This is a genomic window from Shinella sp. 838, assembly GCF_029623935.1.
Lineage (GTDB): Bacteria > Pseudomonadota > Alphaproteobacteria > Rhizobiales > Rhizobiaceae > Shinella.
In genome coordinates this window covers 1-57,403 of record NZ_JARSBQ010000014.1, presented here as the reverse complement: position 1 = coordinate 57,403, position 57,403 = coordinate 1, and the positions used below count along the sequence as shown (strand labels likewise).

Below are 57,403 nucleotides of genomic sequence, written 5' to 3'. Positions count from 1 at the left end.
GAGGACGGATGGCATGGACTGGAGCATTGTCGAGAGCAGCATTCTGGTGAAACGTCCTTCGCTTGCCAGCAAAGGCAGACGGGTGTAGCCTGACTACAAAATGTTTTTTATCGATAAAAGATCGAGTTGTTCGCTTCCCGCGACACGATCCCAACAGGAACGGGAAGCATTTGAGAGGAGAAACCTGATGAGCATTGTAAGATCGCTTCTGTCTCGCCGCGCCTTCACGGCGCTCGCGGGTGCCGCAGTCCTCGCCACCATGAGCCCCGCCGCGTCCTTCGCGCAGGATGTCACCATCCCGATCATCGTCAAGGACACGACGTCCTTCTACTGGCAGATCGTGCTCGCCGGCGCGCGTGCGGCCGGCAAGGACCTCGGCGTCAACGTGCCGGAACTCGGCGCGCAGTCGGAATCCGATATCAACGGGCAGATCAGCATCCTCGAAAATGCCGTGGCCGGCAGCCCGGCCGCCGTCGTCATCTCGCCGACGGAGTTCAAGGCGCTCGGCAAGCCGGTCGACGAGGCGGCCAAGGCGGTGCCGATCATCGGCATCGATTCGGGCGCCGATTCCAAGGCCTTCACCTCGTTCCTGACGACGGACAACGTCCAGGGTGGCCGCATCGCTGCAGACGGGCTTGCCGCGGCGATCAAGGCTGCCACCGGCAAGGAAGAAGGCGAGATCGCCATCATCACCAGCCTGCCGGGCGTCGGCTCGCTCGACCAGCGCCGCGAAGGCTTCCTCGACCAGATCAAGACAAAATATCCGGGTCTGACCGTGGTGGCGGACAAATATGCGGACGGCCAGGCCACGACCGGCCTCAACATGATGACCGACCTCATCACCGCGAACCCGAACCTCGTCGGCGTCTTCGCCTCCAACCTCATCATGGCGCAGGGCGTCGGTCAGGCGATCGCGGAAAACAAGCTCGGCGAGAAGATCAAGGTCATCGGCTTCGACAGCGATGAAAAGACTGTCGGTTTCCTCAAGGAAGGGGTGCTTGCCGGCCTCGTCGTGCAGGATCCCTACCGCATGGGCTATGACGGCGTGAAGACGGCGCTTGCCGTTTCCAAGGGCGAAAAGGTCGAAGCCTTCGTCGATACCGGCGCAAACCTCGTGACCAAGGAGAACATGGCCGATCCGAAGATCGACGCCCTGCTCAACCCGAAGATCTGATCGCTTGCCGCAAAGCATTTGACGATCTGCCCGCCCGGGCCGCAGGATCCGGGCGGGACGCTTTCCACGCAGTCAGGAGGAGACAGCGATGAGCAGCCTGGAAGAGCTCAGCCATCGGCATGAAGACGAGGCGAAGCTCGCCGAATCCGAAGCGGTGCCGCGCGGCGCACCCATCCTCGAATTGCGTGGACTGCAGAAGAAATACGGCCTCGTGGAAGCGCTGAAACCGGCGACGATCGCGTTTCTGGCCGGCGAGATCCACGCCATCGTCGGCGAAAACGGCGCCGGCAAGTCCACCCTCATCAAGCTCCTGACCGGCGTCATCCGCCGCACGGCGGGTGACGTCTTCTGGTGTGGCAAGCCCGTGCAGCTGGCGACCCCGAACGAGGCGATCTCCCGTGGCATCAATGCCGTGCACCAGGAGGTCGTGCTCTGCCCGCATCTTTCGGTGGCGGCCAACATGTTTCTCGGCGACGAGATGAACCGCTACGGCCTGATGCGCAAGGCGGCCATGGAGCGTGCGGCTCAGGCGGTGCTCGACGATCTCGGCTTCCAGCTTCCCGCCGGCGCGCTCCTCGGCAGCCTCACCATCGGCCAGCAGCAGCTGGTCGCCACCGCCAAGGCGGCCATGCGCGGCATCCGCTTCCTCATCTTCGACGAACCGACCGCCTATCTGACGCGCCAGGAATCCGCCCAGCTCTTCCGTCTCATTCGCCGGCTACGCGACCAGGGCGTGACGATCGTCTATATCAGCCACCGCATGGAGGAGGTCTTCGAGCTGGCCGACCGCGTCTCGGTGCTGCGCGACGGCACCCATGTCGGCACGCGCCTGATCGGCGAGACCAATGAGAACGAGCTGATCGCGCTGATGATCAACCGTTCGATCGAACAGATCTACCACAAGGAAAAGGTGCCGGCCGGCAAGGTCATCGTCGAGACGCGTGGCCTGTCCGGTCCGGGTTTCAGCGATGTGTCGCTTTCCGTGCGCGCCGGCGAGATCGTCGGCCTCTACGGCCTCATCGGTGCCGGCCGCAGCGAGTTTGCCCTCGGCCTCTATGGTCGCCAGCCGGTCTCGGCCGGCGAGATCTTCTGGGATGGCGCGAAGGTCGATATCCGCAACGAGCGCCAGGCGATGGACCTTGGCATCGCGCTTGCCCCGGAAAGCCGGCGCGACCAGGGCCTCTGCCTCAACCTGCCGATCGGCCTCAACATCAACCTGCCGGTCTTCAGGACGCTGAGCTCGGGCCTGACGATCCGCCGCGGCGACGAGGCCGCGAATGCCGACCGCCAGATCCGCGATTTGCGTATCAAGACGCCGTCGCGCCACGTGCTCGCTTCCGCCATGTCCGGCGGCAACCAGCAGAAGATCGTCATCGGCAAGTGGTTGAGCCACGGTGCGCGGCTGTTCATCTTCGACGAGCCGACCGTCGGCGTCGATGTCGGCACCAAGGCGGAAATCTACCGCCTGTTCGGCGAACTCCTGAAGCAGGGCGCCGGCATTATCCTCATCTCGTCCTACTTGCCGGAAGTCTATGAACTTTCCGACCGGCTGCATGTCTTCAGGGGCGGCCGGCTGGTCGCCAGCCACGACCACCGGGCGGCCACCCATGAGGACGTCCTGACCCAGGCCATCGGCATCTGAATCGCCGCGCGAAAAAAGGGAGAAGAACATGAGCGTGGAAACGACGACGGAAAGCGCACCGGCCCCCAGGAAGGGCACGAACATCCTGCTCGGCCTCACCCTTCTCGGGCTGCTGCTGTTCCTCTGGCTGCTGCTCGGTCTTTCGACCAATGCCTTCTGGACACCGAACAACATCAGCAACCTGCTGCGCCAGGGGGCGATGACGGCAATCCTGGCGGTCGGCCAGACCTTCGTCATCATCACCGCCGGTATCGACCTCTCGGTCGGGGCCATCGTCGGCTTCACCAGCGTCATCGTCGCCTGGCTGCTGCAGGCCGGCGTGCCGCTCTGGCTGTCGATCATCCTGACGTTGCTGATCGGCGTCGCCATTGGCGCCTTCCACGGCTTCGGCATCGTGCGCATGGGCCTGCCGCCCTTCATCATCACGCTGGCGACGCTGACCTCGCTGCGCGGCATCGGCCTGCTCATCACCAACGGCTCGACGATCTCGATCAGCCACGAGGGTTTCACGAATTTCTCCCGCGCCGATTTCCTCGGCGTGCCGAGCCTGTTCTGGATGGTCATCCTGGTGGCCATCCCCGCCTTCGTCTTCCTGCATCTCTCGCGCTGGGGCCGCTATCTCTTCGCGGTCGGCTCGAACAGCGAGGCGGCGCGCCTTTCCGGCGTCAATGTCAACCGCACCATCTACCTCGCCTATATCCTGTCGGCGACCTGCGCCGCCTTTGTCGGCCTGCTGCTTGCCTCGCGCATCGGCATCGGCAATGCCACGCAGGCGGAAGGCTGGGAGCTGCAGGCGATCGCCTCGTCGGTGATCGGCGGAACCAGCCTCTTCGGCGCGGTCGGCTCGGTGCACGGGCCGCTGCTCGGCGCCTTCATCCTCGCAACCATCAACAACGGCGCGAACCTCCTCAACATCAACTCCTTCTGGCAGCGCATCATCACGGGGCTCCTCATCATCGTCATCGTCTATTTCGACCAGCTGCGACGTCGCGGAAGCCGTTGAGATGAAAGCCGTCGTCTGTGTGGAACCCGGTCGCCTCGAAGCGGTCGAGCGTGAGAGCCCCGCCGACCTGCCGGAGGGCTGGGTGCGCGTCGCCGTCAGCCATGTCGGCATTTGCGGTACCGATTATCATATCTTCGAGGGCAAACACCCGTTCCTCGACTATCCCCGGGTGATGGGCCACGAGGTCTCGGCCACCGTCCTCGATCCGGGCACGAGCCAGCTTGTTGCCGGTGCATCCGTCGTCGTGAATCCCTACCTTTCCTGCGGCACCTGCGTGGCTTGCCGGCAGGGCAAACCGAACTGCTGCACGGCGATCCGCGTGCTCGGCGTGCATACCGACGGCGCCTTCTGCGAGGAGATCCTGCTGCCGGCGGACAACCTCTATCCGGCCGACGGCCTCTCGCTGGAGGCGGCGGCCACCGTTGAGTTCCTGGCGATCGGTGCCCATGCGGTGCGCCGGTCCCTGGCGCCCGCCGGTTCGCGCGCCCTTGTCATCGGCGCCGGCCCGATCGGGCTCGGTACGGCGCTCTTCTCGCGTATTGCCGGTCATGACGTCACCTTGATGGATACTTCGACCGAGCGGCTTGCCATGGCGGCGGAGCGTTTTGGCCTGGTGAAGGGCATCCTTGCCGGCTCCGATGCGGCGGCCGCGGTGCTCGCGGCCACAGGCGGTGAAGGCTTCGATGCGGTCTTCGATGCGACGGGTTATGCGAAATCCATGGAGGCTGCCTTCCACCATGTCGCCCATGGCGGTGCGCTCGTGCTGGTTTCCGTGGTGAAGGAAGAGATCCGTTTTTCCGACCCGGAGTTTCACAAGCGCGAAATGATGCTGATCAGCAGCCGCAATGCCACACGTGTCGATTTCGAGCATGTGATGGAGAACATCCGCGCCGGCCGCGTGCCGGTCGAGGCGCTGGTGACCCATCGCACCACGCTTGCGCATGTCCCGGTCGACCTTTCTCGCTGGGCGACCGAAAAATCGGGCCTGATCAAGGCCATCGTGCGCGTGGCGGGCTGAAAAAGGCCGGCGGAACGTCGAAAACGCGATGAAAAGCCTGAAATCCGTTCATGCCCGCGAAAGGTTCACAGGTTTAGGATGTCCGTGCGGCGTGTTGCCACGCAGCGAAAACATGTTAGTCTTTTCGCATCTGCGGAAACCGGGGTGACACGGTGCAGAGGGCGCTCAGCCCCGCACCCAGAATGGGGTATCGCGTCCGATGTATTATCAGCTCTACGAACTCAACCATGCGGTGATGGCGCCCTGGCGCGCTGTGGCGGACCAGATGCGCATCGCCTTCCGCAACCCGCTCAATCCGGTTTCCCATACCTATTTCGGCCGCACCATGGCTGCCGGCTTCGAGGTTCTCGAGCGCACCACCCGGCGCTACGGCAAGCCTGAATTCGATCTTCCCACCACGCTCATCGACGGCCAGAGCGTTTCCGTGCACGAAAAGATCGTCTGGCAGCGCCCGTTCTGCAATCTCATCCATTTCGAGCGCTGTTTGCCGGCCGGTCATCGCAAGGACCCGAAGGTCCTGATCGTCGCGCCGATGTCGGGCCACTATGCGACGCTGCTGCGCGGTACGGTCGAGGCGCTGCTGCCGCATGCGGAGGTCCACATCACCGACTGGGTGGATGCGCGCATGGTGCCGCTGTCGGACGGCGGTTTCGATCTCGACGACTATATCGACTACGTCATCCAGATGCTGCATGCGCTGGGGCCGGATACCCATGTCGTTGCCGTCTGCCAGCCGGCAGTGCCGGTGCTGGCGGCCGTTGCGGTCATGGAAGCCGACAACGACCCGCTGTCGCCCTCCACCATGACGCTGATGGGCGGGCCGATCGACACGCGCATCAACCCGACCGCCGTCAACAAGCTGGCGGAAGAAAAGCCGATCGAATGGTTCCGCGACAATGTCATCATGCCCGTTCCGTGGCCGCAGCCCGGCTTCATGCGCATGGTCTATCCGGGCTTCCTGCAATTGTCGGGCTTCATGTCGATGAACCTCGACCGCCATGTCATCGCCCACAAGGAATTCTTCGCCCACCTCGTGAAGAACGACGGCGACGCGGCGGAAAAGCATCGTGACTTCTACGACGAATATCTTGCCGTCATGGATCTCACCGCCGAATTCTACCTCCAGACGGTCGAGACTGTGTTCATGAAACACGCGCTGCCGAAGGGTGAGATGATGCACCGCGGGCGTCCTGTCGACACGACGGCAATCCGCAAGGTGGCGCTGCTCACCGTCGAGGGCGAGAACGACGATATCTCGGGCGTCGGCCAGACGAAGGCGGCGCAGACGATCTGCACCAACATTCCCGATGACATGCGCATGCACTACATGCAGCCGGATGTCGGCCACTACGGCGTCTTCAACGGTTCGCGTTTCCGCCGGGAGATTGCTCCGCGCATCCTCTCCTTCATTGCCGAACATGCCCGCAGCGCAAAGGTGAAGCCGGCCGTGCCGCGCGTCATCAAGGGCGGCAAGGCCAGCGGCGGCGCCTGATTTTTCAGTCCTCTTTCAGGCGCTTGCCCGAATTCACAGGGCATCGTCTTGAATGCGATGGGCGGTCTAACCACATCGGATTCACCGGAAACCGAGGTGGTTTCCGTCGATCGTGAGGAAGATTGCACATGAACCAGTCAGCGCTCATTCGTCCGGACTGGACGCCTGCGACCATCGCCCTGATGGTGCTCGGCTTCGTGGTGTTCTGGCCGCTCGGCCTTGCCATGCTCGCCTACATCATCTTCGGCGACCGTCTGAAATCCTTCAAGAAAGACGCCAACGACACCGTCGATGGCATGTTCGCCTCCTGCCGGGGCAAGTTCGGCCGTCGCGGTGGTTCCGCTTTCCGTAGCGCTACCGGCAATGTCGCCTTCGACGACTGGCGCGATGCCGAGCTCTCCCGCCTCGACGAGGAACGCCGCAAGCTCGACGAGATGCGTGAAGAATTCGACTCCTATGTCCGCGAGCTTCGCCGGGCAAAGGATCAGGAAGAATTCGACCGCTTCATGCGCGAGCGCCGCGCCAACGGCCAGGGCGACGTTCCGGGCTTTCCGGCGACCTGACCTCGTCTGAGCGGATGAGATGAAGACCGGCGCCTCGAGCGCCGGTTTTTCGTCGGGGCATTCCAGTTTCAGCCGAATCGGCTATGAAAGGCAGTATGTTCTCCTCGCTTCGCAAGCCCAGAAAGGCCCTGAAGACGCCGCCTCCACCGGAGCGGCGGGAAATGGACGTCAACGGCAAGCGCCTGCCGCTCACCATAAGGCGGGATTTTCGCGCGACACGGCTGACCCTGCGCATCGAGCCGGGCGGGCGGGCACTGCGCATGACGGTGCCGAGCGGCATTGCCGAGCGCGAGATCCGCGATTTCCTCGATCGGCACCAGGGCTGGCTGATGACGAAGCTCGCCAAGTTCCGTACGACGAACGAACTCATGGACGGCGGCTACGTGATGATCCGCGGCGTCTCCCACCGCATCGAGGCGACCGGCCGCCTGCGCGGCCTGACGGAGGCCCTGGTTGTCGATGATGAAGCGGTGCTGCGCGTCGGCGGCATGGAGGAGAGCATTCCCCGTCGTATCTGCGATTTCCTGAAGAAGGAGGCCCGGCTGGAGCTGGAACGGCTCGTCGCCGTGCATGCCGGCCGCATCGGCAAACGCGTGAAGTCGCTGACGCTGCGCGATACCCGCAGCCGCTGGGGCTCCTGCTCGGCGGATGGCGCACTCAGCTTCTCCTGGCGCATCGCCATGGCGCCGTCTGGCGTGATCGATTATCTCGCCGCCCACGAGGTGGCGCATCTTAGGGAAATGAACCACAGCCCGGCCTTCTGGGCGTTGTGCGAGCAGCTCTGCCCGAAGACCGAGGATGCCAAGCGCTGGCTGAAGCGCAATGGCAGCCTGCTGCATGCGGTTGATTTCGGCTGAAGCGGTTTTGACCGGAAGGACTGGTCAGCGGCCGCGATCGGCCAGCGCCTCGCGGATTTTCCTGTCCGTATTGTACTGCCCCAGCGCATAGACCGCCCAGATGGCCGCCGGCAGCCAGCCGATCAGCGTGATCTGCAGGATGAGGCAGATGATGCCGGCAATCGGCCGCCCGATGGTGAAAAACACGAGGAAGGGCAGCAGGATGGCAATGATGAGCCGCATGGGGATCTCCAAACTAGGGTCCCCCTCCATATGGGCCCGTTCGAAGCCTGCGCAAGGGCGGCGTTTCCCGAGGGTCGGATGCCGTCTTTCGGCTCGACTCTTCGGGTGATTCATGCGACTCCCTGCGCCCATGAAACGTGAAACGTCACTCGACATCAAAATCTGCGGGCTGAAGACCGAAGAGGCCGTCGACAGGGCCGTTGCGCTCGGCGCCACCCATATCGGCTTCATCTTCTTTCCCAAGAGCCCGCGCAACATCGAGCCGTCCGACGCCGGTCGTCTTGCGGATCGGGTGCGCGGCCGGGTGAAGATCGTTGCCGTCACTGTCAATGCTGACAATGACGCCCTCGACGAGATCGTCGACCAGCTCTCGCCGGATATCCTTCAGCTGCACGGCAGCGAAAGCCCGGAGCGCGTCCTGAACGTCAAGGCCGTCTACGGCCTGCCTGTCATAAAGGCCTTTTCGGTGCGCGAGGCGGACGATCTGAAGAAGATCGATCCCTATATCGGCATTGCCGACCGGTTCCTCTTCGATGCGAAGCCGCCGGCGGGCTCGGAGCTTCCTGGCGGCAATGGCGTCTCCTTCGACTGGACGCTCATGCATTTGCTTGACGGAAGCGTCGATTACATGCTTTCCGGTGGGTTGAACAAGGATAACCTCGCCGAGGCCATAAGGCTGACCGGCGCGCCGGGCATCGACGCCAGTTCCGGGGTCGAGAGCGCCCCGGGCGTCAAGGATCTCGGCCTGATGGATGCATTTTTTGAAGCGGCACGGGAAGCGGAACGCGAAACCGTTGCAGGGAGAGGCAAGTGAACCAGTCACCCAACCTGAATTCGTACCGTGAAGGTCCGGACGAGGACGGCCGTTTCGGCATTTTCGGCGGTCGTTTCGTCGCCGAAACCCTGATGCCTCTGATCCTCGATCTTCAGGAAGAGTGGAACAAGGCCAAGACCGATCCGGCCTTCCAGGCGGAGCTGAAGGAGCTTGGTGCGCACTATATTGGCCGTCCGAGCCCGCTTTATTATGCCGAGCGCCTGACGCAGCATCTCGGCGGCGCAAAGATCTATTTCAAGCGCGAGGAGCTGAACCACACCGGCTCGCACAAGATCAACAACTGTATCGGCCAGATCCTTCTCGCCAAGCGCATGGGCAAGACGCGCATCATCGCGGAAACCGGTGCCGGCCAGCACGGCGTGGCCTCGGCGACGGTCGCCGCGCGTTTCGGCTTCCCCTGCGTCGTCTACATGGGCGCGACGGATGTCGAGCGCCAGGCGCCGAACGTCTTCCGCATGAAGCTGCTCGGTGCCGACGTGCGCCCGGTCACCGCCGGACACGGCACGCTGAAGGACGCCATGAACGAGGCGCTGCGTGATTGGGTCACCAATGTCGAGGACACCTATTACCTGATCGGCACCGCCGCCGGCCCGCATCCCTATCCGGAACTGGTACGCGACTTCCAGGCCGTGATCGGCACGGAAGCCCGCGAGCAGCTGTTGCAAGCCGAAGGCCGCCTGCCGGACATGGTCATCGCTGCCGTCGGCGGCGGTTCCAATGCGATCGGCATCTTCCACCCCTTCCTGGATGACAAGAACGTCCAGATCGTCGGCGTCGAAGCGGGTGGCAAGGGGCTTGACGGCGACGAACACTGTGCCTCGCTGACCGCCGGCTCGCCGGGCGTTCTGCACGGCAACCGCACCTATCTGCTGCAGGATGCCGACGGCCAGATCAAGGAAGGCCATTCGATTTCCGCCGGCCTCGACTACCCGGGCATCGGCCCGGAGCACGCCTGGCTCCACCAGATCGGCCGTGCCGAATATGTGCCGATCATGGACGACGAGGCGTTGGAAGCCTTCCAGCTCTTGACCAAGCTCGAAGGCATCATCCCGGCGCTGGAGCCGAGCCACGCCATTGCCGAAGTGATCAAGCGTGCGCCGAAAATGGGCAAGGACCAGATCATCCTGATGAACCTCTCCGGCCGTGGCGACAAGGACATCTTCACCGTCGGCAAGATCCTCGGTATGGAGCTCTAAGATGACCGCACGCATGGACAAACGCTTCGCGGATCTCGCCGCCGAAGGTCGCCCGGCCCTTGTGACCTATTTCATGGGCGGCGATCCGGATTATGCCAGCTCGCTCGAGATCATGAGAGCGCTGCCGAAGGCAGGCTCCGACGTCATCGAACTCGGCATGCCCTTCTCCGATCCGATGGCCGACGGCCCGGCCATCCAGCTGGCCGGCCAGCGCGCGCTGAAGGGCGGGCAGACGCTCGCCAAGACGCTGCAGATGGCGCGCGACTTCCGCAAGGGTGACGATGCGACGCCGATCGTGCTGATGGGCTACTACAACCCGATCTACATCTACGGCGTCGATCATTTCCTCGACGAGGCGCTGGAAGCCGGCATCGACGGCCTCATCGTCGTCGACCTGCCGCCGGAAATGGATGACGAACTGTGCCTGCCGGCGCTCGCCAAGGGTATCAACTTCATTCGCCTGGCAACGCCGACGACGGACGAGAAGCGCCTGCCGGCGGTCCTGAAGAACACCTCCGGCTTCGTCTACTACGTATCGATGAACGGCATCACCGGCTCGGCCCTGCCGGATCCCTCGCTGATCGGTGGCGCAGTCGGCCGCATCAAGGCGCATACGAAGCTGCCGGTCTGCGTCGGCTTCGGCGTCAAGACGGCGGACCATGCCCGCGCCATCGGCGCCTCGGCGGATGGCGTCGTCGTCGGCACCGCGATCGTCAACCAGATCGCCTCCAGCCTGACGGCGGACGGCAAGGCCAGCGCCGCCACTGTCGCCGGCGTCGAAACGCTGGTGATGAGCCTCGCCTCGGGTGTGCGCGGCGCGCGCCTTGCGGCGGCGGAGTGAAATTCCCACATGGGATCGGATAAAGGCAATTGCGGGAAAAGCATGACGCGGTTTTCCCGCAATTGCGCAGATTAACGGGAGTCTAGACCGTGAACTGGATCACGAATTACGTTCGGCCGAAGATCAACTCGATGCTCGGCCGCCCCAACCGGGATGTTCCCGACAACCTCTGGATCAAGTGCCCGGAAACCGGCGAGATGGTGTTCCACCGCGATCTCGAGGAGAACAAGTGGGTCATTCCCGCCTCGGGCTACCACATGAAGATGCCGGCCAAGGCCCGCCTCAAGGATCTCTTCGACGATGGCGTCTACGAAGCCCTGCAGCAGCCGAAGGTCGCGCAGGATCCGCTGAAGTTCCGCGATTCGAAGAAGTACACGGATCGCCTGAAGGATAGCCGGATCAAGACAGACCTCGAAGACACGATTGTCGCCGGCGTCGGTAAGATGCGCGGCGTCAAGCTGGTCGCCGTCGTGCACGAGTTCAATTTCATGGGCGGCTCGCTCGGCATTGCCGCAGGCGAGGCGATCATCAAGGCCTTCGAACGGGCAATTGCCGAAAAGTGCCCGCTCGTCATGTTTCCCGCCTCGGGCGGCGCGCGCATGCAGGAAGGCATCCTTTCGCTGATGCAGCTGCCGCGCACCACGGTCGCCGTGGAAATGCTCAAGGAAGCGGGCCAGCCCTATATCGTCGTGCTCACCAACCCGACGACCGGCGGCGTGACGGCGTCCTACGCCATGCTGGGCGATATCCACCTTGCCGAGCCGGGCGCCGAAATCTGCTTTGCCGGCAAGCGCGTCATCGAGCAGACGATCCGCGAGAAGCTGCCTGAAGGCTTCCAGACCTCGGAATACCTTCTGGAACACGGCATGGTCGATCTCGTCGTCAATCGCCATGACATTCCCGATACGCTCGCCCGCCTTCTGAAGATCCTGATGAAGAAGCCGGCGACCGCATCGCTCACCAATGGCGCGGTCGCCATCGCGGCCCAGTAAGCCGGATCGGCGGAGAGCGGCATGACGACGGTATCGGCCAGCGAAGCGGCAGCGGAGATCGAGAAGCTTCTCGGTCTCCATCCCAAGGGGTTCGATCTTTCGCTGGACCGCATCACGCGGTTGCTTGCCGCGCTCGGCGATCCGCACCTGAAACTGCCGCCGGTCATCCATGTGGCCGGCACCAATGGCAAGGGCTCCGTCACCGCCTTCTGCCGCGCGATCCTGGAGGCCGAAGGCCTCGGCGTTCACGTCCACACCTCTCCCCATCTCGTCAACTGGCATGAGCGCTACCGTCTCGCCGTCAAGGGGGAACGCGGGGCTCTGGTCGGCGATGCCGTGCTCGCCGATGCGGTGCGCCGCGTGGCGGAGGCCAATGGCGGCGAAAAGATCACCGTTTTCGAAATCCTGACCGCCGTCACCTTCCTGCTCTTCTCCGAGCATCCGGCCGACGTGGCGATCATCGAGGTCGGCCTCGGTGGGCGCTTCGATGCGACCAATGTCATTCCGCGCCCCGCCGTTTCGGTGATCATGCCGATCTCGCTCGACCATCAGGCCTATCTCGGCGACCGGGTCGAGCTGATCGCAGCGGAGAAGGCGGGCATCATGAAGCGCGGCGCGCCCGTCGTCATCGGCTATCAGTCGGAAGAGGCGGCCCGCGATGTGCTGGTCGAGACCGCCGAGCGGCTTGGTTGCCCGCATGCGGTCTATGGCCAGGATTTCATGGCGCATGAGGAGTTCGGCCGCCTGGTCTATCAGGACGAATTCGGCCTTGCCGACCTGCCGTTGCCGCGCCTGCCTGGCCGCCACCAATATGCCAACGCCGCCGCGGCGATCCGCGCCGTCAAGGCTGCCGGCTTTGCCGTTTCCGAGCAGGCGCTGGAGCAGGGCCTTGCCCGCGTCGAATGGCCGGGCCGCCTGCAACGGCTGACGGATGGTGCGCTTCTGCGGCTTGCCCCGCGGGGCAGCGAGATCTGGGTCGATGGCGGGCACAATCCCGGTGCCGGCCAGGTTATCGCCGAAACCATGGCGAATTTCGAGGAGCGCGAGCCGCGCCCGCTCTTCCTCGTCACCGGCATGATCAACACCAAGGATCCGGTCGGCTATTTCGAGCCGTTCGGCGGTCTTGCCGAACGGGTCTTCACCGTGCCGATCCGCGGCTCCGATGCCGGCCTTGATCCTCTTGCGCTTGCCGATGACGCGGCCCGCGCCGGCCTTGAGGCCCAGCCGCTGTCGACCGTTGCCGATGCGCTCGCCGAAATCGCCCGCATCACCGAAGAGGACGAGGTGCCGCCGCGCATCCTGATCGGCGGTTCGCTCTACCTCGTCGGCGATGTTCTCGCCGACAACGGAACGCCCCCCACCTGAGCACAAAAAAGCCCGGCCGAAGCCGGGCTTTCTCGTATCCAGTCATGCTGGCCAATCAGGCTGCGCTGGAAATCCAGCTCGAAAGGGCCGTCTTCGGCGCGGCGCCGACCTTGATGTCCGCGACTTCGCCGCCCTTGAACATGGCGAGCGTCGGAATGGAACGCACACCATACTGGGCGGCCAGTTCCGGGTTCTCGTCGATGTTCAGCTTGGCGACCTTCACCTTGCCGGCGAGTTCCGTCGAAATTTCCTCGAGCGCGGGGGCAATCATCTTGCACGGGCCGCACCATTCAGCCCAGAAATCGACGATGACAGGCTCTGCGGAATTGAGAACTTCAGCCTGGAAGTTGGACTGGTCGACTTTTACGGTAGCCATGAGGCTCTCCTTGGATGGTGATCGTTGTACTCAATGTGATGCTGGCGCGGGCTGGTTTCAAGGCCTGACACCGCTCTGCCGGTGGCCGGAAGGCGACCGGTCGTCCCATCCGGTATCTCACTTCGAGGCGAGTTCGGCAAGGCTTGCCTCCATCAGGCCGGCGTCCAGCCAATAGGTTTTCGCCGCCTCCGTATAGATCAGCCCGCAGCGGATTTCCCGCGCCGGATAGAGTGGCATAAGGATCGCGCGGTAGATCGCAAGCTGCGCCCGGTGCTCGAAGGGAATGTCGGCACGCGAGGCCGGTGGCGCACGGTTCGTCTTGAAATCGACGATCTCGACAGCCGCATCGGTGATCGCCATGCGGTCGATGCGGCCGGAGACCGCATAGTCCCGGCTGCCGAGCGTCAGCGTGCCCATGATCGATACCTCTGCGCGGGCGGCCGGTGAAAAGATCGCGGCGAGGTCTTCGTCACCGATCACCGCGAGCGCCGCTTCGACCAGCGAGGTCCGCGCGCTTTCCGGCCAGTGGGCGGCCGCCCGTTCGAGATAGCGCCGCGCTGCTGCGGGCCGTTCCGCGTCAGCGAAGGCGGGCAGGACCTGGAGGAAACGGTGCAGGATGCGTCCCCGCTCCATCGCAAGGCCGGCGCCGGGGGCGCCGCCCTTCCGGCCGAAGAGCGCCGAGGGCACCAGGAGGTCCGCCGCATCCGTCTCGATCACTGCTGCCGCACCCGAGGGGCTGAGCGGTCGCGGCAATGATTTCTGCGGTGGCAGGGGACGACCCAATGCTTCAGGAAGCGTAACCTTCACCTTGTCCTCGACGGGAGCCGTGGTGGCCGCCTCCAGGGTCGCCGCCCCGGCCTCGCGCCAGGAAAATCCCGGCCAGCTCTCGCCTGCCGTCGAAAAGGTCTTTTCAACGCACCGCGCGCCATCGGCAGAAAGCGCCGCCGTGATCATCTGATGCCAGGTGTCCTTGTTCTCCAGCCGGCCGCGATAGCCGCAGACGACGAGACGATCCGCCGCGCGGGTCATCGCCACGTAGAGCAGGCGGCGGTATTCCTCTTCCGCGCCGTCCTTGATGCGCTCCGCATCGGCCACCGTCAGCGCGTTGCCAAGATCCTTGAGCGGCAGCCAGGCCGGCAGGCCGCCGGCAAGGCCGGGTGCCGAGAGAAAACGCAGGTGCGGCATGTGGCTGGGGCTGAAGGGTTTTGCGCCGCCGTCGACGAGGAAGACCACCGGCGCCTCCAGGCCCTTGGCGGCATGCACCGTCATGATGCGGATCTCGCCGCGCGCCTTGTCCTGCTCGCGCTTGACGGTCGGGGCTTCGAGCTCCAGCGTGGAGACGAACGCCTGCAGGCCCGGCAGGCCGTTCTCCTCCTGCTCCAGCGCGAATGTCAGGAACTCGTCGATGATTTCGCCGGCTTCCGTCCCGAGCCGGGCGAGAAAGGCCCGCCGCCCGCCGCCGGCACCGAGAATACGCGCATAGAAATCGTGTACGGCCTGGCCCTGCGCATCGCGCAGCACGTCCCTGAGGCGCCGCACGATGCCGGCCAGCACAGCGTCTTCTTCCGCAGCCTCCGTCAGGCGCGCCCAGAGGCCCTGCCGTTCGCCGCGCCGCGCCGCCAGCGCAAACAGCGCCTCTTCGTCGAGATTGAACAGCGGGCTCTTCAGGAGCGCTGCCAGCGAAAGGTCGTCCTCCGGCAGAACGGCGAAGCGGCCGAGCGCCATCAGGTCCTGCACCGCGATGTGCTTCGTCAGCACCAGCCGGTCGGCGCCGGCGACAGGGAGATTGTGGCGCTGCTTCAGGGTGCGCGTCAGCGCATTGACGAAGGCATCGCGCTTGCGCACCAGCACGATGACGTCGCCGGCCGCCATGGGCCGCGTCTTACCCTTTTCCGTCACCGTTTCCCGGCCGATCCAGGCCGCGAGCGTATCGGCGATGCGCCGGGCCAGCACGTTGATCGGCGCCTCCTCGGCCACCGCGTCGAAGGGCGCTGTCCAGTCCTCCTCGTCAAGACCCGACGCGGCGGCGATCACCTCCCAGATATCGACCGCGCCCGGCTCGCGCCCGCGGTTGGAGGCATGCACGATCTCGCTGCCGTCAGGCGTCAGGCCGCGCGCATTGGCGGGGTCGAGAAAGACCTGGTCGACCGCCGAGAGCACCTCGCGTGTCGAGCGGAAGGAGAGCAGCAGCCGGATCGGACTGAAGGCGGCTTCCGTCGCCTGCGTCCGGCGAAGAACTTCGCGGCCTTCCTCGGCAAACCGTTCCGGCCGGGCGCCCTGGAAAGAGTAGATCGACTGCTTCTCGTCGCCGACCGCAAAGATCGTGCGGTCGCGGCCGCGCGCCGTGTCGCCGGCAAAGAAATCGTCCGTCAGGGATTTGACGATCTGCCATTGTCGCGGGCTGGTGTCCTGCGCCTCGTCGACGAGGATATGGTCGATGCCCTGGTCGAGCTTGTAGTGCACCCAGGCGCTCACCCGCTCGCGCGTGAGCAGCCGTGCGGTGCGGTCGATCAGGTCGTCGAAGTCGAGCAGGCTGCGCGCCCGTTTCAGGTCTTCGTAGTCGCCGATCAGCCGCTCGGCGATGACGAGCGCCGCGCGCGTCGCCTCGTACATGCGGAACCGTCGCAACCGGTCGTCGCAGGCGACCACATGGGCCTGGGCGGCCAGAAGCGCGGTTTCGAAATGGGGGGCGCTGTCGCGAACCTTCTTCGACAGGAACGATCGGTCGAGGCTGCGCGGTGAGCCGGTGCCGGTGAAGAAGAGATCATGCAGTGCCGCGCGCTGCGCCTCGGCATCGGTGAGCCGGGCTACGCCGCGCAGGCCCGCGGCGGAGGTCTTCACCGTCTCGCTGCCGAGGCTCTCCGCCGCTGCGAGATAGGATTCGAGAACCGCGCCTTGCAAACCGTCGAGCGGCCAGAATGCGGCGAGGATGTCGTCTGCCGTCTCGTGCGGGTCGAGCCCGGTTTCCCGGCGGAGCATCGCATCCACGCCGCCCGCCTTCGCGGCGCCGTCCAGGAACTCACGGATCTGTCCGCGGCTCGCCACGATATCGGCGATCAGCCGCTCCAGCCCGGTGTCGTCGGCAATGTCGAGCACGGTGGCGAAGGCGGCCGCCAGTGTGCTGTCGTCCTCGTTCGTCGTCGCGGTCAGCAGTGTCCGGCGGGCATCGGCCAGCAGCACGGCCGCGGCCCGGTCGTCGAGCACGGAGAAGTGGCCGGCGACATTGGCTTCCAGCGGAAACTGGTGCAGCAGTGCCTCGCAGAAGGCGTGGATCGTCTGGATCTTCAGCCCGCCCGGCGTTTCGAGCGCACGCGCGAAGAGGCGGCGCGCCTCGGCAAGCTTGAACAGGTCAGGTTCTCTGCCCTCGATCGCCGCCACGCGCTCCGACAGGGCTTCGTCGGAGAGTGTTGCCCATTCGGCCAGCCGCTCGAAGACGCGGTTCGACATTTCGGAAGCCGCAGCCTTGGTATAGGTGAGGCAGAGGATGGCGGAGGGCCGGCAACCGGCGAGAAGCAGGCGGATCACGCGCTGCGTCAGCACATGGGTCTTGCCCGAGCCGGCGTTGGCCGAAACCCAGGCCGAGCGGGCGGGATCGGAGGCCGTCGCCTGTTTCTGCGTGGTCCAGCTCAGCCAGGCGGCGGGCTCGGCGGAGGCGGGCCGATCGTCCTCAAGCATCCTCGCTCTCCCCGTTGCTTTCCGCCGAGGACCATTCGGCGACGCGCGCCAGATGGTCGTATTCCCCGCCATAGTCCCGTTCCTGTTCGGGAATGAGCCGGGAGGCAAAACCATAGCGGCCTTCGATGAGGCCCGTCAGAAGCTTTTCCAGCTCCGTCAACGCTTCCTCGGCAAGCTCGGCCGCGGATTTCGGTGTGGCGTTCGCTGATTTGGCGTGCTCGTTGTTCACCTGCTCGGCCTTGAACCGTTCGCCGGGTTTGAGGCGCACATAGAGAAGGTTCGCCGGCTCGCGAAGCCCCGGTCCGCGGAAGGCGCCGCGCCGGATCGCAGCCGCTTCCAGCGCCAGCTGCGGATCGAGCAGCGCCCGCGCCACCTTCAGCGACGGCGTGCTGCCGGTCTTGTAGTCGAGGAGATCCGCGCCGCCATCCGGCAGAATGTCGATACGGTCGGCAATGCCGGTCAGGCGGATGCCGCCGACCGAAAGATCGAGCGAGGCCGGCACCTCCGTCAGGCTCTCGCGCACGCCGCCTGCCCGCTCGAGGTGCCAGTGGACGAAGGCGCGGGCGACGGCGGCAAAACGCGGCCGCCAGACGGCATCGATATGCGGGGGCAGGGCGACAGCGTCGAATTCTTCCGCAAGGATGCGGCCGATGAGGGCGAAGGGCTCGCCGCTCGCTTCCTCGCGCACGAAACGATCGACGATACGATGGTAAAGCGAGCCGCGCTCGGCCGGCCCCGGATCGAGATTGAAGGGAGCGACCGGGTCGAGGCGCAGGATATGGCGGGCATAGATCGCATAGGGGTCGCGCCGGAGGCGCCCCACTTCGCTGAACGAGTATTTCTTCGGCTGCAGCTCGGCCGGCGGATGCGGCGCCGGGCGCCGGGCGGTCGGTACGGACGGGCTGCGATCAATCTCGTTCGCCCAGTCGATGAGACTTTTTCCGCGCGCCCTGAGGTCTGCGGCAAGGGTGGGGCCGCCGACGGCGATGAGCCGTTGCAGCCAGCGCGAGGCGACGGTTGGTGCGGTGCCGTTGCGCAGCGCCCGCGTCAGTACCAGTTTCGGCGCGGCTGCGGCCATCTGCAGGTCGTGGCCGAGCTGTCCGATGCGCCGTTCCGGCGGCTCCAGGCCGATCTCCACCTTCATGACGCGCGACAGGAAGGCGTCGTTCGCCGCCTGTCCCGGCCAGGTGCCCTCGTTGAGCCCACCGATCACCACCGTATCGACGCTTTGCAGGCGCGATTCGAGCGCGCCGAAGATGAAGACGCGCGGATGGCGCATGGAGCGCGGCTTGACGCTCTCGCTGGCCGCCAGCGCCTCGATGATGTCGCACCATTGCGGCCCATCGGCCTCGATCTGCCCGTCCGTCTCGATCACGCTCTTGAGGAGGTTCGCCAGGCTGTCGCCAGCCTCGCCGGACCAGAGGGCGGCAAGGTTGCCCTGTTCGTCCACCGCCGCCGCTTCGAGCACCCGGCCGGTCCGTTCCGACCAGTCGGAGACCGGAAGCTTCGAGGAGAAGCGTCGCCCCGTGCGGCTTTCCTGCACGAGCGCGCCGGCAAGCGGCTCGACCGCTTCGGCGATACGGCGTGCGAGATCGCGGGCAAGGGGGATGGCAGCCTCGGAAAGCGCCGTGCGCCACTCCGGCGGGTGGCGATCCAGTGCCTGACGGGCAAGCGCGGCCTCTAGCAGCGGTTCGAGCGTGGAGATGTCGATCTCGGCCGTGCCGCCACGCAGCGCTGTCAGTTCCAGCGCCGCTACGGCGACGGCCAGGTCCGCTGCGGGCAGGCCGAAGCGGGCGAGGGGGTGTTTCAGCAGCGCGACGAGTGGCACCGGGTCGCCCGGCCGCAGCGCCGCCTCGTTGAGGAGACGCAGGAGCGTGCCCTGCGGTGTGGAAAGCAACGGTGTGCCGGCCGAATCGTCCGCCTCGATACCGAAGCGGGCAAGCTCCGCCGCCACGCGCCGGCCGAGCTTGCGGTCGGGCGTGATCAGTGCCGCCTGGGTGTCCTCGCCATCCTCCAGCGCCAGCCGCAGCGCAATCGCGATAGCCACCGCCTCCTCTCGCTCGTTGGCCGCCTCGACGAGCGACACGGCCTCGAAGGCCCCGGCCAGGCGGCCCGCATCGAGCATGCCGCGAACCTCGCCCCAGCCGGATGTTGCCTGGGTCGGCAGGAAGGCGCTGGAGAGGACCTGCGAGCGGTATTCCAGCGCTTCGGGTGGTGTGCCGAGCAAGTCGACATCCGCACGTGTGCAGCCCATGCGGGCGAGCAGGCGGTGGAGGCCGTATTGCGGGTGGCTGCGGGCGGCGGCATCGGGTTTCAGGGCGCCGTCGCTGCCCGCATGGTGGCCGACGAGCAGCCATTCGGCATCCGACATGAAGCGATCGAGCCCCGGCAGGATCACCACGCCGTTCGGCAGGTCCGCCACGGCCGCGATCAGGCCGGCGGTTGCGGGAATGGAGCCGGTGGAACCGGCGATGATGACGGGGCCGGCGGGCGGCGTGGTGCGGTAGCGCTCGGTCTCGGCATGCAGCGTCGCATTGCGCCGCAGCGACGGGGAGGAGCGGTTGAGCTCCGTCAGCCGTGCCGGCCAGAACTCGCTGGCGATTTTCAGGAATTCGGCGGTGAGCTGCCACCAGAGCGCATGGTTGGAGACGTCGAGATTGTCGAGCGCCAGCCAGTCGAGCTCTTCCGTCTCCATCGCGTCGATGATTTCGGCGAGGTTGCGGGCGAGCCACACGGCATCGGCGGGGCTCGCGGGCGCAACGAGCGGACTTTCCGCATGAACGGAGGTGACCGCCGCAGGCAGCTGGTTGCGCCAGGCGAGCACGAGGCGGGCGAGTTCGAGAAGACGCGTCGGGCCGGACAGCGGCTCGGCCATGTCGAGCAGTGCCGGCGCGGCCTCGTCGAAGAAGCCGCTGTCGTCGTCGGTCTCGCCGAGCGCGCGGATGACCGGCAGGATGGCCGAGCGTCCGCCGAAGAGATCGACGAATTCCGAGCGTAGCACGCGGGCGGAGCGGCGGGTCGGCACGTAGATCGTGACGTCGGCCAGCGCCAGCGGATCGGTGGGGTCATAGGTGAAGCCGGGCACGAGCCGGCCGTCGACAAGGCTTTGGGCGGTCGTCCTCAAGAAAGGCAGGCTCGCCGGGATGGAGTAGATGCGTCCGCGTGCCCGCGTCACGCCGCCGCCTCGCGCGCCGCGCCGATGACGGCTTCCGCCGCGCCGATCGCATCCGGCGTGCCGACGGTGATCCAGTGGCCGTCCATCACGAGGCCGAAGAGGCGGCCCGTCTCGATTGCCCGGTCGAAATAGATGTTGAGGTTGAAGGCGTCCTCGGGCGCGTCGTCGAAGAGGGCCGGCATCATGGCGATGGCGCCGGCATAGACGAAGGGCGTTCCGTCGCCCTCCCGGTAGCGCGTCAGCCGCCCCTCGGCGTCCATCGAGAAATCCTTCTTGCCGTTGTGGCCGGTCGTGTCCTCCAGCTTCACGCAGAGCAGCAGCATGTCCATGCGCTCGGGGTCGAAGGCCTCGGCCAGCCGTTCGAGATTGCTCGGCTCGCCGGGCTTCTCGCCGATCCAGAAGAGGTCGGCATTCATGACAAAGACGGGGTCGCGGTTCAGCAGCTTCAGGCCCTTGGCGAGGCCGCCGCCGGAATTCATCAGTTGATCGGTCTCGTCGGAGAGGATGATTTCGGGAGCCGTGCGACCGGCGAGATGGGCGATCATCTGGTCGGCGAAATGGTGCACGTTGACGACGGCGCGCTTGACGCCCGCTGCGGCCAGTGCATCGAGCCCGTAGTCGATCATCGCCTTGCCGGCGACTGGCACCAGCGGCTTGGGCATCGTGTCGGTGATGGGGCGCAAGCGGGTGCCGAGGCCGGCGGCCAGCACCATGGCGTCTTCGATCTTCATCGGGGTTTCCAGGGCCATTTCAGCAAGAGTGCCATGCTAGTCTGCGCCAAAGGGACGCAAAAGAGATCCTCATGATTCGGTCGCGAGGATTCCAGCCTTTTCGCACCAGTCGCGCAAGGGGGCGAGATCGGGATGGGCGAGCGCCCGTTCCAGATTGCGGAAGGTGCGCGGCATATGGTTCATGTAGACGGGCTTGCCGTCGCGCCGCATCAGCCGCACCCAGAGGCCGACGAGCTTGCAGTTGCGCTGCGCCGCCATGACGTGCCAGTCGCGCAGGAACCGGTCCCGGTCGAAGCCGGGATCCGCAGCCCGCAGCGAAAGGTAGTGGTCGAGAACGCTTTCCGCCACGTCCTCCGACATGTCGACACGCGCATCCTGTACCAGCGAGGCGACGTCGTAGGCCGAGGGGCCGATCATCGCGTCCTGGAAGTCGATGATGCCGACCCGGTCGGTGCCGGTTGCCTCCGGCCGCCAGATGATGTTCGGGGAGTGGAAGTCGCGCAGCAGAAGATTGTGCTCGGCGGCGGCAAGGCTGTCGATCAGCCCGTCCCACAGGGCGATATAGCTGCGGCGCTCGTCCTGGCTTGCCGGCGTGCCGCGCTTGAAGGGCAGGTACCAGTCGGTGAGCAGGCTCACCTCGATCTGCATGGCGTCGCGGTCGAAATCCGGCACGCGGTGCACGATGTCTCCGGCAACGGGAAGATCCCGCCGCGCAGGCTCGCCATGCAGACGCGCAAGGCAGGCGGCACTCTCGCGGTAGCGCTCGGCGATCGGCATGCCGTTTTCGTCGAGAACGCCTTCGCTGCCGAGATCCTCGATCAGCAGAATGCCCTCATCGATATCCATTTCGTGGATCGCCGGCGCGCGCAGGCCGCGCGCGACGAGATACCGGCCAATCGCGATGAAGGGTTTCACATCCTCGGCGATATGGGCGATCTGCTGGTAATATTTTCCATGCGCAAGGATGGGTCCGGGCGTGTGGCGCGGCGAATCCATCAGCACGAAACGTGCGCCATCGACATGGACATGCTCATAGGCGCGCACCGAGGCATCGCCCGTCAGGTGGCGGCGCGTGGCATTTCGGTAGCCGGCTTCATCGAGGAAGGCGCGGATCGCCAGGGAGCGGCGGATGCGTGCCAAGGCCGGTGCCGGGGCGTCGACGGTGATGCGCCGTCCCTCACCCTCATGCAGGAAAGTAAGCGTGATGCCGTCTGCCGGCAGCGTGCCAGACCCCTTTTCCGGCCATTCGACGAGGCAGATGCCGTCAGACAGCGCCTCGTCGAAGCCGAGTTCGTCGATCTCGGCAGCATCGGCGATGCGGTAAAGGTCGAAATGGGCGACGGGGATGCGCAGCTCGTAGCTCTGGACCAGCGTGAAGGTCGGGCTCGGCACTTCAAGATAGGCGTCGTTGGCGATCGCCCGGATCAGTGCGCGGGAAAAGGTCGACTTGCCGGCGCCAAGATCGCCCGACAGCGCGACATAGTCGCCGCGCTTCAGGCCGAGCGCCATGTCCTCGCCGAAGCGGATGGTCGCTGCTTCGTCGGGAAGGAAGAGGTCGAGCGCCATCCGGGCCTATTCCGCCGCAGCGAAGGACGTCATCGTCGCAGACGGAATGCGGCAGGTGACATCGGTGCCGCGGCCTTCATGGCTGTCGATCGTGACGGTGCCGTGGTGCAGGCTGACGAAGCTTTCGACGATCGAGAGGCCCAGGCCTGCACCGCCGCGCCGGCCATGGCTTTCGAAGCGATCGAACACCGTCTTCAGCACGTCCTGCGGAATGCCGGGCCCGCGGTCGGAAACGGTGAAGACGAGGTCGGCGCTCTCGCGCCAGCATTTGAGGCTGATCGAGCTGCCTTCCGGTGCGAAATTGGCGGCATTGCTCAAAAGCTTGATGAGGATCTGCTTGAGGCGCTGCTGGTCGGCGACGATGGTGCCGAGATTGTCGGGCGCGGTGATTTCCAGTGTCACCTGCGCTTCGTACAGCCGGTCGGCAAACTGCATGGAGACGTCGTCGAGCAGGTCCGTCAGGTTGATCTCGCTATAGTCGAGCTCCATGATACCGGCATCGACGGTGGCAAGGTCGAGGATATCGTTGACGATGGTGAGCAGCACCGCCGAGGATGTCGCGATGTGATCGACATATTCGGCCTGCCGGTCGTTGAGCTCGCCCATGGTCGGCGTCTTCAGGAGATCGGCAAAACCGATGATGTTGGTCAGCGGCGAGCGCAGCTCGTAGGAAACGTGCTGGACGAAATCGTTCTTCAGCGCATCGGCCTTGCGCAGGGCCTCGTTCTTTTCCGTGAGGGCCCGGCTGACGCGCACACTGTCGGTGATGTTGACGAAGGTCAGCATCGTTTGGGCGTTGGAAAGCGGGATGACGGCGAAGTCGAGCACCAGGCCGGTGCGCAGCTCCAGCACGCCCTGGCAGGAGGGCCGCTCGTCATCGAAGCTGGTGATGATATGGGCAAAACGCTTCCAGCCGTCCGGCTTGTCATAGGACGGCGCGCAGGCCTGTTCGATGGCGCGGATATGGGTGCCGGATTTCGCCTCGGCCTCGCTGATACCCCAGAGCGCACGGAAGGCTGGGTTGGAGAGGCGGATGCGTCCGTCCGGGCTGAACACGGCGACGCCTTCGGCCAGATGGTCGATCGTCTCGTCCTGCACCTGTACAAGCGTATTGTAGCGCGTCTCGAGATCGACCTTTTCGGTCAGGTTCTCGAACACCCAGGTCGCGCCACCCTGCGGCCGCGCAGTGGCGAAGACACGCAGCGTCTGGCCGTTCGGCAGGTGCCAGAGGTCGGTCTGGGTGTCGATGGCGCGGTAGACGGAAAGCGCGGTGTCCTTCCACTGTTTCCAGTTGAGCTGTTCCGGCAGCTTTCCGTTGGCGCGCAGGCGGTCGAGCAGTTCGCCATTGCCGGGTTTGCCCTCGAGGAAGGCCGTGTCGATCTCCCACATACGCTGGAAGGCCTGGTTGTAGAATTGCAGGCGCTGCTCGCCGTCGAAGATGGCGACGGGGGTCGCGAGATGATCGAGCGTCTCGGCGTGGCTCTTCAGCGTGCGCACCAGCTCCTCGCGCACCGCCTCGATGTCGGAGACATTGACGGCGATGCCGGCCGAACCTGTCGGGCTGCGTGCATCGACGACGTCGAAGAAGCTGCGGTTGCCGTGTACGACAGTCGAGACCTTGTCGCGGAACGGCGCATCATAGGTGCTGGCGGCGCGGATCTTTTCGCGCGCGATGGTCGGCAGCAGCTCGCGCCCCTCGGCCACGGCGCCGGCGGCATCCTTGGCCTCGACGGCTTCGGCATAGGCCTCGTTCACCCACGCGAGCGAGCCGTCGGCCGCGCGCTGCCAGACGGGCAGGTCGATCTGGTCGAGCAGGCCCTGCAGCGTGGTGAGCGCCTGGACCAGCCGGTCGCGCTCCAGCCTCAGTTCGGCAGCTTCCGCGCGCAGGTTGTTCAGCGCGACGAAGCGCACGAAGGCCTGGCCGCCGGAAACGCGTCCCTGCGCTTCCAGCACTTCCTCGCGGCTCGTTTCGAGGATCAGGTCGAAACTCTGCGCCTGCGAGCGCAGCTTTTCGACGGCGCGCTCGATTTCGGCGGCGGAGGTCGGCTTCAGCCAGCGGCCGAAGGCGAGGAAGTCGCGGTCGGCCAGCGGCGCTCCGGTCTCTGCCGGAAGCTGGCCCAGGAATTCTGGTTTATCCGAAAGGCCGTCCCAGACGACGATGCGCCGGTCCTTGTCGCCGATCAGTGCCTGGAGACGGGAAACATTGTGGCGCGCATCGGAAAGATGCGCCTTCAGTTCGCGGCTTTCCGCTTCCATGCGGCCACGCTGGCGGATCATCCAGATCGCCGAAACCATCGCTGCCGACATCACGCCGAGCAGCATGGAAACGGTGACGATCTCCGTGGTGGCGAGATAGGGGCCGGCGGCATGCGCCGGGCCGGCAAGCGCCGTCAGCGCCGAGCCGGCCGACAGTGCCGATACGAGACGGCGCTTGCTGCCCGTAAACCATTCATTAACCATAAATTTATTCTGCGCATAGGAATGCGCCCTGTCCCGCCCCGGCATGGCAAAAGCCTGCCCGGAACGGCCTCGTTTTGTGTCCGCCATCATCCCCGGTCTGTCTCCGTCCGTTTGCCGCCTGATCGACAAGACATCCCAATCCGGCGCGAAGGGTCCGCATCTGCACGCCGAATCAATGCTTTAAAAGATACTTGTTTCCAGAATCGTCGGGAAGGGATGCGCCCAAAAAAGAAGCTGCGCGCCTTGTCAAGCGCGCAGCCCCTAGATGTTGTGGATAACCTGGGTAAGGATCAGTACCTGTAGTGCTCGGCCTTGAACGGACCCTGGGTCGTCACGCCGATATAGCCGGCCTGTTCTTCGGAGAGCTCCGTCAGGCGCGCACCGAGCTTGGCGAGGTGCAGGCGCGCGACCTTCTCGTCGAGCTGCTTGGGCAGAACGTAGACTTCGTTCTGGTAGGCGTCGCCCTTGGTGAAGAGCTCGATCTGGGCGAGAACCTGGTTGGAGAACGAGGCGGACATCACGAAGGACGGGTGGCCGGTGGCGTTGCCGAGGTTGAGCAGGCGTCCCTCGGACAGCAGGATCATGCGGTTGCCCTTCGGGAACTCGATCATGTCGACCTGCGGCTTGATGTTCGTCCACTTGAAATTGCGGAGCGACGCGACCTGGATCTCGTTGTCGAAGTGGCCGATATTGCCGACGATCGCCATGTCCTTCATCTCGCGCATATGGTCGACGCGGATGACGTCCTTGTTGCCGGTGGTCGTGATGAAGATGTCGGCGGTGGAGACGACGTCTTCGAGCTGCACGACTTCAAAACCGTCCATGGCGGCCTGGAGGGCGCAGATCGGGTCGATTTCCGTCACCTTGACGCGGGCGCCGGCGCCCTTCAGCGATGCAGCCGAACCCTTGCCGACGTCGCCATAGCCGCAGACGACGGCAACCTTGCCGGCCATCATCACGTCGGTGCCGCGGCGGATGCCGTCGACCAGCGATTCCTTGCAGCCGTACTTGTTGTCGAACTTCGACTTGGTGACGCTATCGTTGACGTTGATCGCCGGGAAGGGCAGCAGGCCCTTCTGCTGGAGCTGGTAGAGACGGTTGACGCCGGTGGTGGTCTCTTCCGTCACGCCCTGGATGGCATCGCGCTGCTTGGTGAACCAGCCCGGGGAAGCGGCGAGGCGCTTCTTGATCTGTGCGAAGAGGATCTCTTCTTCTTCCGAGCCCGGGTTGACCAGAATGTTCTCGCCGGCTTCGGCGCGGGCGCCAAGCAGGATGTACATGGTGGCGTCGCCGCCATCGTCGAGGATCATGTTGGAAAGACCGCCATCGGCCCACTGGAAGATCTTGTCGGTGTATTCCCAGTATTCGGTGAGGGTTTCGCCCTTCACGGCATAGACCGGGATGCCGGCGGCGGCGATCGCGGCAGCGGCGTGGTCCTGCGTGGAGAAGATGTTGCATGAGGCCCAGCGGACATCGGCGCCGAGCGCGACCAGCGTCTCGATGAGTACGGCGGTCTGGATGGTCATGTGCAGCGAGCCGGTGATGCGCGCGCCCTTGAGCGGCTTGGCAGCGCCGAACTCTTCGCGGCACGCCATCAGGCCTGGCATTTCGGTCTCGGCGATCTGAATTTCCTTGCGGCCGAAATCGGCAAGCGCGATGTCGGCGACGTGGTAGTCCTTCGTGGTGGTCATGGGGTCTCCAGCCTTTTGGCACGTGCAGCAACGAAATTGCCTGCGCCCGTGCGTGGAACGAACAGATACTATTCGTGATGGCGCTTCCTATCAGGAAATGCCGGCTGGAGCAACAGGATATAAAGAAGTCTTTATATCCTTATGTCGGCGCTTGGTTTACATTTCTTCGCCGAAACGATCGGCCACCAGCGCGTCGAGGGCGTCGAGCACCTCGCGTGCCTGGACGCCGACCGCCGTCACCAGCACGGAACAGCCGGGGCTGGCGGCCAGCATCATCAGGCCCATGATCGATGTGCCGCCCACCGTCATTCCGTCCTTGGAGACGGTGACTTCGGCGTCGTAGCCATCGACTGTCTGGACGAATTTCGCCGAGGCGCGGGCATGGAGACCGCGCTTGTTGATGATGAGAAGCTCTTTCGAGACGGTCATGGACGGCGGAAAACCCTATTTGCCACTGAGCACGCGGCTTGCCACGTTGATATATTTGCGGCCGGCCTCGGAGGCGTCGATCAGCGCCTTCTCCATATTGTTCTCACCGCGAATGCCGGCGAGCTTGATCAGCATGGGAAGGTTGACGCCGGCAATCACCTCGATTCCGTTGCCGTTCATCACGGAAATGGCGAGGTTGGACGGCGTGCCGCCGAACATGTCAGTGAGGATGATGACCCCATTGCCCTGGTCGGCAAGCATCACCGCCTCCAGGATATCCTGGCGACGCTGGTCCATGTCGTCCTCGGGGCCGATGCAGACGGTCTCGATTGCCTTTTGCGGACCAACGACATGCTCAAGGGCGTGCCGGAATTCTTCCGCCAGCTTGCCATGGGTGACAAGCACCAGTCCGATCATCAGCAGTCGCTCCAGTTTCCCAACTCAAACGGACGGCGGAATACCGCAACGCAACAATTCCGTCCACCGTTGGGGTGGCCATCATGTCAATGAAAAGACCAAGTGCAAGCCCAAAATGCCCGATTTCGTGTTTTCTCGGGGCTTTTGCGGTCAACTCTCGAGGATTTCCGGGTGAATTGCGATCAAGGTCGAAAAAGCACTCACGCTAGGGAAGAGCGGCAGCCGCGTGAGGGGCAGGAGGAGCGACGGTAGAACCGTGACGGTTTCCCCTTCCGGCGGCAGGCGCTCGGTAAATGGCGGCTCCATCGGGCGTATCGCCCTGATGAGAACGGCCGCCTCGATCGTCTGCACCGCGACGATGCCGGCCCCGCGGACCTCCGCCAGACCCGCAATGCTTTCTGGCGCACGGGCGATGAGCCGGCCGTTCGTTTCGGAAACGAAAACCTGGTCGTCGCTGACAAGGGCGGCGAAGAGGCCGCGGGCGCGGGCCTCGCCGATGCAGTGGAGCGCGACCGCACTCTTGCCCGTGCCGGAGGGGCCGATGAACAGAAAGCCGCGTGTGCCGATCACGATCGCCGTCCCGTGCACGTTGGCGGGGGGGGTCATTTTTGCGTCCCGGTCGGCAACGACAGTGTGAAGCGCGCGCCCGCCAGTTCGCCGGTCGCCTTGTCGACGATGTTGTCGGCCTTCAGCGTGCCGCCATGGGCTTCGGCGATCTGCCGCGAGATGGAGAGGCCGAGGCCGGAATTCTGGCCGAAATCCTCGGTGGCCGGGCGGTCCGTGTAGAAGCGCTCGAAGATGCGGTCGATGTTTTCCGCCTGGATGCCGGGGCCGTTGTCCTCAATCTGGATGATGCAGCGGTCGTTCCGCCCGCGCGACAGGCGCACGACGATGCGCCCGCCGGGGTCCGGCACGAAGGAGCGGGCGTTTTCGATGAGGTTCGTGACGATCTGGCCGATGCGCAGCTCGTAGCCGGATATCTCGAACTTCGCCTTCGGATTGTCCTTGCGGTCCACCACGAAATCGAGGGTCACCGGCTTCTTGCGCGTGTTGACCTGCCGCGAGATGTCGATGAGGTCGCCGAGCAGTTTCTCGAGATCGACAGTGCGGGCATCGCTGCGGGCAAGCTCGGCATCGAGGCGGGAGGCATCGGAAATATCGCTGATCAGGCGGTCGAGACGGCGAACGTCATGCTGGATGATGTCGAGCAGCCGCTTTTTCGATTCATCCGTCCGCGCCAGCGGCAGCGTCTCGACGGCGCTGCGCAGCGAGGTCAGCGGGTTCTTCAGCTCGTGGCTGACATCGGCGGCAAAGCTCTCGATCGCGTCGATGCGGTCATAGAGCGCGTTCGTCATCTGGCGAAGCGCAATCGAAAGGTTTCCGATCTCGTCCTGGCGTGCCGAGAAATCGGGGATCTCCTCGCGCTCCTTGGCGCCGCGCCGCACGCGGATCGCCGCCGCCGAAAGCCGGCGCAGCGGGTTGGCGATGGTGCTGGAAAGCAGCAGCGACAGCGCGATGTTGACGAGGCCGGCAACGCCCGCGACACGCATGATGGCGAGACGCTCGGCATGCACGATCTTGTCGATGTCGCCTGCCTGGGTCGAGAGCAGCAGCACGCCGAGCACCGCGCGAAACCGCTGCACGGGCACGGCGACCGAGACGATCAGCTCGCCCTTGTCGTTGACGCGCACGACCGCGCCGCGCACGCCGGTCAGCGCATTCATCACTTCCGGATAGATCGAGCCGTCACCGCCGGGCGCTTCCTTGTATTGCGGCAGGTTGCTCGGCTGCAGGATGCGGTTGAACCAGACGTTCATGCGCTCGATGAGGCTGGTGCTTTCCGGTTCCACCGGCGGCAGATCGAAGCGCAGCACCTGGCCCTGCGTATAGAGATGCCGCGAATCGAGCAGCAGGTTGGCGTCCGTGTCGTAGATGCGCGCACGGGTGCGTGTCGGCGAGATCAGCCGCCGGAGGACCGGCGCTACGCGCTCCGGATTGATCGGGAATTCGAGGTCCTCGTCGTTCGGCAGCGGTGTGATGCTTTGGCCGGCCTGCAGCTCCAGCAGCTTTTCCGGGTCGATGGTGATCGAGTTGGTATCGACGGAAGCGGAAGCGGAGATCGCCCCGGCGATGATTTCGCCCTGGGTCAGGAGGCTCTCGACGCGCGCGTCGATCAGGCCCTCGCGGAACTGGTTGAGATAGAGGATGCCGGCGACGAGCACGACGAGCGCGACGAGGTTGAAGAACAGGATACGGCGTGTCAGGCTCGAAAAGACGGCATTGCCGAAGATGCGGCGGGCCAGCGTGAAGGGATGGGTCCAGCGGCGGCGCAGGGAGCGCGGCGCTGGGCGGCCCTCGACGTCTTCCCCATCCTTTTCCGGCGCTGTCTGCAACAAGCGGGTCTATCCTTCATGCGGCGCAACGCCGCTGACCGCGGCATGCCATCGCCGCCGCGGTCCATGCAAGCGAAATCGCGTCTCAGGCCATCTCGCGGAAACGATAACCGACGCCATAGAGCGTTTCGATCATGTCGAAGTCGGTATCGACCATCTTGAACTTCTTGCGAAGGCGCTTGATGTGGCTGTCGATGGTGCGGTCGTCGACATAGACCTGCTCGTCATAGGCCGCATCCATCAGCGAATCGCGGCTTTTGACGACGCCCGGGCGCTGCGCCAGCGAGTGGAGGATGAGGAATTCGGTGACGGTGAGCGTGACAGGCTCGCCCTTCCAGGTGCAGGTGTGGCGCTCCTGGTCCATGACGAGCTGGCCGCGCTCCAGCGAGCGGGCCGCAATCTCGCCGGCCTTTGCCGCGCTGCCGGCAGCACCCGCGGAGGCTGCGGCCTCGCGGCTCGAGGCCCGGCGCAGGATCGCCTTGACGCGCTCCACCAGGAGGCGCTGCGAGAACGGCTTGGTGATGAAATCGTCCGCGCCCATCTTCAGCCCGAACAGCTCGTCGATCTCCTCGTCCTTCGAGGTGAGGAAGATGACGGGGATATCGGATTTCTGGCGCAGCCGGCGCAAGAGCTCCATGCCGTCCATGCGCGGCATCTTGATGTCGAAAATCGCCAGATGCGGCGGTCGGGCAAGAAGGCCGTCGAGGGCCGAGGCGCCGTCCGTATAGGTCTCGACCTTGTAGCCTTCTGCCTCCAGAGCGATCGACACGGATGTCAGAATATTCCGGTCGTCGTCAACGAGTGCGATCGTCTGCATCCTGCTAGTCTCCATATTCATCGGCGCCTTTCCCGACCTCGGATCGTTTCCTGTCCTGGATCTGATGCGCCTTCCTGGGGGTAAAGGTGGAACAAATTGTGGCGAAGATAAAGGGAGACGTTTCGGGCGTGCCGGCCAAGTCATTTTTAAATCGATTATTCAAACGATTAAAAAAGTAACATAATTCTTTAAATCGATTAATTAATTGATATCATTGCCTAATTTCTATTTTCCTCTTGTCTTTGTGACAGCTGCGCATTAGGTTCCGGCAAAATTCACACCAGTCTTGTCGCCTTGGAGGAAAACTGGACCATGCAGGAACTTGGCGTTCGCAACCCCGCTCAGGGGCTCACCGCGATGGGTATCCACACCAACGGCACGGTCCGGTACAACTTTGCTGCTGAGGCTCTCTATGAAGAGGCCCTCGGTCGTGGCGAAGCGGTCAAGACCGCCCATGGCGCCCTTCGCGCCCTCACCGGCCAGCACACCGGCCGTTCGCCCAAGGACAAGTTCGTCGTGCGCGACGAAAACACCGAAGGCGCCATCTGGTGGGACAACAACAAGGCCGTCTCGCGCGAGCATTTCGACGTGCTGCACGCCGACATGCTGGCCCATGCCGCCGATCGCGACCTTTTCGTGCAGGATCTCGTCGGCGGTGCCGATACCGACTACGCCCTGCCGACCCGCGTCGTCACGGAACTCGCCTGGCACTCGCTGTTCATCCGCAACCTGCTCATCCGCCCGGAAGAGAAGGACCTTGCGGCCTTTGCCCCGAAGCTGACGATCATCGACCTGCCGACCTTCAAGGCCGATGTCGAGCGCCACGGCGCCCGCACGGAAACCATGATCGCCTGTGACCTGACCCGCGGCATCGTGCTCATTGCCGGCACCTTCTACGCCGGTGAGATGAAGAAGTCGGTCTTCACCGTTCTGAACTGGCTGCTGCCGTCGGAAAAGGTCATGCCGATGCACTGCTCGGCCAATGTCGGCCCGGATGGTGACGCTGCCGTGTTCTTCGGCCTGTCGGGTACCGGCAAGACGACGCTGTCGGCCGACCCGACCCGCACGCTGATCGGCGATGACGAGCATGGCTGGGGCGAAAACGGCATCTTCAACTTCGAAGGCGGCTGCTACGCCAAGGCGATCCGCCTTTCGGCCGAAGCCGAGCCGGAAATCTACGCGACGACGCAGCGTTTCGGTTCCGTCCTCGAGAACGTCGTGCTCGACGCGAACGGCGTGCCTGATTTCAACGACGGCTCGCTGACGGAGAACACCCGCTGCGCCTATCCGCTGGATTTCATCCCGAACGCCAGCAAGACCGGTCGCGCACCGCACCCGAAGACGATCATCATGCTGACGGCCGATGCCTTCGGCGTCATGCCGCCGATCGCCAAGCTGACGCCGGACCAGGCCATGTACCACTTCCTTTCCGGCTACACCGCCAAGGTTGCCGGCACCGAGCGTGGCGTGACCGAGCCGGAAGCCACCTTCTCGACCTGCTTTGGTGCCCCCTTCATGCCGCGCCACCCGACGGTCTACGGCAATCTCCTGAAGGAGCTCATCGCCGAGCACGGCGTCGATTGCTGGCTGGTCAACACCGGCTGGACGGGCGGCGCTTACGGCGAAGGCCGTCGCATGCCGATCAAGGCGACGCGCACCCTGCTCGCCAGCGCGCTCGACGGCTCTCTGAAGGACGCGCTGTTCCGCCGTGACGACAATTTCGGCTTCCAGGTGCCCGTTTCGGTGCCGGGTGTGGACACGAAGATTCTCGACCCGCGTTCGACCTGGGCCAATGGCGCTGCCTATGACAAGCAGGCCCAGAAGCTCGTCGACATGTTCATCGCGAACTTCGAAAAGTTCGAGGACCATGTCGATGGCGGCGTGCGCGATGCCGCGCCGGGCCTGAAAGTTGCCGCCGAATAAGGCTTTTTGGCAATGATTCACGTGAAACCCGGCCCCTGCGGCCGGGTTTTTCGTCGGTATTTTCCTTTCCGGCGGCAGCTTCCCGTTTCGCCCGGTGCCGGTTAAAACGGCCGGGAAAGGAATTTCCATGGCAAGCGCGCCCCTCTACATCAAGAGTTCGATCACGATTGCCGGCTGGGAACTGACCGAGCAGTTCGTGCTGGCCGGCGGCCCGGGCGGGCAGAACGTCAACAAGGTCTCGACGGCTGTGCAGCTCTTCTTCGACCTGCGCAACTCGCCCTCGCTGAACGACCGGGTGAAGGCCAACGCGGAACGGCTCGCCGGCCGCAAGGTCTCCAAGGACGGCGTGCTGCTGATCGAGGCGAACCGCTTTCGCAGCCAGGAGCGCAATCGCGAGGATGCGCGCGAGCGGCTGAAGGAGCTGATCCTCAAGGCGGCCGAACCGCCGCCGCCGATCCGCAAGAAGACGAAGCCGACGAAAGGTTCGGTCGAACGCCGGCTCAAGGAAAAATCGGGCCGATCGGACGTCAAGCGCATGCGGGCCAAGCCCGGCGGCGAATGATTGCCACAACCTGGCCGTTTAACGGTGAGAGTGAAACGAGAGCTTTCCTTTGCGGAAAGGCTCTGCTTAAGTTCGGAAAACCAGGCAAAAAAGACCAGGGAGGTAGCCATGGGTCTCTTCAGCTTTATCAAGAACGCCGGCAAGAAGCTCGGCATCGGCGACGACGAAGCGCCGGAGGCCGAGGCGGTCAAGAAGGAGCTCGATTCCTTCGATCTCGGCACGCAGAATGTCGAAGTCTCCGTGGAGGGTGACAAATGTGTGCTGAAGGGTGTCGTGGCCGACCAGACGGCCTTCGAAAAGGCCGTCATCGCCGTGGGCAATACGCTGGGGATTTCCAAGGTGGAGGCCGCCGATCTCAAGGTCGCACCGGCCGATTCCGGCCTGAAACTCGAAAAAATCGACCTGACGGAACTCCTGAAAGTCTCCGCGCCCGCCAATGACCCGACCCTTCACACGGTCAAGAAGGGCGACAATCTCTGGAAGATCGCCGAGGCCTATTACGGCAAGGGCAAGGGCACCAAGCACACTTTGATCTTCGACGCCAACCGCCCGATGCTCTCCCACCCGGACAAGATCTATCCCGGCCAGGTGCTGCGCATTCCGGACCTGGCGGAAGCGTGAACCGCGCAGACTGCGGGATGTGTCATGGCTGAGCGCGGCCTCGCCCCGGGGCTGCGCTACTTCCCCGACCATTTTGATCGCTCGGCCCAGGAGGCCCTGGTCGCCGCTATCAGGCAGATCGTGGCCGAGGCGCCGCTCTTCGTGCCGCGCATGCCGAAGACCGGCAAGCCGATGTCCGTGCGCATGACCAATTGCGGCTCGCTCGGCTGGGTGACGGACAAGGACGGCGGCTATCGTTATCAGCCGACCCATCCCGAGACCGGCCGCCCCTGGCCGGCCATTCCCGAGGCTCTTCTCGCCCTGTGGAACGCGGTATCCAGCTTCGGAAAGCCGCCGGAGGCCTGCCTCGTCAATTTCTATGATCCGGATGCCAAGATGGGCCTGCACCAGGATCGGGACGAGACTGAATTTGCAGCGCCTGTCGTGTCCGTTTCGCTTGGCGACCAGTGCCTGTTCCGCGTCGGCGGTGTTTCCCGCAGCGATCCGACACGGTCGTTCCGCCTCTCAAGCGGCGACGTTTTCGTGTTCGGCGGGGAAAGCCGGTTGATCTTTCACGGGGTTGACCGGATCTATCCCGGCACGTCGACGCTTTTGAAGAACGCCGGGCGCATCAATCTGACGCTCCGCCGGGTCAATCCATAGCCGGCTCAGAGCTTGCGCAGCGCCACCGTCTCGATGAGGTGGTTCTCGCCCTTCTGCAGGATGAGATCGGCGCGCGGGCGGGTCGGCAGGATGTTCTGGTGCAGGTTCTTCAGGTTGATGTTGCGCCAGAGATTTTCCGCGATCGTCAGCGCCTCGTCCTCGCTGATCGTCGCGTACCGGTGGAAGTAGGAATCGGGGTTGCGGAAGGCGGTTTCCCGAAGGCGCATGAAACGATCCACATACCAGGTGTGGATCAGCGTCTCCTCCGCGTCGATATAGATCGAGAAATCGAAGAAATCCGAGACCATCGGCACGATCTTGCCGTCGGCCGGCAGATTGCGTGACTGGAGCACGTTGATACCCTCGAAGATCAGGATATCCGGCCGGTCGATGGTGCGGAAGGCGTTGGGCAACACGTCATAGGTGAGGTGCGAATAGGTCGGTGCCTTGACGTCCTTCTTGCCGGCCTTGATGGCCGAGAGAAAACGCAGCAGTGCGCCGATGTCGTAACTCTCCGGGAAACCCTTGCGCTCCATCAGGTTTTCGCGCTGGAGCACCGCGTTCGGATAGAGAAAACCGTCGGTCGTCACGAGATCGACCTTGGGGCTGGAAGGCCAGCGGGACAGCAGCTCCATCAGGATGCGGGCGGTGGTCGACTTGCCGACGGCGACAGAACCCGCAATGCCGATGACATAGGGGGTCTTGGCCTCGTCCGAGAGGCTGAGGAAGCGTTTGCGCTGCTCGAACAGGATCTGCGAGGATTCGACATGGGCCGAAAGCAGGCGCGACAGCGATAGGTAGATGCGCCTGACTTCGTCGAGGTCGATCGGGTCATTCAGCGAGCGCAGGCGCTGCACCTCGTCGGCGGTCAGCGTCAGCGGCGTGTCGGCCCGGAAGCGCGCCCACTCGTCTGCCGAAAAAAAGCGGTAGGGAGAATAGTCGCGGTTGCCGAAATCGTCCGGAATATCCGCCTGGTCCTTGTCGCGCACTGCCTGGATCATCAACTCTTCCGGCTGGCCTTCTCCACGAGGCCGGACTGGTTCGTCCGCCGCTCCAGCTCCTCCATGACATCTTGTAACGCGACGCCGCCGATTTTCAATACGACGATCAGATGATAGAGCAAATCGGCCGTTTCGCTCGTTAAAGCGGCCTTTTCGCCCTCAATCGCCGCGATAACCGTCTCGATCGCCTCTTCTCCGAGCTTCTTTGCCGCCTTTTGCTGCCCGGCGGCCACGAGCTTGGCCGTCCAGCTTTCCGACGGATCGGCCTTGGCGCGGGCGTCGACGATGCGTTCGAGATCGGCAAGGGAAAAGTCGCTCATCGCTCTCTCCTCAGTCGAGCCGCATGGCAATGCCATGCTCGGCCATGTAGCGTTTCGCTTCGCCCACCGTATAGGTGCCGAAGTGGAAGATGGAGGCCGCCAGCACCGCCGTCGCATGGCCGTCGCGCACGCCCTCGACGAGATGGTCAAGCGTGCCGACGCCGCCCGAGGCGATGACCGGCACAGAGACGCGGTCGGCGATGGTGCGGGTCAGGGCGATGTCATAGCCGCCCTTCTGGCCGTCGCGGTCCATGGAGGTAAGCAGCAGCTCGCCCGCGCCGCGTTCCACCATCTTTTCGGCGAAGGCGACGGCGTCGATGCCGGTCGGCTTGCGGCCGCCATGGGTGAAGATTTCCCAGCGGTCTTCCTCGCCGTCCTGCGAAACCTTCTTCGAATCGATCGAGACGACGATGCACTGATTGCCGAATTTGTCGGCCGCTTCCGCCACGAAATCCGGATTGGCGACGGCGGCCGAGTTGATCGAGACCTTGTCGGCGCCGGCAAGCAGCAGCTTGCGGATATCCGCCACCGCGCGCACGCCGCCGCCGACGGTGAGCGGCATGAAACAATGGTCGGCCGTGCGCGCCACGACGTCGAAGATCGTGTCGCGGTTGTCCGAGGAAGCGGTAATGTCGAGGAAGCAGAGTTCGTCGGCACCGGCCGCATCATAGGCCTTGGCCGATTCCACGGGGTCGCCGGCATCGACGAGGTTGACGAAGCTGACGCCCTTGACGACGCGGCCGTCCTTCACGTCGAGGCAGGGAATGACGCGGGCCTTGAGGGTCAAAGGACGGCCTCCTTCTTCTTGTTTTGCGCGTCCTCGCCGCTATGCGGCTGCGGGCGTCGCGGGCCGTCCTTCACGTCGAGGCAGGGAATGACGCGGGCCTTGAGGGTCATGCGGCTTCTCCTCGTATCATGGCCAGCGCCTCGGCGGGATCGATCCGCCCGTCATAGAGCGCCCGGCCGGAAATCGCGCCCTCCAGCTTGCGGGCATCCGGCGCGACGAGGCGGCGGATGTCGTCCATCGAGGCAAGGCCGCCGGAGGCGATGACGGGAATGGAGACGGCGTCGGCGAGTTCCAGCGTCGAAGCCCAGTTGATGCCGGCCAGAATGCCGTCGCGGTCAATGTCCGTATAGATGATCGCGGCAACGCCGGCGCCTTCGAATTTTTTGGCAAGCTCGATCACGCCGAGTTCGGAGGCTTCCGCCCAGCCCTCGACGGCGACCTTGCCGCCCTTGGCGTCGATGCCGACCGCCACCTTGCCGGGGAACTTCTTGCAGGCCTCGATGACGAGCGCGGGATCCCGCACGGCGATCGTGCCGAGGATGACGCGGGAGAGACCGCGCGAAAGCCAACTTTCGATATGGTCGAGTGTGCGTATGCCGCCGCCGAGCTGCACCGGGTTCTTCGTCGCCTTGAGAATGGCATCGACAGCGGCGCCGTTGACGCTTTCCCCGGCAAAGGCGCCGTTGAGGTCGACGACGTGCAGCCATTCAAAACCCTGGTCTTCAAAAGCTTTCGCCTGGGCGGCCGGGTCGGGATTGTAGACGGTGGCCTGGTCCATGTCGCCGAGCTTGAGGCGAACGCACTGGCCGTCTTTCAGGTCGATGGCGGGAAAGAGGATCATGTTACGGCTTCCAGCGCAGGAAATTGGTGATGAGGGCAAGGCCGAGCGTCTGGCTCTTTTCCGGATGGAACTGCGCGCCGGCCTTGTTGCCGTCGGCGACGAAGGCGGTCATCGGGCCGCCATAGCCGACGGTCGCGACCACGTCGTCGGGGTTTTCGGCCGCGAGGTGGTAGGAGTGCACGAAATAGGCGTGCAGCGTCTCCGGAATGCCCTCGAAGAGCGGATGCGCGTAGCGGCGGTTGAGCGTGTTCCAGCCGATCTGCGGAATTTTCAGCTCCGGATCGTCGGGCGTCATCCTGACGACATCGCCCCTGATCCAGCCGAGGCCTTCGGTGGTGGTCTTTTCGAGGCCGCGCGAGGACATGAGCTGCATGCCGACGCAGATGCCGAGGAAGGGACGGGCTTTCGCCTCGACGGTCTCGCGCAGCGCCTCGACCATGCCGGGCACGGCATCAAGGCCGCGACGGCAATCGGCATAGGCGCCGACGCCGGGCAGCACGATGCGATCCGCGCTGGCGACGCGCTCGGCCTTGTCCGTCAGGTCGATCTCGGCGGTAATGCCGGCTTCGCGCGCGGCGCGTTCGAAGGCTTTGGTGGCCGAGCGCAGGTTGCCCGAACCGTAGTCGATGATTGCAACGCGCATCTCAGCGTCCTTCCTTGAAACCGACGAGGCCGAGCATGGGAGCGTGCCGGCGCGGGGAGGTTTCGGCTGCCGGCAGGGAAACGGTATGACGCGTCTCCGGTTCGCCGGTCCTGATGTCCATGTAGTAAATCTCTTCCGCCGTTGCACGGTCGTCTGCCGCTATGGCCGCGTCCACCGTCCAGCCGGCCCGGCGCAGGCCGGCGACGATCATCGTGGGGCCTTCAAGCGCGACGAGAAGATTGGTCGCAAGGCAGATGCCGAGGCCGGCAAGGCCGAAGACCGGATGCTCGGAAATGGCGGAGCCCAGCGCGGCGAGCGCGAAAACAAGGGCTGCGGCCAGCCACGCGCGATGCCACAGCAGCCAGAGGAACGGTACGAAGAACGCGATCCACGAAAAACGATCACGGATGATCCGGGCGTTCTCATCCTGGGATTTTGCACCCGGCGGTATCAGAAAGAGGAACGTGGCCATATCGACAGGCCTCCATCTTGTGCCTTGCTCAGGCCAGCGAACCCTTCGTCGAGGGAACGCGGCCCGCCTGGCGGGGATCGATCTCGGTCGCGGTGCGCAGCACACGCGCGACGGCCTTGAAGCACGTCTCCGAGATATGATGGTTGTTCGCGCCGTAGATGTTCTGGATATGCAGGGTGATGCCGGCATGCTGGGCGAGCGCATTGAAGAACTCGCGCACCAGCTCGGTGTCGAAGGTGCCGATCTTCGGGGCGGAGAAGGTGACGTTCCACACGAGGAACGGGCGGCCGGAAACATCGACGGCAGCGCGGGTCATCGTCTCGTCCATGGCGAGATCGAGCGAGGCGTAGCGCGTGATGCCGCGGCGGTCGCCGAGCGCCTTGGCGATGGCCTGGCCTATGGCGATGCCGGTGTCTTCGACCGTGTGGTGGTCGTCGACATGCAGGTCCCCTTCGGTCTTGATGTCCATGTCGATGAGCGAATGGCGCGCGAGCTGGTCGAGCATATGATCGAAGAAACCGACGCCCGTCGAAATGGTCGACGTGCCGGTGCCGTCGATATTGACGGTGACGGCGACGGAGGTCTCGTTCGTCTTGCGCGAAACGCTGGCGGTGCGGCTCATTGCGGTCTCCGGTAGAGTGTCGCCGCTCCTTAACAGGGCTCTTGGGAAAAGGCCAGTGTTTCGCAGGTTTTCGGTGCAGGGGGAAACGGCCCGCAGGTCGCCCATCGGGGTTTGAAACCAGTCCGGTCCGGAGAACCGCGCGAAAGCGTTGCCTCTGGGAGTGTAGGATGGTGGCTTCGCTTTCGCGCGGCCCAGGCGTTCTTCGGAGGCGGTCTGTCCTCCTTCAGGCATGGTGAAGGCTTCGCTGCGCAGTTTGCCGGCGCGTGTGCCTTTTCCGAAAACCGCGTTCCGCGCTTTTCGAGGACATGCGCCGCCGTCCTGCTTGCATGGCGGACCCAAGCCGACCCCGCGACCCGGGGAAGGGGGAAGCCTGTGACGTCGCGCACCCGCCGGCCCGATCCCCAAGGAAGGGAAGGGCCATGAGGCACCGTGGCGCTCCACGCCTCTTTCGCCCCCGCCGTACGTTTCGGCGGATATCGAAAGCGCCTCCTCCCGCCCGCATCGACACGTTACGCGATCCGTCCGGCGGCGAAAGGACGTTCAGGATAGGACGGGTTTTGGAGACGGGGAAAATCGGGGTGTAAAAAAGGGCAGAAGTGGGGATCGACGCCGGCGTGATCAGGCAGGTCGCCACATTGGGAAGCCGTTGCCACACCCTCCGTCATCCTCGGGCTTGACCCGAGGATCCATGTCACATCCTCCGGTGTGCCGTGAGGAGTGGATCTTCGGGTCAAGCCCGAGGATGACGGAGGAGGGGGGTGGGAGGGGCGTGCGGGTTGGGGAGAGCGATGCAAGCATGCCGGCATCGCCCGCCGCCACCTCACTTCTTCTTCGTTGCGCTCTCGCTGTTCTTCACCTGCGAGCCCAGAGTGGGTGCGGCTTTGGCTGCCACCTTGTCCTTCTTGGGTTTGCGCGTTTCCTTGTTGCTGCGAACCTGTCCTTTGGCCATTGCCGTAACCCCTTTTGTTGACGGGAGACCATAACCTGCTCATCGCACGGGGAAAGCAAGGTTTATTTTGCAGTGAGACGCAGACCCGCGGCGGTGCCGTAAGGGGTCGCGCAGCGGCCTGGCGGCGGAGGGGTGCCAAGGAGGCCGCCGGCGTTTGCAATTGCCGAAACGCCGCTTACATAGGACGTAACGAAGCCGTCTCGCTGGCGGTACCCGCCCGGTCTCCGGGCCCCAGAGGTCTATTCATGAGTGAACACAATCCCTACGCTTCCATGCATGCCACGACGATCATCACCGTCCGCAAGGACGGCAAGGTGGTGATGGCGGGCGATGGCCAGGTGAGCCTTGGCCAGACCGTGATGAAAAGCAATGCGCGCAAGGTGCGCCGCCTTGCCAAGGGCGATGTCATTGCCGGTTTTGCCGGCGCCACGGCGGACGCCTTCACGCTGCTCGAACGGCTCGAAGCCAAGCTCGAGCAATATCCCGACCAGTTGATGCGCGCGGCCGTCGAGCTTGCCAAGGACTGGCGCACCGACCGCTATCTGCGCCGTCTCGAGGCGATGATGCTGGTCGCCGACAAGTCCGTCACGCTGGCGCTGACCGGCAATGGCGACGTGCTGGAGCCGGAACACGGCACCATGGCGATCGGCTCGGGCGGCAACTATGCCTATGCCGCGGCCCGCGCGCTGATGGATACGGACAAGTCGGCGGAAGAGATCGCGCGGCGCGCCATGCAGATCGCCGGCGACATCTGCGTCTACACCAACCACAATTTCGTGGTCGAGACGCTGGATGCCGACCGATAGGGCCTACGCCTTCCGGCCGGTGACGGACGCCGACCTGCCGATGCTGGAACGGTGGCTGAACGTGCCGCATGTCCGGCGCTGGTGGGGCGAACCGGCGGACGAAGTCGCCGGCATCAAGGCGGATTTCGACGAGCCGTCGATGGAGTCCTTCATCGTGCTCCATGATGGAAAGGAATTTGCCTATCTGCAATGTTACCGGATCGCGGCGGACGATCTGTCCTTCGGCGACCGGCCCGAACGCACCGTCGGCATCGACCAGTTCATCGGCCCTGCCGATATGGTCGGTATCGGCCACGGGCCGGCGATGATCGAAGCCTTTGTGCAAAGGGTTTTCGCCGAGGGGATGGAACGGGTCGTGCTCGATCCGCATCCCGACAATGCGCATGCCATCCGGGCCTATGAAAAGGCCGGATTCCATGCTTTCGATCAACGCATGACTGAGGACGGACCGGCGCTGATGATGGCCCGGGACCGTTGCTAGAAACGGAAAGCTGATGTCTAACTTTTCCCCCCGCGAGATCGTTTCCGAACTCGACCGCTACATTATCGGCCAGCATGACGCCAAGCGCGCTGTCGCCATCGCGCTCCGCAACCGCTGGCGCCGCCACCAGCTGGAGCCGGACCTGCGCGACGAGGTGATGCCGAAGAACATCCTGATGATCGGGCCGACGGGCGTCGGCAAGACCGAGATTTCGCGGCGCCTTGCCAAGCTTGCCGGTGCGCCCTTCGTCAAGGTCGAGGCGACCAAGTTCACCGAGGTCGGGTATGTCGGCCGCGATGTCGAGCAGATCGTGCGCGACCTCGTCGAGGTCGGCATCGGCCTGGTGCGCGAGAAGAAGCGTACCGAGGTGACGGCCAAGGCCCATATGAATGCCGAGGAACGGGTGCTCGATGCGCTGGTCGGCGCGACGGCCTCGCCTGCAACGCGCGATTCGTTCCGTAAAAAGCTGCGCGGCAACGAACTCGACGACAAGGAAATCGAGATCGACGTTGCCGATACGGGCGGCGGCATGCCCGGCGGCTTCGAGATCCCCGGCATGCCCGGCGCCAATATCGGCGTGCTGAACCTTTCCGAAATGTTCGGCAAGGCGATGGGCGGGCGCACCAAGAAGGTCAAGACGACGGTCAAGGACAGCTACAAGATCCTGATCGACGACGAATCCGACAAGCTGCTCGACAACGAGCAGATCCAGCGCGAGGCGATCCGCTCGGCCGAAAACGACGGCATCGTCTTCATCGACGAGATCGACAAGATCGCGGCGCGCGATGGCGGCATGGGCGCGGGCGTCTCCCGCGAGGGCGTGCAGCGCGACCTGCTGCCGCTCGTCGAGGGCACGACGGTTGCGACGAAGTACGGGCCGGTCAAGACGGATCACATCCTCTTCATCGCCTCCGGTGCTTTCCACGTCTCCAAGCCGTCAGACCTCCTGCCCGAGCTGCAGGGCCGCCTGCCGATCCGCGTCGAACTGCGCGCGCTGACGAAGGAGGACTTCCGTCGCATCCTCACGGAGACGGAGGCGAGCCTCATCCGCCAGTACAAGGCGCTGATGGCGACGGAAAGCGTCGAGCTCGATTTTACCGAGGACGGTATCGACGCGCTGGCCGATGTCGCGGTGCAGCTCAATGCGAGCGTCGAGAATATCGGCGCGCGGCGTCTCCAGACGGTGATGGAGCGGGTACTCGACGAGATCTCCTTCGAGGCGCCGGACAAGGGCGGCAACAAGCTCCTCATCGACGCCGCCTACGTGCACAAGCATGTCGGCGCGCTTGCCGCCAATACCGACCTGTCGCGCTACATTCTGTGACGTTTGCGCACCGGTGGCCGCCCTTGCGGCCGCCGGTGCCGGATTTTTGCAGGCAAGGCCTCTCGACAGGAGGCGCCGTGCGGCCTAGGCATGGCACGCATTTTGGCATCATTCCGACATGTTTGCGTTGCATCGGTCTGCCATGCCGACATTACGAGAAGACGGAACCGGACCCGTGCGACAGCTCATTTCCGTGCTTGCCCTTGCAGCCGCCCTCCTTGTCCAGAGCCAGACAACGGCCCTGGCGATCGATGTGGTGCCATCCGGCAACCGCAATGCCGAGCAGCCGCAGATCCCGGGCGCCTCGACGCGCCGCACCAAGGCGGGCAAGACCTCCTTCGATGCGAAATACGAGAAGGTGCGCGATCTCATCGCCAATGACGGGCAGCTGACCGGCAAGATCAAGTCCAATGCCGGCAAATACGGCATTGCGCCGATCCATATGGTCGGCGCGATCGTCGGCGAGCATACCTACAATGTCGACGCCTACGACCGGCTGCAGAGCTATTATGTGAAGGCGGCGTCCTATACCGGTTCGTTCCGCTTCGCCTATGACGGCGAAAACGTCGCCGACTTCGTCGACCGGCCGGAATTTGCCAAATGCGCCGACAAGAAGGGCTCCTATGCGCTCTGGACCTGCCGCGAGACGGTGTGGAACCGCACGTTCAAGGGCCGCACGGTCGGCGGCACGTCCTTCCCGAACAACCGCTTCAGCGCGGTGTTCTTCCAGCCCTTCTATGCCGGCCAGACCTTCGGGCTTGGCCAGATCAATCCGCTGACGGCGCTGACGCTGACGGACGACGTCGCACGCATTTCCGGCTATGACCGGCTCGACGAGAACGATGCGGCCGGCGTCTACCAGGCGATCATGGATCCCGATATCTCGCTTGCCTACATGGCCGCCTCGATCCGCCGCTCGATCGACGCCTACAAGACGATCGCCGGTGTCGATATCTCGAAGAATCCGGGGCTGACGGCGACGCTCTACAATATCGGCAATCCCGATGCGCGCGCCGCCGCCTTTGCCGCACGCCGCGCCTCCGGCGAAGTGACCTGGCCGGAGGAGAACTATTACGGCTGGCTGATCAACGACAAGCTGGCGGAACTCCAGGGCCTGCTCTAGTTTTTCAGAAGTCCGGACGCAGAACGCTCAAGCACTTTTGATGGAATTGCTCTAACTTCGGCCTACCTCTCGGCTCACCTTCCACGAAGAGCCGATTGAAAGGAGCCCGATGATGGACATGCGCCCCGAGCCGTTCGAACCGCCGGCGCCGATCCCGCGCACCGTGCCGCCGTCGAAGCTCGAGATCATCCGCACCGTGTTCCGCAATCCGCTGGAGCTCTGGGGCGAGCCCTCCTATACGCTGCCCTGGATCATGACGAGCTTCTTTGGCGAGAAGACGCTGATCGTCAACGATCCCGGCCTGATCAAGTACCTGCTCGTCGACAATGCCCAGAACTACAAGATGGCCGTGGTGCGCCAGCTCGTGCTGCGCCCGATCCTGCGCGACGGGCTGCTGACGGCCGAGGGCGGGGTGTGGCGCCGCTCGCGCAAGGCCGTCGCGCCGATCTTCACGCCGCGCCATGCCAAGGGCTTTGCCAGCCAGATGCTGGCGCAGTCCGAGCTCTATGCGCAGAAATACGAAGGATCGGACGGCACGGTCTTCGACATCGGCAACGACATGACGGAGCTCGCCTTCGCCATCCTCTCCGAGACGCTGTTTTCCGGGGAGATCGTCACCCAGTCGGAAAGTTTTGCCGACGATGTCGAGGACCTCCTGCATTCGATGGGCCGCGTCGATCCCATGGATCTCCTGCGCGCGCCGTCCTGGGTGCCGCGCGTGACGCGGATCGGCGGGCTGAAGGTGCTGAAGAAGTTCCGTGGGATCGTGCGCGACACGATGGACCTGCGTCTTGGGCGCATGAAGGACGATGAAGCCGCGCCGAACGACTTCCTGACCCTGCTTTTGCGCGCGGCGGGGCCGGAGGGGCTGACCATGGAGGAGGTGGAGGACAATATCCTCACCTTCATCGGCGCCGGCCACGAGACGACGGCGCGGGCGCTCGCCTGGACGCTCTACTGTGTCGCCAATTCGCCGCATGTGCGGGACGCGATGGAAGAGGAGATCGACCGGGTGCTGTCGAGCGGCGCCGACCCCGTCGACTGGCTCGACCGCATGCCCTGGACGCGCGCCGCCTTCGAGGAGGCGATGCGGCTCTATCCGCCGGCGCCCTCGATCAACCGCGAGGCGATCGCCGACGATGTCTGGGTGAGCCCTAAGGGCGAAAGGGTGGAGATCCCCAAGGACGTCACCATCCTCGTCATGCCCTGGACGCTGCACCGCCACGCACTGCTCTGGCAGAAGCCGCGCGCCTATATGCCGGAACGGTTCCTCCCGGAAAACCGCGAAGCGATCCACCGTTTCCAGTACCTGCCTTTCGGCGCCGGGCCGCGCATCTGCATCGGCGCGACCTTCGCCATGCAGGAGGCGATCATCGCGCTCGGCGTTCTGATGCGCCGTTTCCGTTTCGACATGACGGAAAACACGCGGCCCTGGCCCGTGCAGCGCCTGACGACGCAGCCGGCTAACGGACTGGCGTTGCGGGTGACGGCTCGTCGAGGCGCTTCTTCGATTTCTTGATCGTCTTGATCGCCGCGCAGGTCGCTTCCGGGTTCTTGCAGGGCTGGTAGACGACGATCTCGCTGCCGCTGCCGTCGTCCCAGACCGCCTGCACGGCGATGGTTTCCGCCTCGCCCGGCTTCAGATCGATATAGATCCAGTTCTGCGTTTCGTCCGACGGCAGGTTGAAGGGCAGTTCAGGGTCGCATTTGGCCAGCGGAAAGCGCTGGTCGAGCGTGTCGTTGTTGATCGAATAGCGGATCTCCGACAGGCGGCAATGCATCGTCTGCAGCGTGGTGAAATAGATCAGCTGCTGGTCGGCGAAATTGCGGAACTGCACCCAGCCCGTCTGCTTGTTGGCATCCAGCATCGCCTTGTAGACAGAGACGTCGGGGATCTGCGCCTGGTACTGTTGCTCGTCGTTCTCCTCCTGGGCGGCGACGGGCTGGCTGCCGGCCAGAAGCGCGGCGCCGAGAAGAAGGGTAGCCAGAAGCGGCTTTCGCGGGGTGGGGTCGATCACTGGGTACGCTCCTCGTTCTTTCACCTTATGTCGCCGGGGGAATGGTGGCATTCGGCCCGGACATGTCATAACACCTCAGGCAATAACACCATTCACGGCCTGCTTTGAAAAGAGACGGCAGGCGGTACGGAAGAATTCTCGTGGCAGACCATTTGTTACTCGGCATCGATACCGGCGGCACCTACACGGACGCCGTGCTCTACAGCGAAACCGCCGGCGTCGTCGCCCGCGCCAAGGCACTCACCACCCGCCACGATCTCTCGGTCGGTATTTCCGGTGCCGTCGAAGCGGTGCTGGAAGCGGCAAAGGCTCCCGTCTCGGCCATCGGTCTCGTCTCGCTCTCCACCACGCTGGCGACCAACGCCCTGGTGGAAGGGCAGGGCGGCCGCGCCGGCCTTGTCATGATCGGATTCGGTCCCGAGGACCTGAAGCGCGACGGCCTTGCCGATGCGCTCGGCAACGACCCGGTGCTGTTCCTGCCCGGCGGGCACAATGTGCATGGCGACGAGACGACGCTCGACATGAGCGCACTCGACGATGCCCTGCCGGTCCTTGCCGAGACCGTCTCCTCCTTTGCCGTCGCCGGCTATTTCGCCGTGCGCAATCCGGCGCACGAGGAACGGGTTCGTGCGCGCATCCGCGAGGTCTCGCACCTGCCCGTTACCTGCAGCCACGAACTTTCCTCCAAGCTCGGCGGGCCGCGCCGGGCGCTGACGACGCTGCTCAATGCCCGCCTCGTCTCGATGATCGACAGGCTGATCGGCGCCTGCGAGGACTATCTCGACCGTCGCGGCATCCATGTGCCGATGATGGTGGTGCGCGGTGACGGGGCGCTGATCGCGGCGGCCGAGGCGCGGCTGCGGCCGATCGAGACGATCCTGTCCGGCCCGGCAGCCAGCCTCGTCGGCGCGCGGCACCTGACCGGGCTCGACAATGCCATCGTCTCCGATATCGGCGGCACGACGACGGATGTGGCGGTGCTTGACGGCGGGCGGCCGAAGCTCGATGCGGAAGGCGCCGTCGTCGGCGGCTATCGCACCATGGTCGAGGCGGTCGCCATGCGCACCTTCGGCCTCGGCGGCGATTCGGAAGTCCGCATCAACGATCGCGGCCTGAAGGCGAAGATCGAGCTTGGGCCGCGTCGCTTCATGCCGCTGAGCCTTGCCTCGGCGCTGCATCCGGATGCAATCGTCCCGGTGCTGGAGCGCCAGATGCGTGCGCCCCATGCCGGGCGGCACGATGGACGCTTCGCTGTGCGCACCGGCGTGCCGGAACGGTTGGCGAGTGGCCTCCAGCCGCAGGAACAGGCGCTTTACGAGAAGATCGGCATGGTGCCGCTTCCGCTGGAAGGGCTGCTCGCCACCATGTTGCAGAAGGTGACGCTCGACCGGCTGGTTGCGCGTGGCCTCGTGCATATCTGCGGCATCACACCCTCCGACGCCATGCATGTGCTCGGCGGCCAGGGGCAGTGGGATGCCACGGCCGCCCGTCTCGGACTGGAGATCGCCGCCCGCACGCGGGACGGTTCCGGCCGGCCGATCGCCGACAGTCCGGAAGCCCTGGCGCGCGTCCTCGTCGATCGCCTTACCCGGCAGTCGGCCGATGTCATCCTGTCGGCCTGCCTTGCCGATGACGGGGCAGGGGCGATCGATCCGGTCCATTCGCTGACGATCGACCGCGCGCTGCACCGCGTGCCGGGCATCGTGCGGTTCCGCGTCGCGCTCGACCGGCCACTCGTCGGCCTCGGTGCCTCGGCGCCGGTCTATTATCCCGCCATCGCCGACATGCTGGGCGCCGAATCGGCCATTCCCGCTGACGCCGGCGTTGCCAATGCGGTCGGCGCGGTGGTGGGTCAGGTGCGCACCATGGTCACGGTCTTCGTGACCATGCCGGAAGAGGGCATCTTCATCGTCGGCGGCACGGGCGAAAGCGCGCGCTTCATCGACGAAAGCGAGGCCTTCGCGCTGGCGAAGGAGCGGGCGATGACGGCGGCGCTCACCGCGGCCCGGATCAACGGTGCGGACGAGCCGGCGGTGACGTTCACCGAGGAGATCGACGCGCCGGAGGTGGAAGGCCGCCGCAAGCTCATGGAGGCACGCTTCACCGCGATCGCCAGCGGCCGGCCGCGCATTGCGCACGAGAGCTGACGGTCTCCCGTTCTTTGGCCTCGCCGGCTGCCTTTCGCGGTGGTCGGCGCGCGCCTATCGTATGATTTTATCCGAACGGGAATAAATTCTTTATGTCATTGCCGAATTGACTATGCATGCCCGTCTCCGGAAAGTGGCAGCATTCGGGATACTCCCCCCTCGTCCCGTCATTCGGAGTTTTTTACATGACCTATATCGAGAAAGCCGGTCTTTCGATCGACCGCGACCTACATGATTTCATCGTCACGGAGGCGCTTCCCGGCACGGGCGTGGACGCAGCGCGTTTCTTCGATGAGTTTTCCGCCATCGTGCACGACCTTGCGCCGGAAAACCGCGCGCTGCTGGCCAAGCGCGACGCGCTGCAGGAGAAGATCGACGCCTGGTACCGCGCCAACGGCGCGCCGGTGGACATGGCGGCTTATGAGGCCTTCCTACGCGAGATCGGCTACCTGCTGCCGGAAGGCGGTGAATTCAAGGTGACGACGGACAATGTCGATCCCGAGATCGCCAGCCTCGCCGGCCCGCAGCTTGTCGTTCCCGTCATGAATGCACGCTACGCCCTGAACGCTGCCAATGCGCGCTGGGGCTCGCTCTACGATGCGCTCTACGGCACGGATGTGATCCCGGAAACGGACGGTGCGGAAAAGGGCAAGGGTTACAATCCCAAGCGCGGCGAGAAGGTCATCGCCTGGGCCAAGGCCTTCCTCGACGAGGCGGCTCCGCTCGAGGGCGCCCGCTGGGCCGACCTCACCGGTATCGAGGCCGGTGCGGACCTGCGCCTTTCCGCAGGCGACCGCGCCGTTTCGCTGAAGCGGCCGGAACAGTATGCCGGCCATGCGGAAGGCGACGGCGGCTGGCGCCATCTGCTTTTGAAGAACAATGGCCTTGGCATCGAGATCCTGATCAACCGCGACTTCGAAATCGGCAAGACCGATCCGGCCGGCATTGCCGGCGTCAATGTCGAAGCGGCACTGACGACGATCATGGACTGTGAGGATTCGGTCGCGGCTGTCGATGCCGAGGACAAGATCCTCGTCTATCGCAACTGGCTCGGCCTGATGAAGGGCGACCTGAAGGAGACGTTCACCAAGGGTGGCGAGACGGTCGAGCGCAAGCTCTACAGCGACTTCACCTACACCGCGCCGGACGGCTCGCCCTTCGAGGTCAAGTGCCGCTCGCTGATGCTGGTGCGCAATGTCGGGCACCTCATGACCAACCCGGCGATCCGCGATCGCGAGGGCAACGAGGTTCCCGAGGGCATCATGGATGCCATGGTGACGGCGCTGATCGCGCTGCACGATGTCGGCCCGAACGGCCGCCGCAAGAATTCGCGCGAAGGCTCGATGTATGTCGTCAAGCCGAAGATGCACGGGCCGGAAGAGGTTGCCTTTGCCAGCAAGCTGTTCGGCCGCGTCGAGGCTGCCGTCGGCATGGCGCCGAACACCATGAAGATGGGCATCATGGACGAGGAGCGCCGCACGACGGTCAACCTCAAGGAAGCGATCCGCGCCGCCAAGGAGCGCGTCGTCTTCATCAACACCGGCTTCCTCGACCGCACGGGCGACGAGATCCACACCTCGATGGAAGCAGGCCCGATGATCCGCAAGGGCGACATGAAGCAGGCCGCCTGGATCGGCGCCTACGAGAACTGGAACGTCGATATCGGCCTCGAATGCGGCCTGTCCGGCCATGCGCAGATCGGCAAGGGCATGTGGGCCATGCCCGACCTGATGGCCGCCATGCTGGAACAGAAGATCGCCCATCCAAAGGCCGGCGCCAACACCGCCTGGGTTCCCTCGCCGACGGCCGCGACGCTGCATGCGACGCACTACCACAAGGTCAATGTCGCCGAGGTTCAGGCGACGCTGCGCTCCCGCCCGCGGGCAAAGCTCTCCGATATCCTCTCGGTGCCGGTCGCCGTCCGGCCGAACTGGACGCCGGAGGAAATCCAGCGCGAGCTCGACAACAATGCGCAGGGTATTCTCGGCTATGTCGTGCGCTGGGTCGACCAGGGCGTCGGCTGCTCCAAGGTGCCCGACATCAACAATGTCGGCCTGATGGAAGACCGCGCCACGCTGCGCATCTCCGCCCAGCACATGGCCAACTGGCTGCACCACGGCGTCGTCACGGAAGCGCAGATCGAGGAGACCATGCAGCGCATGGCCGCCGTCGTCGACGGGCAGAATGCCGGTGATCCGCTCTATCGTCCGATGGCCGGTAACTTCGACGGTTCCATCGCCTATCAGGCGGCGCTCGATCTTGTCCTGAAGGGCCGCGAGCAGCCGAACGGCTATACCGAGCCGGTTCTCCACCGTCGCCGCCTGGAGCTGAAGGCCGCTGCGGCCTGATCCCGCTTTTCGCGCCGGCAGGGTTTTGTCCCTGCCGGAAGCGCCCAAAACAAAAGAAGCCGCCGGAGCGATCCGGCGGCTTCTTTCTTAAGCGGATTTTTTCCGCTTACTGCTGGACGACGACGCGGGCGCCCTTGCCGGGGCGGACGCGCTTGTAAAGGTCGATGATGTCCTGGTTCATCAGGCGGATGCAGCCCGACGAGGCGGCCGTGCCGATGGAGGCCCATTCCGGCGTGCCGTGCAGACGGAACAGCGTGTCCTTGCCCTGCTCGTTGAAGAGATAGAGCGCGCGTGCGCCGAGCGGGTTTTTCAGGCCCGGGCCCATGCCTTCCTTGACGTAGCGGGCGACATCGGGACGACGGACGGCCATTTCTTCCGGCGGATGCCAGGTCGGCCATTCCTGCTTCCAGGCGATGTAGGCCTCGCCCTGCCAGGCAAAGCCCGCCTTGCCGACGCCGATGCCGTAACGCACGGCCTTGCCGCCGGGCAGCACATAATAAAGGAAGCGGTTCGGCGTGTTGACGACGATCGTACCGGGCTTTTCCTTGGTCGCGTAGTCGACGATCTGACGGTGGAACTTGGTGTTCACCTTGTTGATCGGGATACCCGGCAGGGAATAGCCGTTGTCCTCAACAGGGCCATATTCCGATGTGAAGATAGCATTGGTCGCCACCTTTTCGCCCGGAAGCGAGGTCGAGGAGGAGGAGCAACCGGCGAGCGTGACGGCTGCTGCGAGGCCGCACAGAAGGAGGGCATTGCGGAAGCGCATGTGAGTCTCTTGATAGGAAATTAAGAAGTTCCGAGCCGCGGAACTTTCATCGATTATGGTTTATTTTCGATTAAACCAGTCAATGCAAGTCTGTGTGCTCCGGCGCGGGCCTGCACTTGAGCAAAAAGGCCGGTGATTGTTTTTTTGCAACAACAAGACCTGCCCGCCTGCCGCTTTCGCCGCGTCCGGATCAGGACAAGCACGCCTTTCCGACCTGTTCAATGGTCTTCCGCAGCGCTGGCCCGAAGCCGCACAGGATCCGTGTGGCGCGGTTAAGAGAGTCTTTCGCGCGCTCCGAATCACGTGACGCCCTTAACTTTTTCACCGGGCGCATTTGCGGATAGAATGCGATTCGCCGAGGGTGCCCCATGACGATCGTTTCCATTCACAACGACAATCCGCTGGTCGACGGACGCCAGTCCGACCGGGCCATGATGGTGCGCCGCGGCGTGCAGCGCATGCTGACGGAGATGCGCCATGCGGTGCTGCCCGAGTTGACGCTGGCCAGCGGCCGGCGCGCGGACCTCATCAGCCTCTCCGACAGGGGCGAGATCTGGATTGTCGAGATCAAGACGTCGATCGAGGATTTCAGGGTGGACCGCAAATGGCCGGATTACCGGCGTCACTCGGACCGGCTGTTCTTCGCCACCCACAAGGAAGTGCCGCTCGATATCTTCCCGGAGGATTGCGGCCTCATCCTCTCGGATGGCTACGGCGCCCATATCATCCGCGAGGCGCCGGAGCACAAGCTGCCGGCGCCGACGCGAAAATCCGTCACCTTCGCCTTTGCCCGCGTCGCCGCGGCCCGGCTGATGCTGGCGGAGTTCGCCGCGGATACAAGGGGCGAGGGGGCTGATATGTCGGCTATCGTTGCAGGAGAGCGCGACGCGGCGGTGTGATATCGCTTTGAGGCGCTTTTGAGGGGTGAGCCCCTCATCCGGCTGCCGCCACCTTCTCCCCGAGGAGAGAAGAGGAAAACGGGAGGTCGCATCCTTCTCTTCCTTCTCCCCGACGGGGAGAAGGTGGCCCAAAGGGCCGGATGAGGGCCCCCGAAGTCCGAGCCTATTTCGGCGCGCGCTTGGCGAGGATGCGCTGCAGCGTGCGGCGGTGCATGTTGAGGCGGCGGGCGGTCTCGGAGACGTTGCGGTCGCACATCTCATAGACGCGCTGGATATGCTCCCAGCGCACGCGGTCTGCCGACATCGGGTTTTCCGGCAGTTCCACCTTCTCGCCCGGGCGCTGCGTCAGTGCGGCGAAGATGTCGTCGGCATCCGCCGGCTTGGCGAGATAATCGACCGCGCCGAGCTTCACGGCGTTCACGGCCGTCGCGATATTGCCGTAGCCGGTCAGCATGATGATGCGCGTGTCGTCGCGGCGCTGGCGGATGGCGGCGATGACGTCGAGGCCGCTGCCGTCGCCGAGCCTGAGATCGACCACGGCGAATTTCGGCGGGTTTGTCTTGGCCTTGGCGATGCCCTCGGCAACCGACTCGGCCGTATCGACGGCAAAGCCCCGCGTCTCCATAGCGCGCGCAAGGCGGCGCAGGAACGGCGCGTCGTCATCGACGAGGAGAAGGGAAGGATCGGGCCCGATATCGTCGGTTGCCGCGTGAGGTTCGGTGTTTTCTGCCATTTTTCGTCTTTCGTGGCCGAATTTCGTCCATTCTTGATGAGGATCAGCTTATCACCCGTAAGTCGGGGTGGGTAAAGTCATTTTGCGGCCTTTGCCTCCATGCGGCCCCGCGGCCAATCGACCGACACGCGGGCGCCCGGCCGGTCGCCGGTGCGGTTGGCAAAGGTCAGTTTCGCGCCGGAGCGCTCCAGCAGCGTCTTGGCGATGAACAACCCGAGCCCCAGTCCGCCGGCCCGCTCGTCGCGCTGGCGCTTGGTGACATAGGGATCGCCGATGCGCTGGAGGATATCCGCCGCATAGCCGTCGCCGTCGTCCTCGATGACGATCGTCACCCGTTCCGCCGTGTGGCTGACGGTGATGGTCACCTCCTCGCGCGCATGGTCGACGGCGTTTTCCATAAGATTGCCGAGACCGTAGAGAATGCCGGGATTGCGGCTGCCGACCGGCTCGTTCTCGCGTTCGCCGTTTTCGACGAGGTTGAGGCGGATGCCGAATTCGCGGTGCGGCGCCAGCACCTCCTCCAGCAGCGAGGAGAGCGGCAGCACGCGCATATGCGCCTCGTCCGCTGCCGAAAGCGTGGTGAGACGGCGCAGGATGTCGCGGCAACGTTCGCTCTGGCTGCGCAGGAGCTGCACGTCTTCCTTGAAACGGTCGTCCATGCCGAGTTCACGCTCCATTTCGCGGGCCACGACGCTGATCGTGGCAAGCGGCGTGCCGAGCTCGTGCGCTGCCGCCGCCGCCAGGCCGTCGAGTTGCGAAAGGTGCTTTTCGCGCTGGAGGATGAGTTCGGTCGCCGCGAGCGCATCGGAAAGCTCCGCTGCCTCCTGCGACACGCGGTAGGAGTAGAAGGCGGCAAAGGCGGTGGTCGACACGATGGCGAACCAGAGCCCGGCCGTCAGGATCGGCGGCACGACCAGCAGCGTGCCGGGAAACCAGGGCAGCGGAAAGGGCGTGAAGGCAAGCGCCGTGATGCCGAATACCGAGAGCAGGCCGAGCGGCAGGCTGAAGCGGATCGGCTGCAGCGAGGACGAGATGATGACGGGCACGCAGACGAGCGGTGCGAAGGGATTGGCAAGTCCGCCGGTAATGAAAAGCAACGCCGTGAGCTGGCAGAGGTCGAAGGCGAGCAGCAGGAAGGCGGAGGCGGGCGTCAGCCGGTGCGTCGGGGCGAAGCGCACGGCGAGGAAGAAGTTGACTGCGGCGAGCAGCGCGATCAGCACCGCCGCCGGCAGCAGCGGCAGCGGAAAATCGAGCCACAGCCCGACGACGATGACCGTGATCGACTGGCCGGCGACCGCCAGCCAGCGCAGCCGGATGATCGTTTCGAGACGCAGACGCCGGCCGGAGCCCTCGAAGTCGATGTCCTGGTAACCCGTCATCCCGTCTTCCTTCCGTTCGCGAACCCGCATTCGCCCTTCTAGAGCATTTCCGCATTTCTTCGAATCGCGAAAGCGCTTCATCCGCTTGTTCTGAAGCAATTGCAGATGCAAGGCCGCTGCGCACTTTGCCGGAATGGCTCTAAACTGCGGGATGCCCGGAACGATTTGTCTTTCTGCAATTTCCGACGCAAAACCTCCGGCAGTCGCCGGAAGTTGCGCGATCACGTTCCGCGCGGCTTGGCGCGCGTCGTCGGCAGGGCGTCTGCCGGGTCCTCCGGCCAGGGGTGTTTCGGATAGCGCCCGCGCATATCCGCCCTGACGTCGCGCCAGGAGCCGGCCCAGAAACCGGGCAGGTCGCGCGTCGTCTGGATCAGCCGGTGTGCGGGGGAGTGGAGTTCGAGCAGCAGTGGCAGCCGCCCGCCCGCCACGGCCGGATGCTGCTTCAGGCCGAAGAGCTCCTGCACGCGGATCGCCAGCACCGGCTCGTCGCCATCGTAGCGGATCGGGTGGCGCTGGCCGGTCGGCGCCTCGAAATGGGTGGGTGCCAGCCGGGCGAGGTCGCGCTGCACCTCATAGGGCACCAGCGCCATCAGCCCTTCCTGGAGGCTTGCGGGCTTCACCTCTTCGAGGCTGCGGCTGTTTTCCTGGAACGGCACGAACCAGCTGTCGAGTGTCGCAAGCAGCGCCTCGTCGCCGGTATCCGGCCAGGGTGCACCGATCGAGCGGTGGAGGAAGCCGATGCGGTCGCGCAATTGTGCCGTCTCGCGGGAAAAGGGCAGCACGGCAAGGCCGAGCTGGCGTATCCCGTCGGCCAGCGCCAGCGCTGCCTTTGGTCCGCTTGGCCGCGGGAGTGGTGCCTCCTCGAGAATCATTGCGCCGAGACGCACGACCCGGCGCGCGCGCACCTGGCGGCTGGCGCGGTCGAAGACGCACTGGTCCTCCCGCACGATGGTTTCGGCGAGTTCCGCCTCGACATCCGCGCGGCCGATTTCCGCCGCGGCGAGAATGCGTTGCCGCCCGGCCTGCCCGGTGAGGTCGGCGACGACGATCATGTCGGCGCCGGCGAGCCGCTCGGTCTCCGGCAGCTCCGCCCCGCGCCCGTTCGCCATGACGAACCGCCCCCGGCCACCCCGCTGCAGGGCGACGCGATCGGGAAAGGCATGCAGCAGCAGGGCACCGGGGGCCGGGACCGCGCCACCCTTCGTCGCGCCGAAACCCTCGGCCATACGCTGGGCGAGTTTCCGCGCTGCCTCGGCCCGCTCACCCCGTTCGCCGGAGAAGCGGCGCAGGCGCTCCTCGATATCGACGGCCGGTCCGCCGAGGCCCTGTTCGGTCAGGAGCACGGCGAGGCGCGCCGCGGCCCCTTGCTGGCCGTCTTCGGCGGCATGCAGGATCATGGTCGCCAGCCGTGGCGGCAGCGCCAGCTCCCGGATGCGTTTTCCGGCCGGCGTCAATGCGCCCTGTGCGTCGAGCGCCCCGAGGAGACGCAGCAGGTTGCGCGCTTCTTCCACCGCCGCGGCGGGCGGCTGGTCGACAAGCCGCAACGCGGCGGGATCGCTGACACCCCAATGCGCGAGATCGAGCATGAAGCCAGAGAGATCGCTGGAAAGAATCTGCGGCGGCGTGAAGGCCGGCATCGCTGCCGTCTGTCCGGCATGCCAGAGGCGGATGGCGATGCCCGGTTCGGTTCGCCCAGCGCGGCCGGCGCGCTGGTCCGCCGAGGCGCGCGACACGCGCACCGTCTCCAGCCGGGTGATGCCCGTCGCTGCCTCGAAGACCGGCAGGCGCTGCAGGCCGCTGTCGATGACGATGCGCACGCCGTCGATGGTGATGGAGGTTTCGGCGATCGACGTCGCCAGCACGATTTTTCGCGTGCCAGCAGGGGCCGGACGGATCGCGGCGTCCTGTTCCTTCTGGCCGAGGTTGCCGTACAGCGGCACGATGCTCGTCTCCGGCCCGAAGCGGCCGTCCAGCCGTTCGGCGGTGCGGGTGATTTCCGCCTGCCCGGGCAGGAAGGCGAGGATCGATCCGCTCTCTTCGCGATGTGCCGCGCTGATCGCCCGCGCCATCGTGTCCTCGATGCGCTCGCCGGCCGGTCGGTCCTGGTGGCGGATATCGACGGGAAAGGCCCGCCCCTCGCTGACGAGGACGGGCGGATTGTCGAGCAGGTCGGAAACGCGCGCCACATCGAGCGTCGCAGACATGACGAGGATGCGAAGGTCCTCGCGCAGCGCTGCCTGCACGTCCAGCGCCAGCGCCAGGCCGAAATCCGCATCGAGCGAACGCTCGTGGAATTCGTCGAAGAGCACGGCGGAAACGCCGGACAGTTCGGGATCGTCGAGGATCATGCGGGCGAAGACGCCTTCCGTCACCACTTCGATGCGCGTTTTCGCCGAAACCCTGTTGTCGAGCCGCATGCGGTAGCCGACGGTCTCGCCCACCCGCTCGCCGAGCAGTGCCGCCATGCGCCCCGCCGCCGCGCGCGCGGCAAGCCGGCGCGGTTCGAGCAGGATGATCTTGCCGTCCCCTCGCCAGCTCTCGTCCAGGAGGAAGAGCGGCACGAGCGTCGTCTTGCCGGCGCCGGGCGGTGCGGACAAGACGGCGCGGGTGCCCGCGGCAAGTGCCGCGCCGAGGGCGGGGAGGATCTCCGTGACCGGCAGGCGCGGCAGGGTGTCGGGGATCGACCCCATCTTAGTGCGCCCCGCCTGTAAAGGAGGCGCCATCACGGGCGAAGGACATGGTTTTCTCCGGCTTGGTTTCTCCGTCTGAATAGCCCGGCGCCGCATCCGAGAGAAGGGCCGGAAGGGGGTGCGGGCGGAGCGGAACACGCAAAACGGTCTCCGAAAAGAATTTTACCACTTGGACAAGATTTTTGGCTGCTTTTCGGATCCTGCAGCGTGCATCGACGGCGAAAAAATCTATAAAACCAAGCAATAACAACACTTTACACATTTTTGAAGTTTTCTTGAAAATGTCTGTTGACGTAAGCGGATGAGTGGGCCTATAACCCGGCCATCGAACGAGAGCGGCGGCGCTTCTGGCGGCCGACGAACTCGCTCTAGG

At 64.7% G+C, this 57,403-nt stretch carries 51 protein-coding genes; 24 read left to right on the top strand and 27 right to left on the bottom strand.

Annotation, left to right across the window (positions count from 1 at the left end; all coding sequences use genetic code 11):
* The first annotated feature begins 187 nt into the window (after positions 1-187).
* From P9A16_RS29220 to P9A16_RS29190, 7 genes are all read left to right on the top strand, one after another.
* Entirely contained in the window at positions 188-1,174 is a 987-nt protein-coding gene (locus P9A16_RS29220; RefSeq protein WP_023513416.1) for an ABC transporter substrate-binding protein, read from the top strand.
* Positions 1,175-1,262: 88 nt separating this feature from the next.
* On the top strand, positions 1,263-2,816 hold the full coding sequence (locus P9A16_RS29215; RefSeq protein ID WP_023513415.1) for a sugar ABC transporter ATP-binding protein: 1,554 nt from the start codon (positions 1,263-1,265) through the stop codon (positions 2,814-2,816).
* 28 nt (positions 2,817-2,844) lie between these two features.
* Complete coding sequence (locus P9A16_RS29210; RefSeq protein WP_023513414.1) at positions 2,845-3,819, top strand: ABC transporter permease; 975 nt, start codon at positions 2,845-2,847, stop codon at positions 3,817-3,819.
* A 1-nt stretch (position 3,820) separates the two neighbouring features.
* A complete protein-coding gene (locus tag P9A16_RS29205; RefSeq protein ID WP_023513413.1) occupies positions 3,821-4,837 on the top strand; it encodes a zinc-binding alcohol dehydrogenase family protein in 1,017 nt (338 codons plus the stop codon).
* 199 nt (positions 4,838-5,036) lie between these two features.
* The gene (gene phaZ, locus P9A16_RS29200) at positions 5,037-6,329 is read left to right on the top strand and encodes a polyhydroxyalkanoate depolymerase (protein ID WP_023513826.1); all 1,293 of its coding nucleotides are present in this window, start codon (positions 5,037-5,039) and stop codon (positions 6,327-6,329) included.
* A gap of 128 nt (positions 6,330-6,457) precedes the next feature.
* Positions 6,458-6,892: a DUF2852 domain-containing protein gene (locus P9A16_RS29195; protein WP_023513827.1), complete on the top strand. Its 435-nt coding sequence runs from the start codon at positions 6,458-6,460 to the stop codon at positions 6,890-6,892.
* 95 nt (positions 6,893-6,987) lie between these two features.
* Positions 6,988-7,749: a M48 family metallopeptidase gene (locus P9A16_RS29190; RefSeq protein WP_037408769.1), complete on the top strand. Its 762-nt coding sequence runs from the start codon at positions 6,988-6,990 to the stop codon at positions 7,747-7,749.
* A 24-nt stretch (positions 7,750-7,773) separates the two neighbouring features.
* Here P9A16_RS29190 and P9A16_RS29185 read toward each other — a convergent pair whose 3' ends face one another.
* A complete protein-coding gene (locus P9A16_RS29185) occupies positions 7,774-7,971 on the bottom strand; it encodes a YqaE/Pmp3 family membrane protein (protein ID WP_023513829.1) in 198 nt (65 codons plus the stop codon).
* A 130-nt stretch (positions 7,972-8,101) separates the two neighbouring features.
* Between P9A16_RS29185 and P9A16_RS29180 the strand changes: the two genes are divergently transcribed.
* The 5 genes from P9A16_RS29180 (at position 8,102) to P9A16_RS29160 (ending at position 13,200) form a co-directional block, all read left to right on the top strand.
* Complete coding sequence (locus P9A16_RS29180; protein ID WP_023513830.1) at positions 8,102-8,785, top strand: phosphoribosylanthranilate isomerase; 684 nt, start codon at positions 8,102-8,104, stop codon at positions 8,783-8,785.
* Positions 8,782-10,002, top strand: coding sequence for a tryptophan synthase subunit beta (gene trpB / locus P9A16_RS29175; protein ID WP_023513831.1), 1,221 nt, complete (start codon positions 8,782-8,784; stop codon positions 10,000-10,002). The genes P9A16_RS29180 and trpB overlap by 4 nt, the downstream gene beginning before the upstream one ends.
* Position 10,003: 1 nt before the next feature.
* On the top strand, positions 10,004-10,843 hold the full coding sequence (gene trpA, locus P9A16_RS29170; RefSeq protein WP_023513832.1) for a tryptophan synthase subunit alpha: 840 nt from the start codon (positions 10,004-10,006) through the stop codon (positions 10,841-10,843).
* An 89-nt stretch (positions 10,844-10,932) separates the two neighbouring features.
* A complete protein-coding gene (gene accD / locus P9A16_RS29165; RefSeq protein ID WP_023513833.1) occupies positions 10,933-11,835 on the top strand; it encodes an acetyl-CoA carboxylase, carboxyltransferase subunit beta in 903 nt (300 codons plus the stop codon).
* Positions 11,836-11,856: 21 nt separating this feature from the next.
* Positions 11,857-13,200 (top strand): bifunctional folylpolyglutamate synthase/dihydrofolate synthase, encoded by a 1,344-nt coding sequence (locus P9A16_RS29160; protein WP_023513834.1) that lies wholly within the window; start codon positions 11,857-11,859, stop codon positions 13,198-13,200.
* 55 nt (positions 13,201-13,255) lie between these two features.
* On the opposite strand, the gene trxA is transcribed toward P9A16_RS29160, so the two are convergent.
* From trxA to P9A16_RS29100, 12 genes are all read right to left on the bottom strand, one after another.
* Positions 13,256-13,576, bottom strand: coding sequence for a thioredoxin (trxA, locus tag P9A16_RS29155; RefSeq protein WP_023513835.1), 321 nt, complete (start codon positions 13,574-13,576; stop codon positions 13,256-13,258).
* A 117-nt stretch (positions 13,577-13,693) separates the two neighbouring features.
* Positions 13,694-17,251 (bottom strand): double-strand break repair helicase AddA, encoded by a 3,558-nt coding sequence (gene addA / locus P9A16_RS29150; RefSeq protein ID WP_023513836.1) that lies wholly within the window; start codon positions 17,249-17,251, stop codon positions 13,694-13,696.
* Entirely contained in the window at positions 17,244-20,426 is a 3,183-nt protein-coding gene (gene addB, locus P9A16_RS29145; RefSeq protein WP_024271285.1) for a double-strand break repair protein AddB, read from the bottom strand. The genes addA and addB overlap by 8 nt, the downstream gene beginning before the upstream one ends.
* Complete coding sequence (locus P9A16_RS29140; protein WP_023514769.1) at positions 20,423-21,157, bottom strand: nucleotidyltransferase family protein; 735 nt, start codon at positions 21,155-21,157, stop codon at positions 20,423-20,425. Before P9A16_RS29140 ends, addB begins: the two co-directional genes overlap by 4 nt.
* 69 nt (positions 21,158-21,226) lie before the next feature.
* Positions 21,227-22,723: a tRNA (adenosine(37)-N6)-threonylcarbamoyltransferase complex ATPase subunit type 1 TsaE gene (gene tsaE, locus P9A16_RS29135; RefSeq protein WP_023514768.1), complete on the bottom strand. Its 1,497-nt coding sequence runs from the start codon at positions 22,721-22,723 to the stop codon at positions 21,227-21,229.
* A 6-nt stretch (positions 22,724-22,729) separates the two neighbouring features.
* Positions 22,730-25,183 (bottom strand): sensor histidine kinase, encoded by a 2,454-nt coding sequence (locus P9A16_RS29130; protein WP_037408771.1) that lies wholly within the window; start codon positions 25,181-25,183, stop codon positions 22,730-22,732.
* Positions 25,184-25,473: 290 nt separating this feature from the next.
* Entirely contained in the window at positions 25,474-26,874 is a 1,401-nt protein-coding gene (gene ahcY, locus P9A16_RS29125; protein WP_024271286.1) for an adenosylhomocysteinase, read from the bottom strand.
* A 156-nt stretch (positions 26,875-27,030) separates the two neighbouring features.
* The gene (locus P9A16_RS29120; RefSeq protein WP_023514719.1) at positions 27,031-27,303 is read right to left on the bottom strand and encodes an HPr family phosphocarrier protein; all 273 of its coding nucleotides are present in this window, start codon (positions 27,301-27,303) and stop codon (positions 27,031-27,033) included.
* A gap of 15 nt (positions 27,304-27,318) precedes the next feature.
* The gene (locus P9A16_RS29115) at positions 27,319-27,720 is read right to left on the bottom strand and encodes a PTS sugar transporter subunit IIA (protein ID WP_023514720.1); all 402 of its coding nucleotides are present in this window, start codon (positions 27,718-27,720) and stop codon (positions 27,319-27,321) included.
* 150 nt (positions 27,721-27,870) lie between these two features.
* A complete protein-coding gene (locus P9A16_RS29110; RefSeq protein ID WP_023514721.1) occupies positions 27,871-28,326 on the bottom strand; it encodes an HPr kinase/phosphorylase in 456 nt (151 codons plus the stop codon).
* On the bottom strand, positions 28,323-30,053 hold the full coding sequence (locus P9A16_RS29105; protein ID WP_245290438.1) for a sensor histidine kinase: 1,731 nt from the start codon (positions 30,051-30,053) through the stop codon (positions 28,323-28,325). Before P9A16_RS29105 ends, P9A16_RS29110 begins: the two co-directional genes overlap by 4 nt.
* A gap of 145 nt (positions 30,054-30,198) precedes the next feature.
* The gene (locus P9A16_RS29100) at positions 30,199-30,930 is read right to left on the bottom strand and encodes a response regulator transcription factor (RefSeq protein WP_023514723.1); all 732 of its coding nucleotides are present in this window, start codon (positions 30,928-30,930) and stop codon (positions 30,199-30,201) included.
* Positions 30,931-31,242: 312 nt separating this feature from the next.
* Between P9A16_RS29100 and P9A16_RS29095 the strand changes: the two genes are divergently transcribed.
* The 4 genes from P9A16_RS29095 (at position 31,243) to P9A16_RS29080 (ending at position 34,678) form a co-directional block, all read left to right on the top strand.
* On the top strand, positions 31,243-32,853 hold the full coding sequence (locus P9A16_RS29095; RefSeq protein ID WP_023515465.1) for a phosphoenolpyruvate carboxykinase: 1,611 nt from the start codon (positions 31,243-31,245) through the stop codon (positions 32,851-32,853).
* 127 nt (positions 32,854-32,980) lie between these two features.
* Complete coding sequence (gene arfB / locus P9A16_RS29090; protein WP_023515464.1) at positions 32,981-33,415, top strand: alternative ribosome rescue aminoacyl-tRNA hydrolase ArfB; 435 nt, start codon at positions 32,981-32,983, stop codon at positions 33,413-33,415.
* A gap of 108 nt (positions 33,416-33,523) precedes the next feature.
* The gene (lysM, locus tag P9A16_RS29085; RefSeq protein ID WP_024271287.1) at positions 33,524-34,036 is read left to right on the top strand and encodes a peptidoglycan-binding protein LysM; all 513 of its coding nucleotides are present in this window, start codon (positions 33,524-33,526) and stop codon (positions 34,034-34,036) included.
* Positions 34,037-34,060: 24 nt separating this feature from the next.
* Complete coding sequence (locus tag P9A16_RS29080; RefSeq protein WP_023514291.1) at positions 34,061-34,678, top strand: alpha-ketoglutarate-dependent dioxygenase AlkB family protein; 618 nt, start codon at positions 34,061-34,063, stop codon at positions 34,676-34,678.
* Positions 34,679-34,683: 5 nt separating this feature from the next.
* Here the strand turns inward: P9A16_RS29080 and coaA are convergent, their stop codons facing one another.
* From coaA to P9A16_RS29040, 8 genes are all read right to left on the bottom strand, one after another.
* Positions 34,684-35,679: a type I pantothenate kinase gene (gene coaA / locus P9A16_RS29075; RefSeq protein WP_024271288.1), complete on the bottom strand. Its 996-nt coding sequence runs from the start codon at positions 35,677-35,679 to the stop codon at positions 34,684-34,686.
* Positions 35,679-35,999, bottom strand: a complete 321-nt coding sequence (locus P9A16_RS29070; RefSeq protein WP_023513683.1) for a phosphoribosyl-ATP diphosphatase — start codon at positions 35,997-35,999, stop codon at positions 35,679-35,681. The genes coaA and P9A16_RS29070 overlap by 1 nt, the downstream gene beginning before the upstream one ends.
* Positions 36,000-36,009: 10 nt before the next feature.
* A complete protein-coding gene (gene hisF / locus P9A16_RS29065; RefSeq protein ID WP_023513684.1) occupies positions 36,010-36,786 on the bottom strand; it encodes an imidazole glycerol phosphate synthase subunit HisF in 777 nt (258 codons plus the stop codon).
* A gap of 106 nt (positions 36,787-36,892) precedes the next feature.
* The gene (gene hisA, locus P9A16_RS29060; protein WP_023513686.1) at positions 36,893-37,627 is read right to left on the bottom strand and encodes a 1-(5-phosphoribosyl)-5-[(5-phosphoribosylamino)methylideneamino]imidazole-4-carboxamide isomerase; all 735 of its coding nucleotides are present in this window, start codon (positions 37,625-37,627) and stop codon (positions 36,893-36,895) included.
* A 1-nt stretch (position 37,628) separates the two neighbouring features.
* Positions 37,629-38,270: an imidazole glycerol phosphate synthase subunit HisH gene (gene hisH / locus P9A16_RS29055; protein WP_023513687.1), complete on the bottom strand. Its 642-nt coding sequence runs from the start codon at positions 38,268-38,270 to the stop codon at positions 37,629-37,631.
* 1 nt (position 38,271) lies between these two features.
* On the bottom strand, positions 38,272-38,742 hold the full coding sequence (locus tag P9A16_RS29050) for a DUF2628 domain-containing protein (protein WP_023513688.1): 471 nt from the start codon (positions 38,740-38,742) through the stop codon (positions 38,272-38,274).
* Between the two features lie 28 nt (positions 38,743-38,770).
* Positions 38,771-39,364 carry an imidazoleglycerol-phosphate dehydratase HisB gene (hisB, locus tag P9A16_RS29045; protein ID WP_023513689.1) on the bottom strand — a complete coding sequence of 198 codons (594 nt, stop codon included), beginning with the start codon at positions 39,362-39,364 and terminating at the stop codon, positions 38,771-38,773.
* A gap of 820 nt (positions 39,365-40,184) precedes the next feature.
* Positions 40,185-40,313 (bottom strand): hypothetical protein, encoded by a 129-nt coding sequence (locus tag P9A16_RS29040; protein WP_023512670.1) that lies wholly within the window; start codon positions 40,311-40,313, stop codon positions 40,185-40,187.
* A gap of 245 nt (positions 40,314-40,558) precedes the next feature.
* Between P9A16_RS29040 and hslV the strand changes: the two genes are divergently transcribed.
* From hslV to P9A16_RS29015, 5 genes are all read left to right on the top strand, one after another.
* Positions 40,559-41,119: an ATP-dependent protease subunit HslV gene (hslV, locus tag P9A16_RS29035; RefSeq protein ID WP_023512671.1), complete on the top strand. Its 561-nt coding sequence runs from the start codon at positions 40,559-40,561 to the stop codon at positions 41,117-41,119.
* Complete coding sequence (locus tag P9A16_RS29030) at positions 41,106-41,600, top strand: GNAT family N-acetyltransferase (RefSeq protein WP_023512672.1); 495 nt, start codon at positions 41,106-41,108, stop codon at positions 41,598-41,600. The genes hslV and P9A16_RS29030 overlap by 14 nt, the downstream gene beginning before the upstream one ends.
* A gap of 13 nt (positions 41,601-41,613) precedes the next feature.
* On the top strand, positions 41,614-42,924 hold the full coding sequence (hslU, locus tag P9A16_RS29025) for an ATP-dependent protease ATPase subunit HslU (RefSeq protein ID WP_023512673.1): 1,311 nt from the start codon (positions 41,614-41,616) through the stop codon (positions 42,922-42,924).
* 175 nt (positions 42,925-43,099) lie between these two features.
* Positions 43,100-44,047, top strand: coding sequence for a DUF1402 family protein (locus P9A16_RS29020; protein ID WP_278026270.1), 948 nt, complete (start codon positions 43,100-43,102; stop codon positions 44,045-44,047).
* Between the two features lie 112 nt (positions 44,048-44,159).
* Positions 44,160-45,566, top strand: a complete 1,407-nt coding sequence (locus P9A16_RS29015; protein ID WP_023512675.1) for a cytochrome P450 — start codon at positions 44,160-44,162, stop codon at positions 45,564-45,566.
* Here P9A16_RS29015 and P9A16_RS29010 read toward each other — a convergent pair.
* A complete protein-coding gene (locus P9A16_RS29010) occupies positions 45,511-46,065 on the bottom strand; it encodes a hypothetical protein (protein ID WP_023512676.1) in 555 nt (184 codons plus the stop codon). The genes P9A16_RS29015 and P9A16_RS29010 overlap by 56 nt on opposite strands.
* A gap of 140 nt (positions 46,066-46,205) precedes the next feature.
* Between P9A16_RS29010 and P9A16_RS29005 the strand changes: the two genes are divergently transcribed.
* Positions 46,206-48,212: a hydantoinase/oxoprolinase N-terminal domain-containing protein gene (locus P9A16_RS29005; RefSeq protein WP_023512677.1), complete on the top strand. Its 2,007-nt coding sequence runs from the start codon at positions 46,206-46,208 to the stop codon at positions 48,210-48,212.
* A 185-nt stretch (positions 48,213-48,397) separates the two neighbouring features.
* Positions 48,398-50,560, top strand: coding sequence for a malate synthase G (locus P9A16_RS29000; RefSeq protein ID WP_024270130.1), 2,163 nt, complete (start codon positions 48,398-48,400; stop codon positions 50,558-50,560).
* Between the two features lie 106 nt (positions 50,561-50,666).
* Here the strand turns inward: P9A16_RS29000 and P9A16_RS28995 are convergent, their stop codons facing one another.
* On the bottom strand, positions 50,667-51,329 hold the full coding sequence (locus P9A16_RS28995; protein ID WP_024270131.1) for a L,D-transpeptidase: 663 nt from the start codon (positions 51,327-51,329) through the stop codon (positions 50,667-50,669).
* A 368-nt stretch (positions 51,330-51,697) separates the two neighbouring features.
* Between P9A16_RS28995 and P9A16_RS28990 the strand changes: the two genes are divergently transcribed.
* Positions 51,698-52,228 carry an MmcB family DNA repair protein gene (locus P9A16_RS28990; protein ID WP_023514409.1) on the top strand — a complete coding sequence of 177 codons (531 nt, stop codon included), beginning with the start codon at positions 51,698-51,700 and terminating at the stop codon, positions 52,226-52,228.
* A gap of 163 nt (positions 52,229-52,391) precedes the next feature.
* On the opposite strand, the gene P9A16_RS28985 is transcribed toward P9A16_RS28990, so the two are convergent.
* The 4 genes from P9A16_RS28985 to P9A16_RS28970 all read right to left on the bottom strand — a co-directional run.
* A complete protein-coding gene (locus tag P9A16_RS28985) occupies positions 52,392-52,961 on the bottom strand; it encodes an ActR/PrrA/RegA family redox response regulator transcription factor (protein ID WP_023514408.1) in 570 nt (189 codons plus the stop codon).
* Positions 52,962-53,038: 77 nt separating this feature from the next.
* The gene (locus tag P9A16_RS28980; protein WP_050745400.1) at positions 53,039-54,340 is read right to left on the bottom strand and encodes an ActS/PrrB/RegB family redox-sensitive histidine kinase; all 1,302 of its coding nucleotides are present in this window, start codon (positions 54,338-54,340) and stop codon (positions 53,039-53,041) included.
* Between the two features lie 221 nt (positions 54,341-54,561).
* Positions 54,562-57,030 (bottom strand): ATP-dependent helicase HrpB, encoded by a 2,469-nt coding sequence (hrpB, locus tag P9A16_RS28975; RefSeq protein WP_024270133.1) that lies wholly within the window; start codon positions 57,028-57,030, stop codon positions 54,562-54,564.
* 1 nt (position 57,031) lies between these two features.
* Positions 57,032-57,403, bottom strand: a 372-nt coding sequence (locus tag P9A16_RS28970; RefSeq protein WP_278026269.1) for a hypothetical protein, incomplete at its 5' end; no start/stop codon positions are given.

Bases quoted from the DNA above. Each gene is read 5' to 3' on its own strand.
- P9A16_RS29220 (WP_023513416.1), top strand. From the start codon at position 188: ATGAGCATTGTAAGATCGCTTCTGTCTCGCCGCGCCTTCACGGCGCTC.
- P9A16_RS29215 (WP_023513415.1), top strand. From the start codon at position 1,263: ATGAGCAGCCTGGAAGAGCTCAGCCATCGGCATGAAGACGAGGCGAAG.
- P9A16_RS29210 (WP_023513414.1), top strand. From the start codon at position 2,845: ATGAGCGTGGAAACGACGACGGAAAGCGCACCGGCCCCCAGGAAGGGC.
- P9A16_RS29205 (WP_023513413.1), top strand. From the start codon at position 3,821: ATGAAAGCCGTCGTCTGTGTGGAACCCGGTCGCCTCGAAGCGGTCGAG.
- phaZ (WP_023513826.1), top strand. From the start codon at position 5,037: ATGTATTATCAGCTCTACGAACTCAACCATGCGGTGATGGCGCCCTGG.
- P9A16_RS29195 (WP_023513827.1), top strand. From the start codon at position 6,458: ATGAACCAGTCAGCGCTCATTCGTCCGGACTGGACGCCTGCGACCATC.
- P9A16_RS29190 (WP_037408769.1), top strand. From the start codon at position 6,988: ATGTTCTCCTCGCTTCGCAAGCCCAGAAAGGCCCTGAAGACGCCGCCT.
- P9A16_RS29185 (WP_023513829.1), bottom strand. From the start codon at position 7,971: ATGCGGCTCATCATTGCCATCCTGCTGCCCTTCCTCGTGTTTTTCACC.
- P9A16_RS29180 (WP_023513830.1), top strand. From the start codon at position 8,102: ATGAAACGTGAAACGTCACTCGACATCAAAATCTGCGGGCTGAAGACC.
- trpA (WP_023513832.1), top strand. From the start codon at position 10,004: ATGACCGCACGCATGGACAAACGCTTCGCGGATCTCGCCGCCGAAGGT.
- P9A16_RS29160 (WP_023513834.1), top strand. From the start codon at position 11,857: ATGACGACGGTATCGGCCAGCGAAGCGGCAGCGGAGATCGAGAAGCTT.
- trxA (WP_023513835.1), bottom strand. From the start codon at position 13,576: ATGGCTACCGTAAAAGTCGACCAGTCCAACTTCCAGGCTGAAGTTCTC.
- addA (WP_023513836.1), bottom strand. From the start codon at position 17,251: ATGCTTGAGGACGATCGGCCCGCCTCCGCCGAGCCCGCCGCCTGGCTG.
- P9A16_RS29140 (WP_023514769.1), bottom strand. From the start codon at position 21,157: ATGAAGATCGAAGACGCCATGGTGCTGGCCGCCGGCCTCGGCACCCGC.
- tsaE (WP_023514768.1), bottom strand. From the start codon at position 22,723: ATGGCGCTCGACCTCTTCCTTCCCGACGAAGCAGCGACCATCCGCTTC.
- P9A16_RS29130 (WP_037408771.1), bottom strand. From the start codon at position 25,183: ATGGTTAATGAATGGTTTACGGGCAGCAAGCGCCGTCTCGTATCGGCA.
- ahcY (WP_024271286.1), bottom strand. From the start codon at position 26,874: ATGACCACCACGAAGGACTACCACGTCGCCGACATCGCGCTTGCCGAT.
- P9A16_RS29120 (WP_023514719.1), bottom strand. From the start codon at position 27,303: ATGACCGTCTCGAAAGAGCTTCTCATCATCAACAAGCGCGGTCTCCAT.
- P9A16_RS29115 (WP_023514720.1), bottom strand. From the start codon at position 27,720: ATGATCGGACTGGTGCTTGTCACCCATGGCAAGCTGGCGGAAGAATTC.
- P9A16_RS29110 (WP_023514721.1), bottom strand. From the start codon at position 28,326: ATGACCCCCCCCGCCAACGTGCACGGGACGGCGATCGTGATCGGCACA.
- P9A16_RS29100 (WP_023514723.1), bottom strand. From the start codon at position 30,930: ATGCAGACGATCGCACTCGTTGACGACGACCGGAATATTCTGACATCC.
- P9A16_RS29095 (WP_023515465.1), top strand. From the start codon at position 31,243: ATGCAGGAACTTGGCGTTCGCAACCCCGCTCAGGGGCTCACCGCGATG.
- arfB (WP_023515464.1), top strand. From the start codon at position 32,981: ATGGCAAGCGCGCCCCTCTACATCAAGAGTTCGATCACGATTGCCGGC.
- lysM (WP_024271287.1), top strand. From the start codon at position 33,524: ATGGGTCTCTTCAGCTTTATCAAGAACGCCGGCAAGAAGCTCGGCATC.
- P9A16_RS29080 (WP_023514291.1), top strand. From the start codon at position 34,061: ATGGCTGAGCGCGGCCTCGCCCCGGGGCTGCGCTACTTCCCCGACCAT.
- coaA (WP_024271288.1), bottom strand. From the start codon at position 35,679: ATGATCCAGGCAGTGCGCGACAAGGACCAGGCGGATATTCCGGACGAT.
- P9A16_RS29070 (WP_023513683.1), bottom strand. From the start codon at position 35,999: ATGAGCGACTTTTCCCTTGCCGATCTCGAACGCATCGTCGACGCCCGC.
- hisA (WP_023513686.1), bottom strand. From the start codon at position 37,627: ATGATCCTCTTTCCCGCCATCGACCTGAAAGACGGCCAGTGCGTTCGC.
- hisH (WP_023513687.1), bottom strand. From the start codon at position 38,270: ATGCGCGTTGCAATCATCGACTACGGTTCGGGCAACCTGCGCTCGGCC.
- P9A16_RS29050 (WP_023513688.1), bottom strand. From the start codon at position 38,742: ATGGCCACGTTCCTCTTTCTGATACCGCCGGGTGCAAAATCCCAGGAT.
- hisB (WP_023513689.1), bottom strand. From the start codon at position 39,364: ATGAGCCGCACCGCCAGCGTTTCGCGCAAGACGAACGAGACCTCCGTC.
- P9A16_RS29040 (WP_023512670.1), bottom strand. From the start codon at position 40,313: ATGGCCAAAGGACAGGTTCGCAGCAACAAGGAAACGCGCAAACCCAAG.
- hslV (WP_023512671.1), top strand. From the start codon at position 40,559: ATGAGTGAACACAATCCCTACGCTTCCATGCATGCCACGACGATCATC.
- P9A16_RS29030 (WP_023512672.1), top strand. From the start codon at position 41,106: ATGCCGACCGATAGGGCCTACGCCTTCCGGCCGGTGACGGACGCCGAC.
- hslU (WP_023512673.1), top strand. From the start codon at position 41,614: ATGTCTAACTTTTCCCCCCGCGAGATCGTTTCCGAACTCGACCGCTAC.
- P9A16_RS29015 (WP_023512675.1), top strand. From the start codon at position 44,160: ATGGACATGCGCCCCGAGCCGTTCGAACCGCCGGCGCCGATCCCGCGC.
- P9A16_RS29000 (WP_024270130.1), top strand. From the start codon at position 48,398: ATGACCTATATCGAGAAAGCCGGTCTTTCGATCGACCGCGACCTACAT.
- P9A16_RS28995 (WP_024270131.1), bottom strand. From the start codon at position 51,329: ATGCGCTTCCGCAATGCCCTCCTTCTGTGCGGCCTCGCAGCAGCCGTC.
- P9A16_RS28990 (WP_023514409.1), top strand. From the start codon at position 51,698: ATGACGATCGTTTCCATTCACAACGACAATCCGCTGGTCGACGGACGC.
- P9A16_RS28985 (WP_023514408.1), bottom strand. From the start codon at position 52,961: ATGGCAGAAAACACCGAACCTCACGCGGCAACCGACGATATCGGGCCC.
- P9A16_RS28980 (WP_050745400.1), bottom strand. From the start codon at position 54,340: ATGACGGGTTACCAGGACATCGACTTCGAGGGCTCCGGCCGGCGTCTG.
- hrpB (WP_024270133.1), bottom strand. From the start codon at position 57,030: ATGGGGTCGATCCCCGACACCCTGCCGCGCCTGCCGGTCACGGAGATC.